Annotated in this window: 52 protein-coding genes and 1 tRNA gene (2 of these 53 running past the window's edge); 51 read left to right on the top strand and 2 right to left on the bottom strand. The window is 68.1% G+C overall.

The features are described from left to right. The 43 genes from alaS to MRBLMI13_RS04150 all read left to right on the top strand — a co-directional run. Nucleotides 1-1,667: the 3' portion of an alanine--tRNA ligase gene (alaS, locus tag MRBLMI13_RS04360; protein WP_056376934.1), read on the top strand. 994 nt of this gene lie to the left of the window's left edge; only the last 1,667 of its 2,661 coding nucleotides appear in the window; its start codon lies off the left edge, out of view; it ends in the stop codon at nucleotides 1,665-1,667. Beyond that, nucleotides 1,664-2,140, top strand: coding sequence for a Holliday junction resolvase RuvX (gene ruvX, locus MRBLMI13_RS04355; protein ID WP_056376932.1), 477 nt, complete (start codon nucleotides 1,664-1,666; stop codon nucleotides 2,138-2,140). The genes alaS and ruvX overlap by 4 nt, the downstream gene beginning before the upstream one ends. Further along, nucleotides 2,140-3,660: an endolytic transglycosylase MltG gene (mltG, locus tag MRBLMI13_RS04350; RefSeq protein WP_367820175.1), complete on the top strand. Its 1,521-nt coding sequence runs from the start codon at nucleotides 2,140-2,142 to the stop codon at nucleotides 3,658-3,660. Before ruvX ends, mltG begins: the two co-directional genes overlap by 1 nt. Next, nucleotides 3,657-4,469: a shikimate dehydrogenase family protein gene (locus tag MRBLMI13_RS04345; RefSeq protein WP_367820177.1), complete on the top strand. Its 813-nt coding sequence runs from the start codon at nucleotides 3,657-3,659 to the stop codon at nucleotides 4,467-4,469. The genes mltG and MRBLMI13_RS04345 overlap by 4 nt, the downstream gene beginning before the upstream one ends. 54 nt (nucleotides 4,470-4,523) lie before the next feature. Next, entirely contained in the window at nucleotides 4,524-5,753 is a 1,230-nt protein-coding gene (aroC, locus tag MRBLMI13_RS04340; RefSeq protein WP_042536615.1) for a chorismate synthase, read from the top strand. Further along, on the top strand, nucleotides 5,737-6,255 hold the full coding sequence (locus MRBLMI13_RS04335; RefSeq protein WP_079112816.1) for a shikimate kinase: 519 nt from the start codon (nucleotides 5,737-5,739) through the stop codon (nucleotides 6,253-6,255). The genes aroC and MRBLMI13_RS04335 overlap by 17 nt, the downstream gene beginning before the upstream one ends. Beyond that, nucleotides 6,252-7,340: a 3-dehydroquinate synthase gene (gene aroB, locus MRBLMI13_RS04330; RefSeq protein WP_079112815.1), complete on the top strand. Its 1,089-nt coding sequence runs from the start codon at nucleotides 6,252-6,254 to the stop codon at nucleotides 7,338-7,340. The genes MRBLMI13_RS04335 and aroB overlap by 4 nt, the downstream gene beginning before the upstream one ends. After that, nucleotides 7,337-7,774, top strand: a complete 438-nt coding sequence (gene aroQ / locus MRBLMI13_RS04325) for a type II 3-dehydroquinate dehydratase (RefSeq protein ID WP_056376921.1) — start codon at nucleotides 7,337-7,339, stop codon at nucleotides 7,772-7,774. Before aroB ends, aroQ begins: the two co-directional genes overlap by 4 nt. 75 nt (nucleotides 7,775-7,849) lie before the next feature. After that, nucleotides 7,850-8,410 carry an elongation factor P gene (gene efp / locus MRBLMI13_RS04320; RefSeq protein ID WP_042536619.1) on the top strand — a complete coding sequence of 187 codons (561 nt, stop codon included), beginning with the start codon at nucleotides 7,850-7,852 and terminating at the stop codon, nucleotides 8,408-8,410. A gap of 3 nt (nucleotides 8,411-8,413) precedes the next feature. Then, a complete protein-coding gene (gene nusB / locus MRBLMI13_RS04315; RefSeq protein WP_042536620.1) occupies nucleotides 8,414-8,824 on the top strand; it encodes a transcription antitermination factor NusB in 411 nt (136 codons plus the stop codon). 56 nt (nucleotides 8,825-8,880) lie between these two features. Beyond that, a complete protein-coding gene (locus MRBLMI13_RS04310; protein WP_367820181.1) occupies nucleotides 8,881-12,180 on the top strand; it encodes an SNF2-related protein in 3,300 nt (1,099 codons plus the stop codon). A gap of 75 nt (nucleotides 12,181-12,255) precedes the next feature. Then, nucleotides 12,256-13,833, top strand: coding sequence for a Rieske 2Fe-2S domain-containing protein (locus tag MRBLMI13_RS04305; protein WP_042536621.1), 1,578 nt, complete (start codon nucleotides 12,256-12,258; stop codon nucleotides 13,831-13,833). A gap of 1 nt (nucleotide 13,834) precedes the next feature. Beyond that, the gene (locus tag MRBLMI13_RS04300) at nucleotides 13,835-14,419 is read left to right on the top strand and encodes a hypothetical protein (protein ID WP_042536622.1); all 585 of its coding nucleotides are present in this window, start codon (nucleotides 13,835-13,837) and stop codon (nucleotides 14,417-14,419) included. A 68-nt stretch (nucleotides 14,420-14,487) separates the two neighbouring features. After that, nucleotides 14,488-15,018, top strand: a complete 531-nt coding sequence (gene pyrR / locus MRBLMI13_RS04295; protein WP_042536623.1) for a bifunctional pyr operon transcriptional regulator/uracil phosphoribosyltransferase PyrR — start codon at nucleotides 14,488-14,490, stop codon at nucleotides 15,016-15,018. Then, on the top strand, nucleotides 15,015-15,980 hold the full coding sequence (locus MRBLMI13_RS04290; RefSeq protein WP_367820184.1) for an aspartate carbamoyltransferase catalytic subunit: 966 nt from the start codon (nucleotides 15,015-15,017) through the stop codon (nucleotides 15,978-15,980). Before pyrR ends, MRBLMI13_RS04290 begins: the two co-directional genes overlap by 4 nt. Then, on the top strand, nucleotides 15,977-17,281 hold the full coding sequence (locus MRBLMI13_RS04285) for a dihydroorotase (protein WP_367820186.1): 1,305 nt from the start codon (nucleotides 15,977-15,979) through the stop codon (nucleotides 17,279-17,281). The genes MRBLMI13_RS04290 and MRBLMI13_RS04285 overlap by 4 nt, the downstream gene beginning before the upstream one ends. Further along, nucleotides 17,278-17,805 (top strand): hypothetical protein, encoded by a 528-nt coding sequence (locus MRBLMI13_RS04280; protein WP_042536626.1) that lies wholly within the window; start codon nucleotides 17,278-17,280, stop codon nucleotides 17,803-17,805. The genes MRBLMI13_RS04285 and MRBLMI13_RS04280 overlap by 4 nt, the downstream gene beginning before the upstream one ends. After that, nucleotides 17,802-18,947, top strand: a complete 1,146-nt coding sequence (carA, locus tag MRBLMI13_RS04275) for a glutamine-hydrolyzing carbamoyl-phosphate synthase small subunit (protein WP_367820188.1) — start codon at nucleotides 17,802-17,804, stop codon at nucleotides 18,945-18,947. Before MRBLMI13_RS04280 ends, carA begins: the two co-directional genes overlap by 4 nt. After that, nucleotides 18,947-22,234 (top strand): carbamoyl-phosphate synthase large subunit, encoded by a 3,288-nt coding sequence (gene carB, locus MRBLMI13_RS04270; RefSeq protein ID WP_367820190.1) that lies wholly within the window; start codon nucleotides 18,947-18,949, stop codon nucleotides 22,232-22,234. The genes carA and carB overlap by 1 nt, the downstream gene beginning before the upstream one ends. After that, entirely contained in the window at nucleotides 22,231-23,076 is an 846-nt protein-coding gene (pyrF, locus tag MRBLMI13_RS04265) for an orotidine-5'-phosphate decarboxylase (RefSeq protein ID WP_079112811.1), read from the top strand. The genes carB and pyrF overlap by 4 nt, the downstream gene beginning before the upstream one ends. Beyond that, the gene (gmk, locus tag MRBLMI13_RS04260; RefSeq protein WP_042536630.1) at nucleotides 23,069-23,977 is read left to right on the top strand and encodes a guanylate kinase; all 909 of its coding nucleotides are present in this window, start codon (nucleotides 23,069-23,071) and stop codon (nucleotides 23,975-23,977) included. The genes pyrF and gmk overlap by 8 nt, the downstream gene beginning before the upstream one ends. Nucleotides 23,978-24,041: 64 nt before the next feature. Further along, a complete protein-coding gene (gene rpoZ, locus MRBLMI13_RS04255; RefSeq protein WP_042536631.1) occupies nucleotides 24,042-24,299 on the top strand; it encodes a DNA-directed RNA polymerase subunit omega in 258 nt (85 codons plus the stop codon). A 93-nt stretch (nucleotides 24,300-24,392) separates the two neighbouring features. After that, the gene (gene metK / locus MRBLMI13_RS04250; RefSeq protein ID WP_367820193.1) at nucleotides 24,393-25,586 is read left to right on the top strand and encodes a methionine adenosyltransferase; all 1,194 of its coding nucleotides are present in this window, start codon (nucleotides 24,393-24,395) and stop codon (nucleotides 25,584-25,586) included. A gap of 29 nt (nucleotides 25,587-25,615) precedes the next feature. Beyond that, nucleotides 25,616-27,574: a primosomal protein N' gene (locus tag MRBLMI13_RS04245; RefSeq protein WP_367820195.1), complete on the top strand. Its 1,959-nt coding sequence runs from the start codon at nucleotides 25,616-25,618 to the stop codon at nucleotides 27,572-27,574. A gap of 69 nt (nucleotides 27,575-27,643) precedes the next feature. Beyond that, nucleotides 27,644-28,564 carry a methionyl-tRNA formyltransferase gene (gene fmt, locus MRBLMI13_RS04240; protein ID WP_367820197.1) on the top strand — a complete coding sequence of 307 codons (921 nt, stop codon included), beginning with the start codon at nucleotides 27,644-27,646 and terminating at the stop codon, nucleotides 28,562-28,564. Further along, nucleotides 28,561-30,102: an RsmB/NOP family class I SAM-dependent RNA methyltransferase gene (locus MRBLMI13_RS04235; RefSeq protein WP_367820199.1), complete on the top strand. Its 1,542-nt coding sequence runs from the start codon at nucleotides 28,561-28,563 to the stop codon at nucleotides 30,100-30,102. Before fmt ends, MRBLMI13_RS04235 begins: the two co-directional genes overlap by 4 nt. A gap of 4 nt (nucleotides 30,103-30,106) precedes the next feature. Continuing rightward, nucleotides 30,107-30,787, top strand: a complete 681-nt coding sequence (rpe, locus tag MRBLMI13_RS04230) for a ribulose-phosphate 3-epimerase (protein WP_042536636.1) — start codon at nucleotides 30,107-30,109, stop codon at nucleotides 30,785-30,787. Then, a complete protein-coding gene (locus tag MRBLMI13_RS04225; protein ID WP_042536637.1) occupies nucleotides 30,784-31,047 on the top strand; it encodes a phosphoribosyl-ATP diphosphatase in 264 nt (87 codons plus the stop codon). The genes rpe and MRBLMI13_RS04225 overlap by 4 nt, the downstream gene beginning before the upstream one ends. Before the next feature lie 38 nt (nucleotides 31,048-31,085). Continuing rightward, nucleotides 31,086-31,928, top strand: a complete 843-nt coding sequence (gene hisG, locus MRBLMI13_RS04220; RefSeq protein WP_140037111.1) for an ATP phosphoribosyltransferase — start codon at nucleotides 31,086-31,088, stop codon at nucleotides 31,926-31,928. After that, nucleotides 31,928-32,689 (top strand): imidazole glycerol phosphate synthase subunit HisF, encoded by a 762-nt coding sequence (hisF, locus tag MRBLMI13_RS04215; protein ID WP_056376891.1) that lies wholly within the window; start codon nucleotides 31,928-31,930, stop codon nucleotides 32,687-32,689. Before hisG ends, hisF begins: the two co-directional genes overlap by 1 nt. Beyond that, the gene (hisI, locus tag MRBLMI13_RS04210; RefSeq protein ID WP_367820203.1) at nucleotides 32,686-33,045 is read left to right on the top strand and encodes a phosphoribosyl-AMP cyclohydrolase; all 360 of its coding nucleotides are present in this window, start codon (nucleotides 32,686-32,688) and stop codon (nucleotides 33,043-33,045) included. The genes hisF and hisI overlap by 4 nt, the downstream gene beginning before the upstream one ends. Beyond that, on the top strand, nucleotides 33,042-33,632 hold the full coding sequence (locus MRBLMI13_RS04205) for a Trp biosynthesis-associated membrane protein (protein ID WP_367820205.1): 591 nt from the start codon (nucleotides 33,042-33,044) through the stop codon (nucleotides 33,630-33,632). The genes hisI and MRBLMI13_RS04205 overlap by 4 nt, the downstream gene beginning before the upstream one ends. Nucleotides 33,633-33,680: 48 nt before the next feature. Next, a complete protein-coding gene (locus tag MRBLMI13_RS04200; RefSeq protein ID WP_042536642.1) occupies nucleotides 33,681-33,926 on the top strand; it encodes an HGxxPAAW family protein in 246 nt (81 codons plus the stop codon). 2 nt (nucleotides 33,927-33,928) lie between these two features. Beyond that, complete coding sequence (trpC, locus tag MRBLMI13_RS04195; RefSeq protein ID WP_367821331.1) at nucleotides 33,929-34,699, top strand: indole-3-glycerol phosphate synthase TrpC; 771 nt, start codon at nucleotides 33,929-33,931, stop codon at nucleotides 34,697-34,699. Then, nucleotides 34,699-35,967, top strand: a complete 1,269-nt coding sequence (gene trpB, locus MRBLMI13_RS04190; RefSeq protein ID WP_309688587.1) for a tryptophan synthase subunit beta — start codon at nucleotides 34,699-34,701, stop codon at nucleotides 35,965-35,967. Before trpC ends, trpB begins: the two co-directional genes overlap by 1 nt. After that, nucleotides 35,964-36,767, top strand: a complete 804-nt coding sequence (gene trpA, locus MRBLMI13_RS04185) for a tryptophan synthase subunit alpha (protein ID WP_367820208.1) — start codon at nucleotides 35,964-35,966, stop codon at nucleotides 36,765-36,767. Before trpB ends, trpA begins: the two co-directional genes overlap by 4 nt. Before the next feature lie 10 nt (nucleotides 36,768-36,777). Beyond that, nucleotides 36,778-37,806 (top strand): prolipoprotein diacylglyceryl transferase, encoded by a 1,029-nt coding sequence (lgt, locus tag MRBLMI13_RS04180; RefSeq protein WP_079112802.1) that lies wholly within the window; start codon nucleotides 36,778-36,780, stop codon nucleotides 37,804-37,806. A gap of 135 nt (nucleotides 37,807-37,941) precedes the next feature. Next, nucleotides 37,942-42,465, top strand: a complete 4,524-nt coding sequence (gene gltB / locus MRBLMI13_RS04175) for a glutamate synthase large subunit (RefSeq protein WP_367821333.1) — start codon at nucleotides 37,942-37,944, stop codon at nucleotides 42,463-42,465. Next, entirely contained in the window at nucleotides 42,458-43,924 is a 1,467-nt protein-coding gene (locus MRBLMI13_RS04170) for a glutamate synthase subunit beta (RefSeq protein ID WP_367820210.1), read from the top strand. The genes gltB and MRBLMI13_RS04170 overlap by 8 nt, the downstream gene beginning before the upstream one ends. A gap of 56 nt (nucleotides 43,925-43,980) precedes the next feature. Beyond that, nucleotides 43,981-45,432 (top strand): pyruvate kinase, encoded by a 1,452-nt coding sequence (gene pyk, locus MRBLMI13_RS04165; RefSeq protein WP_042536648.1) that lies wholly within the window; start codon nucleotides 43,981-43,983, stop codon nucleotides 45,430-45,432. A gap of 124 nt (nucleotides 45,433-45,556) precedes the next feature. Next, nucleotides 45,557-46,312: an alpha/beta fold hydrolase gene (locus MRBLMI13_RS04160; RefSeq protein WP_367820213.1), complete on the top strand. Its 756-nt coding sequence runs from the start codon at nucleotides 45,557-45,559 to the stop codon at nucleotides 46,310-46,312. Next, nucleotides 46,291-46,968 (top strand): esterase/lipase family protein, encoded by a 678-nt coding sequence (locus MRBLMI13_RS04155; RefSeq protein WP_367820215.1) that lies wholly within the window; start codon nucleotides 46,291-46,293, stop codon nucleotides 46,966-46,968. Before MRBLMI13_RS04160 ends, MRBLMI13_RS04155 begins: the two co-directional genes overlap by 22 nt. 123 nt (nucleotides 46,969-47,091) lie before the next feature. After that, entirely contained in the window at nucleotides 47,092-47,577 is a 486-nt protein-coding gene (locus MRBLMI13_RS04150) for a hypothetical protein (protein ID WP_367820217.1), read from the top strand. Between the two features lie 7 nt (nucleotides 47,578-47,584). On the opposite strand, the gene MRBLMI13_RS04145 is transcribed toward MRBLMI13_RS04150, so the two are convergent. Beyond that, a tRNA-Leu gene (locus MRBLMI13_RS04145) sits at nucleotides 47,585-47,667 on the bottom strand. Nucleotides 47,668-47,768: 101 nt separating this feature from the next. Here MRBLMI13_RS04145 and MRBLMI13_RS04140 point away from each other — a divergent pair. Together MRBLMI13_RS04140 and MRBLMI13_RS04135 are read left to right on the top strand one after the other, a co-directional pair. Continuing rightward, a complete protein-coding gene (locus MRBLMI13_RS04140; RefSeq protein WP_042536652.1) occupies nucleotides 47,769-48,389 on the top strand; it encodes an ANTAR domain-containing response regulator in 621 nt (206 codons plus the stop codon). A gap of 3 nt (nucleotides 48,390-48,392) precedes the next feature. After that, nucleotides 48,393-48,956 (top strand): GNAT family N-acetyltransferase, encoded by a 564-nt coding sequence (locus MRBLMI13_RS04135; protein ID WP_367820219.1) that lies wholly within the window; start codon nucleotides 48,393-48,395, stop codon nucleotides 48,954-48,956. Here the strand turns inward: MRBLMI13_RS04135 and MRBLMI13_RS04130 are convergent. Then, nucleotides 48,931-49,359, bottom strand: a complete 429-nt coding sequence (locus MRBLMI13_RS04130) for a hotdog fold thioesterase (RefSeq protein ID WP_042536653.1) — start codon at nucleotides 49,357-49,359, stop codon at nucleotides 48,931-48,933. The genes MRBLMI13_RS04135 and MRBLMI13_RS04130 overlap by 26 nt on opposite strands. A gap of 45 nt (nucleotides 49,360-49,404) precedes the next feature. Here MRBLMI13_RS04130 and polA point away from each other — a divergent pair, with 45 nt between their 5' ends. From polA to MRBLMI13_RS04100, 6 genes are all read left to right on the top strand, one after another. Further along, nucleotides 49,405-52,038 carry a DNA polymerase I gene (polA, locus tag MRBLMI13_RS04125; protein WP_367820222.1) on the top strand — a complete coding sequence of 878 codons (2,634 nt, stop codon included), beginning with the start codon at nucleotides 49,405-49,407 and terminating at the stop codon, nucleotides 52,036-52,038. A 93-nt stretch (nucleotides 52,039-52,131) separates the two neighbouring features. After that, nucleotides 52,132-53,808 (top strand): DUF885 domain-containing protein, encoded by a 1,677-nt coding sequence (locus MRBLMI13_RS04120; protein ID WP_367820224.1) that lies wholly within the window; start codon nucleotides 52,132-52,134, stop codon nucleotides 53,806-53,808. Nucleotides 53,809-53,861: 53 nt separating this feature from the next. After that, complete coding sequence (locus tag MRBLMI13_RS04115; protein ID WP_367820226.1) at nucleotides 53,862-54,896, top strand: LLM class flavin-dependent oxidoreductase; 1,035 nt, start codon at nucleotides 53,862-53,864, stop codon at nucleotides 54,894-54,896. Nucleotides 54,897-54,939: 43 nt separating this feature from the next. Next, nucleotides 54,940-56,292: an MFS transporter gene (locus MRBLMI13_RS04110; RefSeq protein ID WP_367820228.1), complete on the top strand. Its 1,353-nt coding sequence runs from the start codon at nucleotides 54,940-54,942 to the stop codon at nucleotides 56,290-56,292. Between the two features lie 37 nt (nucleotides 56,293-56,329). Continuing rightward, nucleotides 56,330-57,088: an SGNH/GDSL hydrolase family protein gene (locus MRBLMI13_RS04105; protein ID WP_042536658.1), complete on the top strand. Its 759-nt coding sequence runs from the start codon at nucleotides 56,330-56,332 to the stop codon at nucleotides 57,086-57,088. Between the two features lie 11 nt (nucleotides 57,089-57,099). After that, nucleotides 57,100-57,671: the 5' portion of a formylglycine-generating enzyme family protein gene (locus tag MRBLMI13_RS04100; RefSeq protein WP_414685947.1), read on the top strand. Its footprint extends 169 nt past the window's final position; the window shows 572 of its 741 coding nt (coding positions 1-572); the start codon lies at nucleotides 57,100-57,102; the stop codon falls past the right edge of the window.

The raw sequence follows: 57,671 nt of genomic DNA, 5'->3' as shown, positions 1-57,671 counted from the left end.
TCGCCACCTCGCGCGACGCGATGAAGTCCGCCTACCCCGTGCTCGAGAAGGAGTGGTCGACTCTCTCCGCTTCGGCGATCGCCGAGGAGGAGACCTTCCGCCGCACGCTGGCATCGGGATCCACGATCCTCGACCTCGCGCTCGATGAGACGAAGAAGAGCGGCGGAGCGTCGCTGAGCGGCTCCGAGGCGTTCCTGCTGCACGACACCTACGGCTTCCCGATCGATCTCACGCTCGAGGTCGCCGAGGAAGCGGGTCTGGCGGTCGACCGCGAGGCGTTCGACACCCTCATGCAGGAGCAGCGCTCGCGCGCCAAGGCCGATGCACGCAATCGCAAGCGTCAGCTCGCGGACGTCTCCGTGTACCGCGATCTCCGGGCTCTGGGCGAGACGGGCTTCGACGGATACTCCGAGCTCGAGGTCGACTCGCGCATCCTCGGAATCCTCGTCGACGGCCACACCGTTCGCAGCGCCGCAGAGGGGCAGATCGCCGAGGTCGTGCTCGCCGAGACCACGCTGTACGCCGAATCCGGTGGGCAGGTCGCCGACAAGGGCGTGATCGTCGGCCCCGGGTACGAGCTCGAGGTGCTCGACGTGCAGCGCCCGGTGCCCGGACTCATCAGTCACACCGTCGAGGTCACCCGCGGTGTCGTCGCCGTCGACGATGCGGCCACCACCGTCGTCGATGCGGCGAATCGACGCGCGGCTCGCCAGGCTCACTCCGCGACGCACCTCGTGCACGCCGCGCTCCGCGACACCCTCGGTCCGACGGCGACGCAGGCCGGTTCGCTCAACCGTGCGGGCTACATGCGGTTCGACTTCTCGTGGTCGCAGGCGCTCTCGGCTGACACGCGCACCGAGATCGAGGAGATCACCAACCGCGCCGTCAACGACGCCCTCGAGGTCACGACACGAATCGTGACGCTCGATGAGGCGAAGGATGCCGGAGCCATGGCTCTCTTCGGCGAGAAGTACGGCGATGTCGTGCGCATGGTCGACATCGGAGGGCCGTGGTCTCGCGAGCTGTGCGCGGGAACCCACGTCAGCACGAGCGCGGAGATCGGTCTCGTCAGCGTCGTCGGCGAATCGTCCGTCGGTGCGTCGAACCGACGCATCGAAGCGCTCGTCGGTCAGGATGCGTTCCGCGAGCTCGCGGCAGAGCGTGCGCTCGTGTCGCAGCTGACGACCTCGCTCAAGACCCCTCGCGATCAGCTCGCCGAGCGCATCGCCGATCTCTCCGCGAGCCTCAAGGCGGCGGAGAAGCGCATCGCGCAGTTCGAGTCCAAGGAGCGCGCGGGTCGTGTTCCCGCCATCGCCGATGCGGCGAGCCGCGTCGGCGCCTTCCGGGTCGCTGCGCAGTCGCTCGGCGAGGTGGCTTCGGCCGATGACGTGCGCGAGCTCGTCCTCGCTGTCCGGGACCGCCTCGGTTCCGACGCCGCCGTCGTCGCGCTCGGGGCCTCGGTCAACGGTCGCCCTGTGGTGGTCGTCGCGACGAACGACGCCGCCCGTGCGGCCGGTGCCAAGGCCGGAGCGCTCGCGAAGCGCGCCGCTTCGGTGCTCGGTGGAGGCGGCGGCGGTCGTGATGACGTCGCTCAGGGCGGTGGGACCGATGTCGCAGCTCTGCAGTCGGCGCTGGAGGCCGTGTCGCAGGAGCTGCAGTCAGCGTGAGCGGATTCCGCCGCGGGGTGCGCATCGGCATCGATGTCGGGCGGGCGCGCGTCGGGGTCGCTCGCTGCGATCCGGACGGCATGCTCGCGGTGCCCGTCGAGACGGTGCAGCGGAACGAGCAGGCGATCGACCGGATCGCCACGATCGCCGAGGACTACGACGTGCTCGAGTTCGTCGTCGGACTGCCCGTCAACCTGATGGGTGCCGATACGGCATCGACGACGGATTCCCGTGAGTTCGCGGTCGCCCTCCAGGCTCGCACAGGCACTCCTGTGCGGCTCGTGGACGAGCGGCTCAGCACGGTCACTGCACACGCCGCGTTGCGTTCTTCGGGCAGAACACAGAAGAACTCTCGTAGCATTGTGGATCAGATCGCCGCGGTGGTCCTGCTGCAGCAGGCGATCGACACGGAGAAGAGCACCGGAAACCCGACCGGTGCCACGATTCCGCTCGACGAGGAGTCCCCCCGATAATGCCCGAACGTGAGAGTGCTTCGCCCCAGCACGATCCGGACGCCCGCCTGGGTGACCTGTTCGAGAACCTTCCCGACCCGGCGCAGCAGATCCCGACGGTGGACAACACGCCACCCGCGCCCGGGTCTCGTCGAGCGGCACGCGAAGCCGCCGCCGCGCAGTCGTCCACTGACCCTGCACGCCCGTCCGCGGACACGTCGACGGGTGAGGACGTGTCGACCCGAGCGATGCCGACGGCCGCTGCCGAGGACCCCGCCGTGTCGACGCCTTCGGCGGATCCGACGGCCTCCGCGGAGCGAGCCTCCGACGCCCCGTCGGGCGGGCCGACCGGCGACGGTGCTCCGGCCCGGGCCGGCGACGGCTCCGCGGCAGGCGGCCGTCTGGAGGACCTCTTCCACGGACATCCCGAGGACCACACCGGCAACCGACCGCCGGCGAAGAAGAAGCGTCGCACAGGGTGCCTCGTCGCCCTCGTCATCGTCCTCGCGGTGATCGGCGGCATCGTCGGCGCAGGCGTCTGGGCGTGGAACGCGTACGGTGACAAGATCAGCGATGCCCTCGGCTGGGGCGATCCGAAGGACTGGGAGCCGGGGATGGCCACCGGCGAGGTGCTCGTCACGATCCATGAGGGCGACACCGGCGCCCCCGTGTCGGCGGCGCTGCACGAAGCCGGCGTCACGCGCACGGAGGATGTCTTCTACGACTACCTCGTCACCGAGAACATCGCGGTCACCTTCTATCCGGGCATCTATTCCCTGAAGGAGAAGATGACGGCCGAAGCGGCGCTCGAGGCGCTGCAGAACCCCGAGAACAAGCGCGAGAACTCCGCCAGCGTCGGCGAGGGCGCGACCATCGAATCCTCGCTGCCCGACATGGCCGAGTCTCTGGGCATGCCCGTCGAAGAGCTTCAGGCTGCGGTCGACGCGGATCCTGCGACCTACGGTGTCAGCGCGCAGAGCCTCGAGGGGTGGCTCTTCCCGGCCGTCTACACGTTCGATCCGGAGGTGACGGCCACGCAGGTGATCCAGCGCATGGTCGATCGCACGAAGGAAGCGCTGACGGAGGCCGGGGTGCCCGCCGAGGATGCGCAGCGCGTGCTGACGATCGCGTCGATCATCCAGCGCGAGGGCCTCACCGCAGACTTCCCGAAGGTGTCGCGCGTGATCGAGAACCGTCTCGACATCGACATGAAGCTGCAGATGGACTCGACGGCGCAATACGGATACGGCTCGCTCCACGAGGGTGTCGTCTCGAGCTCCGCCGAGGCGCTCGAGGACGACAACCTGTGGAACACCTACGTGCACACCGGCCTGCCGGTCACACCGATCGCCAGCCCGAGCTTTGCGGCGATCGATGCAGCGATGCACCCCGCCGACGGTCCGTGGCTGTACTTCGTGACGACGAACCTCGCCACCGGCGAGACCCAGTTCTCGGTCACCTATGAGGAGCACCTCCAGGGCGTCGAGAAGTGGGAGCAGTGGTGCCAGGAGAATCCTGACGGGGGATGCTCGGCCGGATGACCCAGCGGCGCCTCGCGGTGTGGGGAGACCCGATCGCGCATTCCAAGTCACCCCAGCTGCACTCCGCGGCATACGCCGCACTCGGTCTCGACTGGGAGTACACGCGCCGCCGAGTCGACGAGGCGGCATTCATCGAGGCGCTGGAGACTCTGGACGATTCGTGGCGGGGGCTCTCGCTCACGATGCCCCTCAAAGAGAAGGCCCATCGAGCCGCGCGAACGCACGATCGCTACGCGGACCTCACCGGAGCGGTCAACACGCTCCTGCTGACCGGTGGGATCAGCGGGTTCAACACCGATGTCGGCGGGATCGTCGATGCCCTGGGTGAGCAGGGTCTGCTCGACATCGACCGGGTCCGCATCCTCGGCGCCGGTGCCACGGCCTCATCCGCTCTGGTCGCGTGCGTCGAGGCGGGAGCCCGCTCGATCGATGTGCGGGCACGCCGACCTGAACGCGCCGCCGCGGTCGTGGCTCTCGGGCATCGGCTCGGTGTCACGATCTCGGCGTCTCCCTTCGATGCCGACCTGCCCGACGTCGGGCTCACCGTGGCGACGCTGCCCGGTGGCACGGCGCTCGATCCCTCGACCTCTGCGCGGCTGTCTGCGAGCGGGGGAGTGCTGTTCGACGTCGCCTATTCGCCGTGGCCGTCGGCTCTCGCATCGGCATGGAGCGACGGCCGCGCCGTCTCCGGTGAGGGGATGCTGCTGCGCCAGGCCGTGCGGCAGGTCCGGATCTTCCTGCACGGCGACCAGAGCGTTCCGCTGCCCTCCGAGGAGGCCGTGGTCGCCGCGATGAAGGCCGTTCTGTAGTCACCGGTCGTCACGCGGCACGATCCGAGTCGAAAGGCGTGGGAGACTAGAGCAATGCTCCGCGTGCTCACGGCCGGCGAATCGCACGGCCCAGAACTCATTGCCGTCATGGAGGGTCTGCCTTCAGGCGTCCCTGTGTCCTCCGAGGCGATCCAGGCCGATCTCGCACGTCGCAAGCTCGGCTATGGGCGCGGCTCGCGCATGAAGTTCGAGCAGGACGAGCTGACGATCTCGGGCGGCGTCCGCCACGGCAAGACCCTCGGCAGCCCGATCGCTCTCCGCATCGGCAACACGGAGTGGCCGAAGTGGATCGAGGTCATGAACCCCGAACCCGTCGAGCTGACAGACAAGTCCCGTGGCCGGAGCGCACCGCTGACCCGCCCGCGGCCAGGACACGCCGATCTCGTGGGCATGCAGAAGTATGACTTCGACGAAGCACGGCCCATCCTCGAGCGTGCCAGCGCACGAGAGACGGCTGCCAGGGTCGCCCTCGGCGCCATCGCCCGCTCGTTCCTCGGCGAGCTGGGCATCCGCCTCGTCAGCCACACGCTGTCGATCGGGCCGGTACGCGTGCCGGACGGCGCTCCGCTTCCGACCCCCGAAGACGTCGACACGCTCGATGCCGATCCGCTGCGTTGCTTCGACGCGACGACCTCCGCCCTCATGGTGGAGGAAGTCGATGACGCGAAGAAGGACGGCGACACCCTCGGTGGGATCGTCGAGGTGCTCGCATACGGTCTTCCGCCCGGACTGGGCTCGCACGTGCACTGGGATCGCCGTCTGGACGCACGTCTCGCACAGGCCCTCATGAGCATCCAGGCGATCAAGGGCGTCGAGGTCGGCGACGGCTTCGAGACCACGCGCCGACGCGGCTCCGCCGCTCACGACGAGCTGTTCGCGACCGCAGACGGCATCTCGCGCGGCTCGGACCGCGCGGGAGGCACCGAGGGCGGGATGTCGACCGGAACGGTGCTGCGCGTGCGCGCGGGAATGAAGCCGATCGCCACGGTGCCGCATGCTCTTCGCACGATCGACGTCGCCTCGGGCGAGGACGCCACCGCACACCATCAGCGCTCTGACGTGTGCGCCGTGCCGGCGGCCGGAGTGGTGGCCGAAGCCATGGTGGCCGTCGAACTCGCCAATGCCGTGCTCGAGAAGTTCGGGGGCGACAGCATCGGCGAGACCCGCCGCAACCTCGAGGGTTACCTCGCGGCGATCCCGGCCGAGCTGCGCACGACGCCCGCGTCCGAGGCGGCGCTCATCGCGCATGACGAGCGAGGCTGATCCGCTGACGCTGGTGCTCGTCGGTCCGATGGCCGCCGGCAAGACCAGCGTCGGGCGTCGCGTCGCGCGCAAGCTCGGCGTGCCGTTCGTCGACACCGACAAGCGCGTGGTCGCAGCATACGGCCCGATACCGGCGATCTTCGAGCAGCACGGTGAGGCGCACTTCCGCGCGCTCGAGCGCGCCGCGGTCGCAGAGGCTCTGGGGGCGGGCGGTGTGATCTCTCTCGGCGGTGGGGCCGTGACGGACGCGGCCACCCGCACGCTGCTGATCGAGCACCCGGTCGTGTTCCTGACCGTGACCCCTGCGGCGGTCGCCGATCGGATCCACAGCGGCGGACGCCCCCTGCTCGCGGGCGATGACCCCGTCGGGCGTTGGACACAGATCTTCGAAGAACGTCGAGACTGGTATGACGAGGTGGCATCCGTGACGTTCGACACGTCACGGCGCCCCATGCAGCGCATAGCCGACGACATCGTGGCATGGAGGAGAGAACTGGGATGAGTACGACAACCATCAGCGTGACGGGGGAGAACCCCTACGACATCGCCATCGGACGCGGCATCCTCGACCGGGTGTCAGAGGCGCTCGATCCCGGAGTGCGCAAGGTCCTCGTCGTCCACCCGCCCACGCTCGCCGCCCGCGCGGCGGAGCTGCGGGATCGGCTGCTCGCCGACGTCGAGAACGGTCAGCGAGAGGTTCTGCTCGCAGAGGTGCCTGATGCCGAGCAGGGCAAGCGCATCGAGGTGGCCGCCTTCTGCTGGCAGGTGATGGGACAGGCCGACTTCACCCGTTCGGACGCCGTCGTCGGATACGGCGGCGGCGCCGTGACCGATCTCGCCGGCTTCGTCGCGGCGACCTGGCTGCGGGGGGTGCAGCTCGTCCAGGTGCCCACCACCGTGCTCGGCCTCGTGGACGCATCGGTGGGCGGCAAGACCGGGATCAACACCGCCGAGGGCAAGAACCTCGTCGGCGCTTTCTGGGCACCTCGCGCGGTGATCGGCGACCTCGACGAGCTCGCCAGCCTCAGCCCGAACGAGGCGACCGCGGGCTTCGCCGAGGTCGTGAAGGCCGGATTCATCTGGGCCCCCGAGATCCTCGACATCATCGAAGCGGACCCCGCGCGCGCCGTCGACTCGACGACACCCGAGTTCCGTCGGGCGATCGAACTGGCCATCGACATGAAGGCGCAGGTCGTCTCCGACGACTTCCGCGAAGCGGGCCAGCGCGAGATCCTCAACTACGGCCACACCCTCGGCCACGCGATCGAGCATGCCGAGCGATACCGCTGGCGCCACGGTGCGGCCGTCTCGATCGGCATGCTGTACGCGGCTGAGCTGTCGCGACTCGCCGGCCGACTGTCGGACTCCGCCGCCGAGCGTCACCGCACGATCCTCGACTCGCTCGGGCTGCCGACCGGCTATCGTGCCGGTGCATGGCCACAGCTGCTCGCGACGATGCAGCGCGACAAGAAGAGCCGGGGTGGCATGCTGCGGTTCATCCTCCTCGACGACATCGCCAAGCCCACCGTGCTGCAGGCGCCGGACGAGTCGCTGCTCTTCGCCGCCTACCAGGAGATCGGCGAATGACCCGTCGCATCCTGCTCGTCAACGGTCCGAACCTCAACCTGCTCGGCAGCCGCGAGCCCGAGGTCTACGGCACGGCGACACTCGCCGATGTCGAGAAGCTCACCGCTGCGGCCGCCGAGGCGGAGGGCTTCGAGCTCCGGGCGCTGCAGAGCAATCACGAGGGGGTGCTGATCGATGCCATCCACGCCGCGAGGGAGGACTGCACTGCGATCATCATCAACCCGGGCGGGCTCACGCACACGAGTGTGGCGCTGCGCGACGCCCTGACCGGCGTCGCTCTGCCGTTCGCCGAGGTGCACATCTCCGACGTGTACGCGCGGGAGGAGTTCCGGCACCATTCCTACCTCCACGATGTGGCAGCGGTGCGTGTGATCGGCGAGGGCGTCGACGGCTACGCGAGCGCTGTGCGGCAGCTCGCAGCGCTCATCGCGTAGAATCGACTCTCGGCCCACCCCAGTCCACCTCGGACGCGAGCGGCCCCCAGACTCTAGAAACGGAAAGTCCAGCGCATGGCATCTACCGCAGACATCAAGAACGGCGTCGTCCTCAACATCGAGCGGCAGCTCTGGAGCGTCGTCGAGTTCCAGCACGTCAAGCCCGGCAAGGGCGGCGCGTTCGTCCGCACGAAGCTCAAGAACGTGATGAGCGGCAAGGTCGTCGACAAGACGTTCAACGCCGGCGCGAAGATCGAGATCGAGAACGTCGACCGTCGCGACTACACCTACCTGTACACCGATGGTGACGGGTACGTCTTCATGGACCAGACCGACTACGACCAGATCACTGTCCCCGCGGCGACCGTCGGCGACGCGAAGAACTTCCTGCTCGAGAACCAGCAGGTCACGATCGCGCTCAACAACGGCAACCCGCTGTACATCGATCTGCCGGCGTCCGTGATCCTCGAGATCACCTACTCCGAGCCGGGCGTGCAGGGCGACCGCTCGTCGGCCGGCACCAAGCCAGCCACGCTCGAGACGGGTTACGAGATCCAGGTGCCGCTGTTCGTGGAGACCGGCACCAAGGTCAAGGTCGACACGCGCACCGGCGACTACCTCGGTCGCGAGAAGTAAGGCGTGAGCGCCCGTACGAAGGCGCGCAAGCGCGCACTCGACATCCTGTTCTCCGCCGACGTCCGTGGCGACGAGGTCGCGGTGGCCCTGGCCGCCGAAGCCAAGCGCGCCGCGAGCGAACCCGCCCGCGAGGCCTCCTGGCTGTACGCGCGCGAAGTCGTAGACGGCATCATCGACCACCGCGACGAGATCGACGAGCTCATCACGACGCACAGTCGAGACTGGAAGCTCGAGCGGATGCCCGCGGTCGACCGCGCGCTGCTGCGCATCGGCGTCTGGGAGATCCTGTTCAACGCCGAGGTGCCGACGGCCGTCGCCATCGATGAGGCGGTCGAACTCGCCAAGGAGTTCTCCACCGACGATTCGGGCGCATTCGTGCACGGCGTGCTCGCGCGCGTCTCTCGCGCGGCCTGAGCGACGACTCAGGACGCGGTCTCCGAGATGTCGGAGGCCCTGGGAAGGATGGGGTCATGCCCGCGCCGCACGTCGATCTTCGGGATCTCATGCAGATCACCGATGCGGGTGGTTATCAACGCGGTCTCGCCTATTTTCGCGAGGGCAACGTGCTCGACGTGGTCTGGCATGAGGATCTCCTCGAACTCGAGGGGCATGTTCGCGGCAGCTCCGATGCCCAGTATGTGACCGAGATCCTCTTCCACTCATCGAACGGGACGAGGCGTCCGAGGACGACTCGCTGCTCGTGCCCGGTGGGCAGCGGCTGCAAGCACGTCGTCGCGACGCTGCTCGCGTCCAACGTGCACGAGTACTCCCAGCAGGCGGCGGCTCTTCAGCGTCAGCCCGACGCTCAACCGGAGTCGGCCGCGCCCCGCAGCGCTGCAACGACGTCGTGGCGCAGCCTGCTCGACCCGTCGGTCTCTCGGCACCCCCAGCGCCTCGCGCTCGGGATCGAGCTGCGGCACCGCGAGTCCCGCAACGAGAACCACTGGGGGCCACGCCCCGTTCGTGCTGCGACGGCACGCGATCTGGCACGCCCGAACGGGGAGCTGCTGCTGGCGATCCGTCCGATGATGCGCAGTGCGCAGACCGGCGCCTGGATCCAGGGAGGCGCAGGCTGGGATGCCGTCCGGCGCGACGCCTCACAGTTCGGCCGCGATCAGAACCGCTGGTTCGGCGACCTGCTCAGCATCTCGCGGGATTCGCTGCTCTCCGGCAACGCCGGCGAATGGCTCGTCCTCGACCAGGTCGAGTCCCCTCTGCTCTGGCGGCACCTCCGATCGGGCGCCGAGCTCGGCATCCCGCTCGTCGCGAGTCAGAAGAGCGCCTCGGTGCGCATCGCGGCCGGCGCAGAGGTCTCGACACGCATCACTCGAACGGACGACGGCTCTCTGGCGGTGTCCGCGGACGTGCGCATCGACGATCGAGAGGTTCCTGACCGGGAGGTGCATCCGATCGGCCGCACGGGGGTGTACTCGGTCGGCCTCGTGGGCGCACGGATCGAGATCGTCCTCGCCGAGGTGTCGCTGAGCGAGCAGACGCGCGCACTGCTCGCGGCACCCGATCCGATCGTCGTGCCCTCCGACGACGAGAAGGCGTTCATCGCCGACGCGTATCCGCTGCTGGCGAGACGAAGCACCGTGCGCACGGTCGGCGCGGTCGCGCTCCCCGAAGTTCCCGAGCCGGAGCCCGTGTTGACCGTCAGCTATGAGCGCGGCGATGTCGTGAGCTACACGTTCGAATGGTCATACGGTCAGTTCGGGCGCGTGCCGTTCGCCTGGAACGACGCAGCAGTGCGCGACGCCGCCGTCGAGACCGCCAAGAGGGCGGCGATCGAGGCTGCGTGGCAGGAGTTCCGTACGACGAGCTTCAGGCCGAGCGGTTCCTTCCATGACATCGACGCGGCGGCGTTCGTCGCGGAGGGGGTTCCCGCGCTCGAGGCGGTGGGAGTCCGCGTCGAATCGAGCGGAGAGCGCAAGGCGTACCGCGAGCTGACCGGTGATCCGCAGGTCAAGGTCACGACCGTCGAGTCGACGGACTCCGACTGGTTCGATCTCGGCATCCTCGTGACGATCGACGGCCGGACGATCCCCTTCGGGCCGCTGTTCACGGCACTGAGCAAGGGGCGCAAGAAGCTGCTCCTCTCCGATGGCGGGTACTTCTCACTCAACCACCCGTCGCTGGATCGTCTCCGTGACCTCATCGAGGAGGCGGGCGAGCTCGACGAGTGGGAGACGGGCCCCCGGATCAGTCGCTACCAGACCGATCTCTGGGAGGAGTTCGAGGATCTCGCAGACGAGGCCGAGCCTGCCGTCAGCTGGCGCGCCACGGCTGACGGGCTTCGTCAGGCCACCGGTGTCCCCCCGACGCCCGTTCCCGAGGGGGTTCAGGCGGAGTTGCGCCCCTATCAGAAGACCGGCTTCGACTGGCTGGTCTTCCTGTGGCGTCATCGGCTGGGCGGAATCCTCGCCGACGACATGGGTCTCGGCAAGACCCTGCAGCTCCTGACGTTCGTGCAGCACACGAGGGATGCCGGCGAGACGCGGCCGTTCCTCGTGCTCGCGCCCACGTCGGTGCTGAGCACCTGGCGGTCGGAGGCCGCGCGATTCACTCCGGGGCTTCGCGTGTCGATCGTCGACAGCACGAGCGGAAAACGAGCTGACGTGCTGAGGGCGGCGGCACGGTCGAGCGATCTCGTCGTCAGCTCGTACACGGTCGCACGACTCGACGAAGAGGAGTTCCGCGAGGTCGAGTGGGCCGGGCTGATCCTCGACGAGGCCCAGTTCGTCAAGAACCCCAAGACGAGACTCCACCGCGCCATCTCGACGTTCCGTGCCGACGTCACGTACGCCGTGACCGGCACGCCGATGGAGAACAGCCTCTCCGAGCTGTGGTCGCTTCTCAAACTCGCCGCGCCGGGGCTCTTCCCCTCGGCGCGGAAGTTCAAGGACCGGTACATCCAGCCGATCGAGAAGGGGAAGGTCCCCGAGAACGAGGAGGGCGGCGAGTATCGCGCTCGGCGCCTCGCCCAGCTCCGTCGTCGCGTCAGGCCTCTGATGCTGCGGCGCACGAAGGAGCTCGTGGCGCCCGATCTCCCTGCCAAGCAGGAGCAGCTTCTCGAGGTCGAGATGAGCCCGGAGCACAAGGCGCTCTACGACGTCGTGCTGCAGCGCGAGCGTCAGAAGGTCCTGGGGCTGATCGACGATCTCGATCGCAACCGCTTCATCGTGTTCCGCTCTCTCACGCTGCTGCGGATGCTGAGCCTCGCACCTGCGTTGGTCGACGAAGCCGATGCGGACATCGGCTCGAGCAAGCTCGACACGCTTCTCGAGCGAGTGGTCGAGCTGCAGGCCGAGGGGCACCGCGCGCTCGTGTTCAGCCAGTTCACCTCGTTCCTCGATCTCGCAGCTGCTCGTCTCGAGGCCGCCGGCATCCCGTATGCGCATCTCGACGGCTCGACGCGGCGCAGAGAGCAGGTGATCGACGGGTTCAAGGCGGGGGAGCAGCCGGTGTTCCTGATCAGTCTGAAGGCCGGTGGGTTCGGACTCACGCTGACCGAAGCCGACTATGTCTTCCTTCTCGATCCCTGGTGGAACCCGGCCGCCGAAGAGCAGGCGATCGACCGCACGCATCGCATCGGGCAGACGAATCAGGTGTTCGTCTATCGGATGATCTCGACCGGCACGATCGAGGAGAAGGTCCTCGAGCTTCAGCGCCGCAAGGCCAGGCTCTTCACCGCGGTGATGGACGACGACGAGCTCTTCGCGCAGTCGCTCACGGCCGACGACATCAAGGGTCTGTTCGACGAGGCCTGATTTGTTCCGGCCGGGTCACCGCATCCGTCCAGCACCCCGTCGGTAGAATCGAACGGTTCACTTCAGGAGGAATGCATGCGGATCACGGGACTCGGCCACGCCGGGATGTTCATCGAGACAGTCGGCGGGAACATCATCTGCGACCCGGTTCTCGGGCCCTCGTTCTTCGGCTCGTGGTTCCCGTTCCCCGACAACCGTGCGCTCGACTGGGAGCGGTTCGGCCGCGAGGCGGACTTCCTCTACATCTCGCACCGGCACCGCGACCACTTCGACCCGACGCTGCTCGAGCGCTACATCCGCAAGGACATCGAGGTGCTGCTGCCCGAGTACCCCATCGATGACCTCGAACAGGACATCAGAGCGCTGGGATACACGAACATCACCTACGCGCCGGCGGGCAGGATCATCGAGCGCGGCGATCTCAAGATCATGATCACGCCGTTGCGAGCGCCGAGCGACGGCCCCATCGGCGACTCGTCGCTGAGCGTCGACGACGGCACCGGATCGGTGCTCAACCAGAACGACTCCCACCCCCTCGACCTCGACACGCTGCTGCACTTCGGCAAGCCCGACGCGTACTTCACGCAGGTCTCGGGTGCGATCTGGTGGCCCATGGTCTACGACCTGCCGATGGACGCGAAGCAGAACTTCGCGAAGCTCAAGCGAGACGCGCAGAACAAGCGAGCGATGTACTACATCGACAAGGTGGATGCTCCGCACGTCTTCCCGATGGCAGGGCCGCCCATGTTCCTGCGCGACGATCTCTTCGACTTCAACGGGGTCGGACGCAACGGTGAGTCCATCTTCACGGACCAGAAGCAGTTCCTCGCCCACATGAAGGAGCTCTCGCCGCAGTACGACGGGCATCTGTTCGTTCCGGGGACGGTCGTGACCGTCGATGCCGGTCATGTGTCGACCGAGCAGACGCTGTACTCCGAGGCGGAGCTCGCCCACATCTTCGATGAGAAGTGGGACTACCTCGAAGAGCAGCGGGCGTCCCGCCAGCAGGAGATCCTCGATGAGGAGGCTTCTCGCGCAGAGGTCCTTCCTGCCGCCGAGATGCTCGAGGAGCTGAAGACCTGGTGGGAGCCGCTGCTGAAGAAGTCGCGCACCATCCGCCTCGGAGTCGGTGGCTGCGTGCGATTCAGGATCGGCGACCTCGACATGGTCGTGGACTTCCCTCGGGCGAAGGTCCGCGAGTATGCGGGCGAGGAGTGCATCTACTGGTACACGATCCCCGCTGATCTCGTCTCGACGAACATCCGCGATCATGAGATCGACTGGTCGAACTCGATCTTCCTCTCCATGCAGTTCCAGGTGGGACGCAGCGGCAAGTTCAACGAGTTCCTGACGACGTTCCTCAAGTGCCTCTCGGTCGACCGCATCGAGTACGTCGAGAACTGGTACCAGGAGCAGACGGATCAGACCGAGGACGCCGAGATCGGCGACTGGGTCGTGCAGCGCCGCTGCCCGCACCTGCGTGCCGACCTGACCAAGACCGGCAAGGTCGACGAAGACGGCATCCTGACCTGCAGCATGCACGACTGGAAGTGGGACCTGAAGACCGGTCGCTGCCTGTCGACGAGCGGTCACCCCATCCGTTCCACGAAGATCGACGAGGTCAGCGACGCTGTGCTCAGCGAGGCCAGCTGACGTGTCACGAACCCCGCATCCGCAGGGATCGGGTCGTGATGCCCGAACGACGCGGCTCGAGTACAAGGGGCCGTTGCGCGGTGCGCGATGGATCGTGCGATCCGACTCCGAGCGACTCGTGCGCATCGCCGCGGACTTCTTGACCGGCGTGGGCTTCGAGCGCCGCGACGACGACTTCGACGGCAGGCTCCGCGCGCGAGGCTCGGAGTGGACGGCGACCGCGCTCGAGATCGGCGACGAGAAGGGCTCGAAACGCAGCTGGTGGCGAGGCTTGCTGACCGATGAACTGCCCTTCCCGTTGCCCCACGCGCTGCAGCCCGTGCTGCCCCCGACGCTCGTCGTGGCCGCAGCTCGCCCCGTCGCCGTCGGCGTGGCCGAGCTCGTCGTCTTCCCGCACACTTCGGCACGTGGAGATGCGACGCATGCGCGCGCAGCGGCACCACGCGTCACATCCGCCCTGGAACAGATCACCGCCGCCGCCGGGGCTGAGGGCGCGATGCTCTCGCACGAGTCGCTCTCTGGCATAGCGAACGACGGCTCGCCCGCCTCGCAGGCGGTCGTGCGTGAAGTCCTGGAGTGGCGCTGAGTCGCGCTAGACTGGGTCAATCAAGCAACCTTTAACACCGTCCTGTGAGGCGGAGAAGGGAGCGGCCGATGAGTGCACGAACTGTGCTGCACGAAGCCGATATCTCGCGGGCATTGACCCGCATCGCACATGAGATCCTCGAATCCAATCGGGGGGCTGAGAACCTCGTCCTGCTGGGAATTCCGACCCGCGGAGTCACTCTCGCCCATCGCCTGTCCGCTGTGATCGGTGAGATCGCACAGACCGCCGTTCCCGTGGGAGCGCTCGACGTCACACTCTTCCGGGATGATCTCGCGAAGCAGCCGACGCGGTCCCCTCGTCCGACGGACATCCCCGCCGGCGGCATCGACGGCAAGACGGTCGTCCTCGTCGACGACGTGCTCTTCTCCGGTCGCAGCATCCGCGCTGCGCTCGATGCGCTGCAGTCGATCGGCCGTCCCTCGATCGTGCGCCTCGCGATCCTGGTCGATCGGGGTCACCGCGAACTGCCGATCCGGCCCGACTTCGTCGGCAAGAACATCCCGTCGTCCCGTCAGGAGCGAGTCAACGTGCGGCTGGCCGAACATGACGGCGCCGAGGAGGTGACGATCGAAGCATGAGACACCTCCTCGACACCCGCACCCTCGATCGCGAGACGGCTCTGCGCATCCTCGACGTCGCCGAGGACATGTCCGACACGCAGTCACGCGAGGTCAAGAAACTCCCGACCCTCCGCGGCAAGACCGTCGTGAACCTCTTCTTCGAGGACTCGACGCGAACCCGCATCTCGTTCGAGGCCGCAGCGAAGCGTCTGTCGGCCGACGTCATCAACTTCGCGGCCAAGGGGTCGAGCATCTCCAAGGGGGAGAGCCTGAAGGACACCGCCCAGACGCTGCAGGCGATGGGCGCGGATGCGGTCGTCATCCGCCACCCTGCATCAGGTGCGCCGCAGACACTCGCCACCAGCGGCTGGATCTCGGCCGGGGTGGTCAATGCCGGCGACGGCACGCACGAACACCCGACCCAGGCGCTCCTCGACGCGTTCACGATCCGCAAACGGCGCTTCGGCGCCGACAGCCGCGGTCGCGATCTCGCCGGCATCCGGGTCGTGATCGTCGGCGACGTGCTGCACTCGCGGGTCGCGCGATCGAACGTCTGGCTGCTCGCCACACTCGGCGCCGAGGTGACCCTGGTCGCTCCGCCCACCCTGGTGCCGCAGAACGTCTCGCTCTGGCCCGCCAGGGTCGTCTACGACCTCGACCAGGCTCTAGCCGAGGGGCCCGACGCCGTGATGATGCTCCGCATCCAGCTCGAGCGCATGAACGCCGCATATTTCCCCACTGAGCGGGAGTATTCCAGACGATGGGGTCTTGACGCACTGCGTGTGGCCGGCCTTCCGGACGGTAGCATTGTCATGCACCCCGGACCCATGAACCGAGGGTTGGAGATCTCCTCCGAAGCCGCCGATTCCCCGCGCTCGACCGTGCTGGAACAGGTGACGAACGGGGTGTCCATCCGCATGGCGGTGCTGTACCTGCTCCTTGCAGGAGAACGAGACGACGAACGAGGGGGAGACCAGTGAGCGAGACCCTCGTCATCACCGGCGCACAGCTTCTCGGTGCCGAGCGCGCCGACATCATCGTGGAGAACGGTCTGATCACCGAGATCGGCACCGGGCTGAGCCGTGGGGGTGCGCGGGTCATCGACGCCGACGGCCTGGTGGCACTTCCTGGACTCGTCGATCTGCACACCCATCTGCGCGAACCCGGCTACGAAGCATCCGAGACGATCCTCACCGGCACCAGGGCGGCCGCGGCCGGCGGGTTCACCGCCGTGTTCGCCATGCCGAACACGTCTCCGGTGGCCGACACCGCGGGCGTCGTGGAGCAGGAGCTCGCGCTCGGTGAAGCGGCCGGGTACGCGACCGTGCAGCCCATCGGCGCCGTGACCGTGGGGCAGAAGGGCGACCGACTCGCCGAGCTCGGTGCGATGGCGACATCCCGTGCGCAGGTTCGCGTCTTCAGCGATGACGGATTCTGCGTCTTCGACCCGCTGATCATGCGTCGCGCGCTCGAGTACGTAAAGTCCTTCGGCGGCGTCATCGCGCAGCACGCGCAGGACCCCCGCCTCACCGAGGGCGCCCAGATGAACGAGGGCACCGTCTCGGCCGAGCTCGGCCTCGCCGGATGGCCGGCCGTCGCCGAGGAGTCGATCATCGCCCGCGATGTGCTCCTCGCCGAGCACGTCGGATCGCGTCTGCACGTCTGCCACCTGTCCACGGCCGGCTCCGTCGACATCATCCGCTGGGCCAAGAAGCGGGGCATCGACGTCACGGCCGAGGTCACTCCGCATCATCTGCTCCTCACCGATGAGCTCGTGCGCGGGTACGACGCGCGCTACAAGGTCAATCCGCCGCTGCGTCGTGAGGAGGACGTCCTGGCGGTGCGCGAAGGCCTCGCCGACGGCACCATCGACATCGTCGCGACCGACCACGCGCCGCACCCGAGCGAGCACAAGTCGTGCGAGTGGCAGGCCGCCGCCAACGGCATGGTCGGACTCGAGAGCGCGCTGCGCGTCGTGCACCAGTCGATGGTGCATACCGGCCTGATCGGCTGGGAGGACGTCGCTCGGGTGATGAGCGCCGCGCCCGCGCGGATCGGCCGTCTCTCGGGCCACGGGCTGCCTCTCGAGGCGGGTGCTCCCGCGCAGATCACCCTCTACGACCCGTCCGTCGCCGGCGTCTTCACCGAATCGGACCTGCACGGTCGCAGCGTGAACTCGCCCTACCTCGGCCGCGACCTCCCCGGTCGCGTCGAATTCACGGTGCACCGCGGAGTCCTGACGGTCGACGGCGCAGACGTCGTCGAGGAGCTGAACGCATGAGCGCACGCGACATCGCCATCGCGATCACCATCGCCGTGGCGGCGCTCGTGCTCGTCGTCATGTTCACCGCGTGGCGACGACGACTCCGACGCGACTCTGGTCTCTCGGCGCCCCTCGGAGTGCCGGAGCACGCCGAGGTGATCGCCCGTCGTGAGGTGCTCTACGTCTCGACGACCAAGCACGACCAGCCGCTGGAGCGGCTGACCCTGCACCCGCTCGCCTACCGAGCCAGGGGAGAGGTCGCCGTCACTGATCGCGGCCTCGCGCTCTGCCTCGACGGGGCGCCGACGGTCTTCCTCGCCTCCGCACGGCTCGCGAGCGTCGATCGTGCGACCGTGACGATCGACCGCGTCGTGGAACCGGGCGGACTCGTCCGCGTCGCCTGGAGCGCAGACGACGACACGATCGTCGACTCGTACCTCCGCCTGACAGACGGCGACCCCCAGAACTTCATCTCAGAACTGCAGCGCCTCGTCCCGGCCACGGACGACGCCGCCGCCCCCGACACAGGAGCAACGTCATGACAGCCCTCCCCGAACCCGCCGTCCTCGTCCTCGAAGACGGGACCCGCCACACGGGCCGTGCATACGGCGCGCGGGGCACCACTTTCGGCGAGGTCGTCTTCGCCACCGGCATGTCCGGCTACCAGGAGACCCTCACCGATCCCTCGTACGCAGGCCAGATCGTCTTGCAGACGGCACCGCACATCGGCAACACCGGCATGAACGACGAAGACCGCGAGTCCCGTCGCATCTGGGTGGCCGGCTACATCGTCCGCGACCCCTCGCGCGTCGTCTCGAACTGGCGAGCCAACGCCTCGCTCGACGAGATCCTCGAGCGAGACGGCATCGTGGGCATCAGCGGCATCGACACCCGCTCGATCACCCGACACATCCGCTCGGCCGGCTCGATGCGCGGCGGCGTGTTCTCGGGCGACGCCGCAAAGATCGACCCCGAAGAGCAGCTGCGGCTCGTGCGCGAAGCCCCCGAGATGGCCGGTCAGAACCTCTCGTCGCAGGTCTCTGTCGACGTCGCCACGGTGACGACGGCCATGGGGGAGCGGGTCGGCAACCTCGCCGTCCTCGACCTCGGCGTCAAGCAGGCCACGATCGACAATCTGGCAGCCCGCGGCTTCGAGGTGCACGTGCTGCCGCAGAACGTCACGATCGACGACATCCGCTCGATCGATCCGGTCGCGGTCTTCTACTCGAACGGCCCCGGCGATCCCGCGGCCTCCGGTGACCACGTCGAACTGCTCCGCGCGGTCCTCGACGACGGGCTGCCGTTCTTCGGCATCTGCTTCGGCAACCAGCTGCTCGGCCGAGCGCTGGGCCTCGGCACCTACAAGCTGCCGTTCGGTCACCGCGGCATCAACCAGCCCGTGCTCGACAAGTCGACCGGTCGGGTCGAGATCACCGCGCACAACCACGGTTTCGCCGTGGAAGCGCCGCTGGAGGGTTCGTTCGACAGCCCCCACGGCTACGGCAGGGTCGAAGTCAGCCACGTCGGTCTGAACGACAACGTCGTGGAGGGCCTCCGCGCCCTCGACATCCCGGCGTTCTCGGTGCAGTACCACCCGGAGGCCGCCGCCGGCCCGCACGACGCCAACTATCTCTTCGACCGGTTCCGTGACATGGTCATCGCCAGCAAGAAGGACGCCAAGTAATGCCCAAGCGCGACGACATCAACTCCGTTCTCGTCATCGGCTCCGGCCCGATCGTCATCGGTCAGGCCTGCGAGTTCGACTACTCCGGCACCCAGGCCTGCCGCGTGCTCCGCGAAGAGGGCGTCAGGGTCATCCTGGTCAACTCCAACCCGGCCACGATCATGACCGACCCCGACTTCGCCGACGCGACGTACATCGAGCCGATCACGTGGCAGGTCATCGAGACGATCATCGCGAAGGAGCGCCCTGACGCGATCCTTCCGACTCTCGGTGGACAGACCGCCCTGAACGCCGCGATCGAGCTGCACAACCACGGCATCCTCGAGAAGTACGACGTCGAGCTGATCGGCGCGAGCTTCGAGGCGATCAACAAGGGCGAGGACCGCCAGATCTTCAAGCAGCTCGTGCTCGACGCCGGAGCCGACGTCGCCCGCAGCATCATCGCGCACACGATGGACGACCTGCTCGAGGGTGCGGCCGAGCTGGGCTATCCGCTCGTCGTGCGCCCTTCGTTCACGATGGGCGGTCTCGGCTCGGGCTTCGCATACGACGAAGAGGACCTGCGCCGCATCGGCGGGGCCGGTCTGCGCGATTCGCCGACCACCGAGGTGCTCCTGGAGGAGTCGATCCTCGGCTGGAAGGAGTACGAGCTCGAGCTCATGCGCGACACCGCCGACAACACGGTGGTCGTCTGCTCGATCGAGAACGTCGACCCGGTCGGCGTGCACACGGGCGACTCGATCACGGTCGCCCCGGCTCTGACGCTCACCGACCGCGAGTACCAGAAGCTCCGCGACATCGGCATCGACATCATCCGCGCCGTCGGCGTCGACACCGGTGGCTGCAACATCCAGTTCGCCGTCGACCCCAGCAACGGCCGCATCATCGTCATCGAGATGAACCCGCGCGTCTCGCGCTCGAGCGCCCTCGCCTCGAAGGCCACCGGATTCCCGATCGCCAAGCTCGCGGCCAAGCTCGCACTCGGCTACCGTCTCGACGAGATCCCCAACGACATCACGGGTGTCACCCCGGCGAGCTTCGAGCCCACGCTCGACTACGTCGTCGTCAAGGTGCCGCGATTCGCGTTCGAGAAGTTCCCGGCCGCCGATGCGACGCTGACGACCACCATGAAGTCGGTGGGTGAGGCCATGGCGATCGGCCGCAACTACGCGACCGCGCTGCAGAAGGCGCTGCGCTCGCTCGAGAAGCGCGGCTCGAGCTTCCACTGGGGCGAGGAGAACCGCTCGGCAGACGAGCTGCTCGAGATCTCGAAGATCCCGACCGACGGTCGCATCGTCACCCTGCAGCAGGCGCTGCGCAAGGGTGCGACAGTCGAGCAGGCGTTCGAGGCGACCGCGATCGACCCGTGGTTCATCGACCAGATCGTGCTGATCAACGAGGTCGCCGAGACCGTGCGCACGGCGCCCGAGCTCGATGCGGCCACGCTGCGCTATGCCAAGGAGCACGGATTCTCCGACGCGCAGATCGCACAGCTCCGGGGTGACGACGAGGCCGAGATCCGCGGTGTGCGCCACGGCCTGGGCATCCGCCCCGTGTACAAGACGGTCGACACCTGCGCCGGCGAGTTCCCGGCTCTCACGCCGTACCACTACTCGAGCTACGACTTCGAGACCGAGGTCATGCCATCGGATCGCACCAAGGTCGTGATCATCGGATCCGGTCCCAACCGCATCGGCCAGGGCGTCGAGTTCGACTACTCCTGCGTGCACGCGTCTTTCGCGCTGTCGGATGCCGGCTTCGAGACCATCATGGTCAACTGCAACCCCGAGACCGTGTCCACCGACTACGACACGTCCGACCGGCTCTACTTCGAGCCGCTGACGCTCGAGGACGTGCTCGAGGTGCTCGACGCGGAAGCCGCCAGCGGCACCATCCTCGGCGTCGTCTGCCAGCTCGGCGGCCAGACGCCGCTGGGTCTCGCCAAGGGCATCGAGGCCGCGGGCTACACCGTGCTCGGCACGAGCCCCGAGGCCATCGACATCGCCGAAGAGCGCGAGCTGTTCTCCCAGCTGCTCGACTCGGCGGTTCTCATCGCACCGCGTCACGGCACCGCTGTGAACGCTGACGCCGCGGTGGCCGTTGCCGACGAGATCGGCTACCCCGTGCTCGTCCGTCCGAGCTTCGTGCTCGGCGGCCGGGGAATGGAGATCGTCTACAGCGCGGAGTCGCTGCGCGAGTACTTCGTGCGCACGGCGGGCGAGGTCATCATCGAGGAGGGCAAGCCCCTGCTCGTCGACCGATTCCTCGACGATGCGATCGAGCTCGATGTCGACGCGCTGTACGACGGCACCGATCTGTACATCGGCGGCGTGATGGAGCACCTCGAGGAGGCCGGCATCCACTCGGGCGACTCCAGCTGCACGCTGCCGCCGGTCTCGCTCGGCCGCACCGACATCGACCGGGTGCGCGAGGCGACCCTCGCGATCGCGAAGGGTGTCGGCGTGCGCGGTCTGCTCAACGTGCAGTTCGCGATCAGCGCCGGCGTGCTCTACGTCATCGAGGCGAACCCGCGCGCGAGCCGCACGGTGCCGTTCGTCTCGAAGGCGCTGGGCATCCCGATGGCGAAGGCCGCGAGCCGCATCATGGTCGGCTCGACCATCGCCGAGCTCCGCGCCGAGGGCATGCTCCCCGAGCAGGACGGCTCTCGTGTGCCGCTCGACGCCCCCGTCTCGGTGAAGGAGGCCGTGCTTCCCTTCAAGCGGTTCCGCACGGCCGACGGCAAGACCGTCGACTCGATCCTCGGCCCGGAGATGCGCTCGACCGGCGAGGTCATGGGCATCGACCGCGACTTCCCGACCGCGTTCGCGAAGAGCCAGGCGGCCGCGTACGGAGGGATGCCGACCTCGGGCACCGTGTTCATCTCGGTGGCCGACTCCGACAAGCGCGCGGTGATCCTGCCGGCCCACCGTCTGCAGCAGCTCGGGTTCACGATCGTGGCCACCGAGGGCACGGCCGAGATCCTCTCGCGCAACGGCATCGCGGTGACCGTGGTCGAGAAGTACAGCGAGACCCAGGAGTCGGGCGCGACCAACATCGTCGACCTCATCAACGACGGGTCGATCGACATCGTCGTGAACACGCCTTCGGGTGGAGCGGCGCGTGCCGACGGCTACGAGATCCGTGCGGCGGCCGTCGCGGCCGACAAGGCGCTGTTCACCACGATGGCAGTGCTCGGCGCAGCGGTGAGCGGCATGGATGCAGCCCACGAGGGCTTCCAGGTGAAGAGCCTTCAGGAGTACGCACTCGACCGGAAGGCCGCTCTGTGAGCGCACGCTTCGGCGAACGGGTCCGTGCCGCCCTCGCGGCGCACGGCCCGCTGTGCGTGGGTATCGACCCGCATGCGGCGCTGCTCGCGGACTGGGGGCTCGGTGACGACGCCTCCGGCGTCCGCGAGTTCGGGCTGCGCACGGTCGAGGCCGCCGTTGGCCGTGCCGCGATCGTGAAACCGCAGGTGTCGTTCTTCGAGCGCTTCGGCTCTGCGGGGTTCGCGGCCCTCGAAGAGGTGCTCGCGGCTGCGCGCGCGGCCGGACTCATCGTGATCGCGGATGCCAAGCGCGGCGACATCGGCTCGACCATGGATGCGTATGCGGCGGCGTGGCTCACACCGGGGTCTCCGCTCGAGGCCGACGCCCTGACCGTCAACCCGTTCCTCGGGGTCGGTGCGCTCGACGGCGCCTTCGCCCTCGCCGGCGAGCACGACAAGGGCCTTTTCGTGCTCGCCGCGACGAGCAACCCTGAGGCGCAGACTCTGCAGCGCTCGGTCTCCGAGACCGGCCGCGCCGTGTCTGCGGACATCATCTCGGTCGTCTCGGCACGCAATGCGGAGCACTCGGAGGCAGGCGAGTGGGGGAGCTTCGGCTTCGTCATCGGAGCGACGGTGGACTGGACGGATGCCGGCATCGCCGCATTCGCGCCGGTGGCACCCGTCCTCGCCCCCGGTTTCGGCACGCAGGGCGCGACTCCGGCAGACCTGCACCGGCGGTTCGGCTCGATGAGCCCCGCGGTGATCGCGAGCGAGAGCCGCAGCATCCTCTCGGCCGGACCCGCTGGTCTCGCCGCCGCCATCGACGCCCGCGTCGCAGAGTACAGGGAGGCCGGCCGTGGCTGAGTCCCGTCCCGTCCCCGAGGTCGATCGTGCCGCCGCCGCACGCAAGGCGGTCGAGCGGCGCCGCGCCCGTGCGTCGCTCAAGCGCGATCTGACGACGCGTGTCGTCACCCCGCAGTCGGTGCTCGAGCGCGCCACCGCCGACCCCGACTCGGTCGAGGGATCGATGCGCATCACGGACTTCCTGCTCGCCCTCCCTGCCATCGGGGCGGGCAAGCGCGACCGGATCCTCGCAGAACTGCACATCTCGCCGGTCAAGCGACTGGGCGGTCTCGGCGTCAGGCAACGGCTGGCGCTCACGCAGTGGCTCGACACGCGCTTCCCGCTCCTGCAGCCGCGGGGCGCACGCAGCCGTCTGCTGGTGCTCGCCGGCCCGACCGCTGTGGGCAAGGGCACGGTCGCTGCCCACATCCGCGAGCACAATCCCGAGATCCATCTGTCGGTCTCGGCGACGACCCGCGCACCGCGCCCGGGCGAGATCGACGGCGTGCACTACTACTTCGTCGACGACGCGGAGTTCGATCGGCTGATCGCCGAGGACGAGCTTCTCGAGTACGCGGTCGTGCACAACAGGTCGCGATACGGAACTCCGCGTGCCCCGATCGATGCCGCGCTGGCCGCCGGCAAGACCGTTCTGCTCGAGATCGACCTGCAGGGTGCGCGCCAGGTGCGCAAGGCCGAGCCTGCGGCGACGCTCATCTTCCTGCTGCCGCCGACCTGGGACGAACTGGTTCAGAGACTGGTCGGTCGAGGCACCGAGGGTGCCGAGGAACGCGCTCGCAGACTGCGCACCGCGAAGGTGGAGCTCGCCGCGCAGAACGAGTTCGATCACCTCATCGTGAACGAGGACGTCGCCGCCGCGGCCGCAGAGGTCGTAGAATTGTCTTCAAGCTCTGCGCGCTGAGCTTCTTCGCGCGCCGCAGCACAGTCTTCGCGACGATCCCGTCGCCTGATCAGGAGGTCCCACCATGGCCGGACACCACACCAACGGAATCATCGATCCCCCCATCGACAACCTGCTCGACCGCGTCGACTCGAAGTACGAGCTCGTGATCTACGCCGCCAAGCGCGCCCGTCAGATCAACGACTACTACTCCGATCTCCACGAGGGCAACCTGTTCGACAACGTCGGTCCGCTCGTCGACTCCTCCGTCGAGGACAAGCCGCTGACCATCGCTCTGCACGAGATCAACGAGGACAAGCTCCGCCTCCGTCACGCCGAGTGACGTCCGATGACCGCACCGCCGACTGATGTCGGCGGTGCGGTCCATCATGGGAGCCACCCCCTTCCTGCTGTCCGATTCCGTCCTGGAGCCCCGATGAGCGCGCTGCGTCTGTTCACGTCCGAGTCCGTCACCGAGGGGCACCCGGACAAGATCTGCGACCAGATCTCAGACAGCATCCTCGACGGACTCATCGCGAAAGACCCCGGCTCGCGGGTCGCGGTCGAGACGCTGGTGACCACCGGTCTCGTGCACGTCGCCGGTGAGATCCGCACCGAGGCCTACGTCGACATCCCGACCATCGTCCGACAGGTCGTCAATCGCATCGGCTACACGTCGAGCGACACCGGCTTCGACGGGGACTCCTGCGGTGTGAGCATCTCGGTGGGCGAGCAGTCGACGGACATCGCCCACGGTGTCGACAGCGCCCAGGAGCACCGCGACGGCTCATCCATCGATCCGCTCGACGGACTCGGTGCCGGAGACCAGGGCATCATGTTCGGGTTCGCCACGAACGAGACGCCGCAGTTGATGCCGATGGCCGCGTGGACCGCGCACCGCATCGCCGAGCGTCTCGCCGAGGTTCGCCGCTCCGGCGCGCTGCCGTTCCTCCGCCCCGACGGCAAGACGCAGGTCACGCTCGGGTACGACGGCTTCACCCCCAAGACCGTCGATGCCGTCGTGCTGTCGACCCAGCATCACCCCGAGATCTCGCAGGACGAGCTCAAGGCACAGGTGCGGGAGCACGTGATCGACCCGGTCCTCGAGACCACAGGGCTCGACCTCGACGACATCACCTACTACATCAACCCCGCCGGTCCCTTCGTGACCGGCGGTCCCAAGGGCGACGCCGGGCTCACCGGCCGCAAGATCATCATCGACACGTACGGTGGTGCGGCGCGCCACGGTGGCGGTGCCTTCAGCGGCAAGGACCCGTCCAAGGTCGACCGCTCGGGCGCCTACGCGACCCGCTGGGTCGCCAAGAACGCCGTGGCGGCGGGTCTCGCCGACCGGCTCGAAGTCCAGGTCGCGTACGCGATCGGAGTGGCACGCCCGGTGGGGCTCTACGTCGAGACCTTCGGCACCGGCAAGGTGTCGGACGAGGCGATCATCCGCGCGATCAACGGCGTCTTCGATCTCCGTCCGCAGGCGATCATCGAGGAGCTCGATCTGCTGCGCCCGATCTATGCGCAGACAGCCGCCTATGGGCATTTCGGTCGCGAGCTGCCGGAGTTCACCTGGGAGCGCACCGACCGCGCTGAGGAGCTGCGGCGCGCTGCAGGCCTCTGACGGAGCGCGAGCCTGATGGCGATCCGCTCATGACGGCCGAGAGCCGTCGTATCGCGCGCGTGCTGCTCGACTCGCCGCTTCCGCAGCTCGACCGGCTCTTCGACTACGCCCTGCCGGCAGAACTCGGAGACGTGCCCATCGGAGTCCGCGTGCGTGTGCCGCTCCGCACCGCCGGTCGGGTCATCGACGGGTACGTGGTCGAGATCGACACCGAGGACGACGCCGACAGGCCCCTCTCCGAGGTCGAGAGCGTCGTCTCACAGGTTCCCGTGCTCCCCGAGCGCACCTACCGGCTGGCTCGTCGTGCAGCCGACCGTGCGGCGGGTTCGGCGTCGGATGTGCTGCGTCTCGTCATCCCCAAGCGTCAGGTGCGGGTCGAGAAGGCGTGGACCTCAGACGCGCCGACGCCCGTGCCCGCCGATGACGCCGTCACCTCCGCATCTTCGCTCATCGCCACGTACGACCACCTCGAGGAGGTGCTCGAAAGCGCAGGCAGGGCCGCAGTGGAGGCGATCCCGGTGCAGCACAGGGGCGAGCCTGGCTGGACGGCTCTGCTCGCGTCGACGGCGACGCGGATGCTCGCTGCCGGACGCTCCAGCATCCTGATCGTGCCGGACCATCGCGACCTCGATCTGCTGCTCGCAGCGCTCGGTTCGCTGGTTCCGCCCGAGGCTGTCGTGCGATACGACTCACGGCAGACGAACCCCGAGCGATACCGCTCGTTCCTCAGATCGCTCGAGGATGCTCCGTGCATCGTCGTCGGCAACCGCTCCGCCGTGTACGCGCCGGTCCGCGCCGGGCTCGTCGCCGTCTGGGACGACGGCGATCCGCTGCTCGGCGAACCTCTCGCGCCCTACATCAACGCGCGCGATGCGGCCCTGCTCCGGCAGGAGCAGGAGGACTCCGCCCTGCTCTTCGTCGGCCACACCCGTACGACGGACGTGGAGCGCCTCGTCGCGCACGGCTACCTGCAGGACGTGCGAGCCGCGCGGCGGGTGATGCCGAGGGTGATCCTGAGCACCCCGCAGGAGATGGATGCGCCGACAGCCCAGCGGATGCCGTCGTCGGCGTTCCTGTCGGCGCGCAACGCCGCGTCCGAGGGGCCGGTGCTCGTGCAGGTCTCGCGCCCGGGATTCGCACCGTCCCTCGTGTGCGCGGAGTGCCGGGCCCCCGCCCGATGCGCGCACTGCGGCGGACCCCTGGGCGCCAAGCATCGCGGCGCCGTGCCGGTGTGCGCGTGGTGCGGCCGGGGCGCGCGAGCCTGGACCTGCCCGACGTGTGCGTCGACCAAGCTGCGCCTGGCGTCGTCGGGAAGCGAGCGGACCGCCGATGAGCTGGGCAAGGCGTTCCCCGGCGTCCGCGTGATCGTGGCCGACAGCGCGCACCCGATCGAGCACGTCGCGGACAAGCCCGCACTGGTGGTCGCGACGCGCGGCGCCGAGCCGCTTGCCGAGGGCGGTTATCGCGCAGTGGTGCTGCTCGACGGTCCCCGGATGCTCCAGGCCCCGGATCTGCGGATCGGCGAGGCCTGCCTGCGGTGGTGGTCGAACGCGGCAGCGCTCGCGGCCCCGGGGGCGCCGATCCACCTCGTCGGAGTCGACGGCACGATCGCGCGAGCGCTCGCGACGTGGAACCAGTCGGGTTACGCACGCGCTGAGCTCGCAGAGCGCGCGCCGCTCCACATGCCGCCGGCCGCGCGCGTCGCCCTGGTCGAGGGGTCAGCCGCGGCCGTCGGTCGTGCGCTGGCGGCGCTGCAGGAGCTCGCCCTCCCGTCCGACGCGGTCCTGGGTCCTGTGCCCATCGAGTCCGACGACTACCCGCCGCGCGTCCGCGCCCTCGTCCGGTTCGAGTACGGCGCCGGAGTCAAGGTCGCGGCGACGCTGCGAGCGGCCGTCGTCGCCGAAGCCGTCAGCAATCGCCGGGGCAAGGGCAAGTCGACACGGAGCACGCTCTCGGTTCGGCTCGATATCCTCGACCCAGAGCTCTGATCAGTCCGCACCGATCCGATCACCCCGATCCTCCCGGATCCTCACCCCGCATCCCTCCGGAGCACCTTCATGCGTCTCGTCTTCGCCGGCACACCATCGGCAGCCGTTCCCACCCTCCTCCGCCTCGCGGACGAACACGACATCGCGGCTGTAGTCACGCGTCCTGATGCGCCACTGGGGCGCAAGAGGGTGCTGACACCGTCACCCGTCGCTCAGGCAGCCGCCGACCTCGGTCTGCCGATCATCAAGGCTGCGCGGCTCGGTGACGAGGCGACAGAGGCGATCGCGGCCCTGCAGGTCGAGCTCGGCGTGATCGTCGCGTATGGCGGCCTCGTGCGAGAGCCTCTGCTCTCCACCCCGGCGAAGGGGTGGATCAACCTCCACTTCTCGCTTCTGCCCCAGTGGCGAGGTGCTGCTCCCGTGCAGCGCGCGCTGATCGCCGGCGACGCCCAGCTCGGAGCAAGCGTCTTCCAGCTCGTGCCGGCCCTCGACGCAGGAGATGTCTTCGCCACCCGCGTCGTCGATGTGGCAGCAGGGGCGACGGCCGACGCGGCGCTCGCGACCCTTGCCGTCGACGGGGCGCAGCTGACGGCCGAGGTCGTGCAGGCCATCGCCGACGGCACCGCGCGCGCCGTGCCGCAGCAGGGGGAGCCGACGCTGGCGCCGAAGCTGACGCTCGACGACGGACGGCTCGATTGGAGCCAGCCCCTCGCTCAGGTGTTCGCGCGCTTCCGCGGAGTCACTCCCGAGCCCGGGGCGCACACCACCGTCGACGGGCTCCGTCTGAAGATCCTCGAGGCGGCGCCATCGAGCGACGTCGTCACCCTGGAACCGGGAGAGATCATCGCCACGAAGTCGGCCCTCCTCATCGGCACGGGCTCGACGCCCCTCTCGGTCGCTCGTGTGCAGCCGGCTGGCAAGGGAGCCATGAACGCGGTCGACTGGTGGCGGGGCCAACGCGACATCGACGGTCTGAGAGCCGGAGCATGAGCGGCCAGGGAGACGCGAGGCGTCGCGACGGCCGTCCGGGCGGTCCGCAGAACCGGCCGCAGGGGCGATCGCACGGGCAGCGAGGCAGTCAGCAGGCCGGTGGTCAGCCACGGGGCCGTCGTGGCGACCAGCCTCGCGGGCCGCAGCGCACGGTGCAGCCCGCGCGTCGGGTGGCGTACGACGTGTTGCGAGCGGTCTCCGAGTCGGATGCCTACGCCAACCTCATCCTGCCTCCGGCCATCGCCGAGGCGGGCCTCGGCCCGCAGGATGCGGCCCTGGCCACTGAACTCGCATACGGGACGCTCCGTCGACGTGGCACCTACGACGCGATCATCGCCTCCGCCGCCGATCGTCCGGCGGAGGAGATCGACCCGGCTGTGCTCGATGCGCTGCGCCTGGCCACGCACCAGCTGCTCGCCACACGGGTCGCCTCGCACGCGGCCGTCAACGAATCTGTGAATCTGGTCGCCTCGACGCAGGGGCGAGGCGCTTCGAGCTTCGCGAACGCCGTGCTGCGCCGGATCGCCCGAGAGACACCGGGGGAGTGGGAAGACCGCATCGAGAGCTCGGCACGGTCCGATGACGAGCGTCTCGCACTGCGCTCCGCGCATCCCGTGTGGGTCATCAGGGCATTGCGACGTGCGCTGGCGGCCGAGGGCCGGGCAGACGAGCTCGATGATCTCCTCGACGCCGACAACGCCTCGCCGGAGGTGACGCTCGTCGCGCTCCCCGGTCTCGCAGACCCGGGTGAGCCACGGCGTCCGTACGCGCCGACCGCCTTCGGCTCGCCCGGGGGAGACCCGCATCGCGTGATCGCCGCGACAGGCGGCACCGTCCGCGTGCAGGACGAGGGTTCGCAGCTCGTCGCGCTCGCACTGGCGGCCGCCGCGCCCATCACGTCGGGCGAGCGGTGGCTCGACCTGTGCGCCGGCCCGGGCGGCAAGACCGCGCTGCTCGCAGCCATCGCCCGCGAGCACGACGTCACGCTCGAGGCGAACGAGGTCATCCCGACACGCGCACGTCTCGTGCGCAACGCCCTACGTGCGGTGCCGGGCGAGGTCGTGGTGCACGAGGAGGACGGGCGCTCGTTCGGTGCGTCCCATCCCGGTGCCTTCGATCGCATCCTCGTCGACGCGCCGTGCACGGGCCTCGGCGCGCTCAGACGGCGGCCGGAAGCGCGCTGGCGCAAGACCCCCGCCGATGTCGCAGAGCTCGTGCCGCTGCAGGTCGAGCTCCTCAGCTCCGCGCTCGACGCACTCGCGCCGGGTGGGATCGTCGCGTACGTCACCTGCTCGCCGCATCTCGCCGAGACGACGGGCGTCGTCCAGGAGGTCCTCCGCGGCCGCACAGACATCACCGAGCTCGATGCGCGTGGCGTGCTCCAGGGCGTCTCCGCGTCACCGATCGACCTCGCCGGCGACGGCTCCGGTCGCGTGCAGCTGTGGCCGCATCGCCACGGCACCGATGCCATGTTCCTCGCGCTGCTCCAGCGCACCGCCACCGAGCAGGGCGACGCGAACTCCGAAGAGAGAGACTAGAGACGTGGAACTCCCCAGCGCACCGCGCATCAACCCCAGCATCCTCGCTGCCGACTTCGTGAACATGCAGCGCGATCTCGCCAAGATCGCGACCGCGGATTTCGCTCACGTCGATGTGATGGACAACCACTTCGTGCCGAACCTCACGTTCGGGCCGCAGATGGTCGAACGGATCCAGGCGACCAGCCCCATACCGCTCGACGTGCACCTGATGATCACCGAGCCCGAGCGCTGGGCGCCCGCCTATGCAGAGCTGGGCGCCGCCAGCGTCACGTTCCACCTCGAAGCGGCGGCGGATCCGATCTCGCTCGCTCGCACCCTGCGCAGCATCGGGGCGAGGGCCGGCGTCGCGATCAAGCCGGACACCCCCGCTGAGGGGCTCTACAGCGTGCTCGAGGAGTTCGACCAGATCCTCGTGATGACGGTCGAACCCGGGTTCGGCGGGCAGGGGTTCATGCACGAGACCATGCCCAAGCTGCGCGCTCTCGCCGACGAGGCCAAGCGTCGCGGATCGAACGTCTGGTTGCAGGTCGACGGCGGCATCTCGGACGCGACCATCGAGGCGGCAGCCGCCGCGGGCGCCGACACATTCGTCGCCGGGTCGGCGGTCTACGGCGCCGACGACGTCGAGGCGGCCGTCACGCGGCTCAGAGACCGCGCCAGAGCCGCTAGCCTGGAATCGTGAAGACTTTCGACGAGCTGTTCGCCGAGCTCAGCGTCAAGGCCGAGACCCGTCCAGAGGGATCGGGGACGGTCGCGGAGCTCGACGGCGGCGTGCACACGATCGGCAAGAAGATCGTCGAGGAGGCCGCCGAAGTCTGGATGGCCTCCGAGTACGAATCCGACGAGGCCGCTGCCGAGGAGATCTCGCAGCTGCTCTACCACGTCCAGGTGATGATGATCGCGAAGGGCCTGAGCCTGCAGGACGTCTACCGACATCTGTGAAGCGCTCCGCCCCACTCGCTTCGATCTGAAGGCTTCCCATGCTGCGCATTGCTGTTCCCAACAAGGGCTCTCTCTCCGAGACGGCCGCCGACATGCTCGCGGAGGCCGGTTACGCCGGTCGTCGTGACCCCAAGACGCTTCACGTCGTCGATGCCGACAATGACGTCGAGTTCTTCTATCTCCGCCCGAAGGACATCGCGACCTACGTCGGGTCCGGCGCCATCGACGTCGGCATCACAGGACGCGATCTGCTCCTCGACGCCCGCATGCCGGGCGCGCGCGAGATCGAGGCGCTCGGCTTCGCCGGGTCGACGTTCCGCTTCGCCGCGCCATCGGGGCGCTACACCGACGTCTCAGAGCTCGACGGGCTGCGCATCGCGACGTCGTACCCCGGCCTCGTCGACGCGTTCCTCGACGAGCGGGGCATCGCCGTCGACCTCGTGCCGCTCGACGGCGCGGTGGAGTCCGCCGTGCGCCTCGGCGTCGCCGACGCCGTCGCCGATGTCGTCGAGACGGGAACGACGCTGCGTCAGGCGGGGCTCGACGTCTTCGGCCCTGTGATCCTGCAGTCCGAGGCCGTGCTGATCGCCGGCCCGCATGATGCTGAGGGCTCCGAGACGCTGCTTCGCCGCCTGCGCGGCGTCATGGTCGCTCGGCGGTTCGTGATGATCGATTACGACCTGCCGCTGGCTCTGCTCGACGACGCCGTCAAGATCGCGGGTGGCATCGAGTCGCCCACGGTCTCACCGCTCCGCGATCCGGAGTGGGTCGCCGTCCGCGTCATGGTGGCGCGTGCGCGGGTCAACCCCGTGATGGACGCGCTGTACGCGCTCGGCGCTCGCGCGATCCTCGTCACGGCGATCCACAACGCGAGGCTCTGATGGCGCTCGCGAGTCGCGTCATCCCGTGCCTCGACGTCGCCGCGGGTCGCGTCGTCAAAGGCGTCAACTTCGAGAACCTGCGCGACATGGGCGACCCCGTCGAGCTCGCGCGCCACTACGCGGCGCAGGGCGCAGACGAGATCACGTTCCTCGACGTCACGGCGACCGTCGATGCTCGCGCGACGACGTACGACGTGGTGCAGCGCACGGCTGAGCAGGTGTTCGTGCCGCTGACGGTCGGCGGGGGAGTGCGCAGCGTCGACGACGTGGCGCGGCTCCTCTCGGTCGGCGCCGACAAGGTCGGGGTCAACTCGGCGGCCATCGCTCGCCCTGAGCTGATCGGCGAGATCGCGGACCGCTTCGGCGCACAGGTGCTGGTGCTGTCGCTCGACGTCAAGCGGGCACCCGGCACTCCCTCCGGTTTCGTTGTCACCACCCATGGCGGACGCACCCAGACGACCCTGGATGCGCTCGACTGGGCGCGTGAGGCGGCGGAGCGCGGGGCAGGCGAGTTGCTGGTCAACTCGATCGACGCCGACGGCACGCGAGACGGCTTCGACCTCGAACTGGTGAAGCTCATGCGTGAGGCCGCCTCAGTGCCGGTGATCGCCTCAGGTGGCGCGGGCAAGGCATCCGACTTCGCTCCCGCGATCAAGGCCGGAGCGGATGCGGTGCTGGCAGCCAGCGTGTTCCACACGGGCGCGCTCACGGTCGGCGACGTCAAGGACGCGCTGCGCGCGGAGGGAGTGCTCGTCCGATGAACGATATCGAGGAGCGCATCGCCCAGGTCGCCTTCAACGACGACGGCCTCGCGCCGGTGATCGTCCAGCAGTGGGACACGGCAGAGGTCCTCATGCTCGCGTGGGTCGATGCCGAGGCCCTGCGCCGCACCCTCACCACCGGCCGCGCGGTGTACTGGTCGCGCTCGCGTCGGGAGTACTGGCGCAAGGGAGACACCTCCGGACACATCCAGGTGGTGCACGAGGCGCGACTCGACTGCGACGGCGACGCCATCCTGCTGCGGGTCGACCAGACCGGCCCTGCGTGCCACACCGGAACCCGCACCTGCTTCGACACGACGGACCTGCACGCCGTCGAGGGGAGCTCGGCCGAGTGACTCTCGCGCGCAGAGGTCGCTCGATCGCCGTCTCCGGCTTCCTCCTCGCGGGAGCGGTCGGGATCATCTCGTCGACCCAGACGTGGCTCACCGTCGAACGCGCGGATGCCGGGGAAGCCATCCTCGTGCCAGGCGCGTCCGCGCTGCCGCTGCTCGCTCCTCTGAGCCTCGCGGTCCTCGCGCTCGGCATCGCCCTCTCGATCGTCGGCCCGGTGATGCGACTCGTGTTCGGCGTTCTCGCCACCGCAGCAGCGCTGTTCCTCGGCTGGACGACCCTGCAGCTGCTCCTGACCGAGCCGCTGAACGCTGTCGGTCCCACCGTCACCGAGACGACCGGGCTCGCAGGCAGCACGGCGATCGCCGACGTCGTCGCCGGCATCGAGCTCTCGGCCTGGCCCGTGATGACGCTCATCGGCTGGGTGATCCTGCTGGCGGCATCCCTCGTCGTGCTCCTCACGTGGCGGCGATGGAAGCGCGGCGGACGCCGCTACCGCACCGATGCCGCACATGTCGACTCGACCGCCGGGCCCGTGGACGCGATCGATTCGTGGGACGACCTCTCGCGCGGAACCGACCCGACACGATGACCCCGATAGACTTGATCAGAACCAGCACGTCGTCCCCCGGAGGAGACCATGACCAACCCGATCGCTGACCCCGGCCACGGACACTCGCCTGCCGCATGGACGGGCGTCATCATCATGCTCGCCGGCTTCACGATCGGCACGCTGGCGTTCTGCCTCGCCGAGTTCAGCCCCGTCTGGGTCGCCCTGATCTGGGTGGGCGCCGCGATCATCCCGATCGGTGCGCTCGTGGGCTGGCTGCTGTCGAGGGCCGGCTACGGCGTGAAGGGCCCCAAGTACTCGCCGAAGGCGCACTAATGGTGCTCGCCGACCTCACGGCCGGCGCAGTCGCAGACGCTGAACGTCGTGCTCTGACCCGGCCTCTGGCCAACGTCGAGCGCGACGCTCTCGCACGCCCCGCCGCCAAGGACGCGCTCGCGTTCCTCGCTCCCGCCGAGCGCGTGAAGATCATCGCCGAGGTGAAGCGCGCGAGTCCGTCGCGGGGTGCTCTCGCCGAGATCCCCGACCCGGCACTGCAGGCTTCCCTGTATGAGACGGGCGGTGCGTCTGCGATCAGCGTCCTGACCGAGGAGCGTCGATTCGGCGGCAGTCTCGCCGATCTCGAGGCCGTCACGGCCCGGGTGTCGCTGCCTGTGCTGCGCAAGGACTTCATCGCGAACCGCTACCAGGTGCTCGAAGCCCGAGCAGCCGGTGCCGACCTCGTGCTGCTCATCGTCGCCGGACTCGATCCTCACGTGCTCCGTGATCTGTTCGGCTTCATCACGGAGCTCGGCATGACTCCGCTCGTCGAGACCCATTCTGCCGACGAGCTCGAGGTGGCGATCGATCTCGGCGCGCCGCTGATCGGGGTCAACGCCCGCGATCTGACGACACTCGAGCTCGACCGCGACCTCTTCGGCCGTCTCGTCGACCGCATCCCGGACTCAGCCGTCAAGATCGCCGAGTCCGCGGTCCTCACACCTGCAGACGTCACGCACTACCGCTCCGCGGGTGCTGATGTCGTCCTGATCGGGGAGGCGCTCGTCACGGGCGACCCGGTCGCCACTCTCAAGAGCTTCCTGGAGGCGTGATGAGCCTGCGAGATCAGCATGGTCCCCTGTTCGGCGAGTACGGCGGGCGATACATGCCCGAGTCGCTGATCGCCGCGATCGACGAGCTCTCAGCGGCGTACGCCGATGCGATCGTCGACCCGGCGTTCCGCGCCGAGCTGGCGTCTCTGCTCAGCTCGTACGCCGGCCGCCCGTCTCCGCTCACCGAGGTCGCGCGGTTCGCCGAGCACGCCGGTGGTGCGCGCGTCTTCCTCAAGCGCGAGGATCTCAACCACACCGGCTCGCACAAGATCAACAACGTGCTCGGTCAGGCGCTGCTGACGAAACGTCTCGGCAAGAAGCGCGTGATCGCCGAGACGGGCGCGGGTCAGCACGGCGTCGCCACGGCGACGGCTGCCGCCCTCTTCGGTCTCGAGTGCACGATCTACATGGGTGAGGTCGACACGGAGCGCCAGGCGCTGAACGTCGCTCGGATGCGACTGCTCGGCGCAGAGGTCGTCGCCGTCACCTCGGGTTCGCGCACCCTGAAGGATGCGATCAACGACGCCTACCGCGACTGGGTCGCGTCGGTCGAGACCACCAACTACATCTTCGGCACCGCTGCAGGCCCGCATCCTTTCCCCGCGATGGTCCGGGACTTCCAGAAGATCATCGGCGAGGAGGCGCGACAGCAGCTCCTCGACGAGGTCGGACGTCTGCCCGACGCGGTCATCGCCTGCGTCGGAGGCGGCTCGAACGCGATCGGCATGTTCGATGCCTTCCTCGACGACGAGGGCGTGAAGCTCTACGGCGTCGAGGCCGCCGGAGACGGCGTCGACACTCCGCGGCATGCCGCATCGATCGAGCGTGGGCGCCCCGGCATCCTGCACGGCGCCAAGACCTACGTGCTGCAGGACGAAGACGGTCAGACGGTCGAGTCCCACTCGATCTCCGCCGGCCTCGACTACCCGGGCGTCGGTCCTGAGCACTCCTGGCTCGCCGACATCGGCCGCGCCGAGTACATCCCTGCGACCGACGACGAGGCCATGCAGGCACTGCGCCTGCTGAGCCGCACCGAGGGCATCATCCCGGCGATCGAGTCGGCGCACGCCCTCGCGGGGGCTCTGCGCCTGGGCCGTGACCTGGGGCCCGACGCCGTGCTCGCCATCTGCCTCTCCGGCCGCGGGGACAAGGACATGGACACGGCTGCTCGGTACTTCGACCTGTACGACGCCGAGGCGCTCGCGCACGACGTCGAGGACGAGAGCGACGCCGAGGCAGCCGCGTCGAAGGGGGAGCCGGAACTGTGAGCCGCGTGGAACAGGCGATATCCGCAGCACACGAGGCCGGCCGCAGCGCGTTCGTCGGATACCTCCCGGTCGGGTTCCCCGACCTCGAGACCAGCATCCAGGCGGCCATCGCACTCGCTGAGAACGGCGTCGACATCATCGAGCTCGGCCCGCCCTACAGCGACCCGGTGATGGACGGCGCGGTGATCCAGGAGGCGACCACCGCGGCGCTCGCGAACGGGTTCAAGATGAAGGACCTCTTCACCGCTGTGCGGGCGATCACCGCCGCCACAGACGTGCCCGTGCTGGTCATGACGTACTGGAACCCCGTGTTCCAGTACGGCGTCGATCGATACGCCGACGACCTGCTCGCAGCCGGCGGCGCCGGACTCATCACCCCCGACATCACCCCGGAGGTCGCGGGGGAGTGGATAGCAGCGAGTGAGCGCACCGGTCTCGACCGTGTCTTCCTCGCAGCTCCCACATCGTCGGACGAACGCCTCGGGCTGGTCGTGAAGTCCTCGACCGGCTTCGTCTACACCGTCTCGACGATGGGCATCACCGGTGAGCGCACCGAGCTCGACCGGGCGGCGCGCACCCTGGTCGGCCGCCTGCGCGAGCACGGCGATGTCCGCGCCTGCGTCGGCATCGGCATCTCGACCGCCGAGCAGATCGCCGGGGTCTCCGAATACGCGGACGGCGCGATCGTCGGCACCGCGCTGGTCCGCGCTCTCCGCGACGGCGGCATCCCCGCGCTCGCAGAGGTCACCCGAAACCTGGCAGTCGGCACGTCGTCGGCACGCCTCACACACGAGAACTAGAATCGCACTCATGTCCCTCGCGCTTCACAGCACCTTCGGCGGCGTGCTCGCCAGCATCCCGAGCCCCCCGGTCTCCTACATCGACCTCGGGCCGCTACGGATCCACTTCTACGCGCTCTGCATCATCGCCGGCATCATCGCCGCGGTGCTGCTGACCAACCACCGCCTCACGAGGCGCGGGGCAGAGCCGTGGGTCGTGATCGACATCTCGATCCTCGCCGTTCCGCTGGCGATCATCGGCGCGCGCATCTTCCACGTGCTCACGCACCCGAACTTCTACTTCGGCGAGGGCAGGAACACCTGGAACCCGTTCGAGCCCGGCTCCGTCTGGGCTATCTGGGAGGGTGGCATCGCCATCTTCGGCGCCCTCATCGGTGGAGCCGTCGGTGCATACCTCGGCTGCCGCTGGACCGGCATCCGCTTCTGGACCTTCGCCGACGCGCTGGCGCCCGGGCTCCTGCTCGCGCAGGCCATGGGCCGCTTCGGCAACTGGTTCAACAAGGAGCTCTACGGACTCCCCACCGACCTGCCGTGGGGTCTCGAGATCCCCGCCGACAACTCCGCGTTCCCCCCTGGGCTTCCCGAGGGCACGCTCTTCCACCCGACCTTCCTCTACGAGGTGCTCTGGAACGGTCTCGGCGTCATCGTTCTGCTGTGGCTGAGCCGCAAGGCGACCGCGTTCCAGTGGGGCAGGCTCTTCGCGATCTACCTCATCTGGTACAGCGCCGGCCGTGTGGTCTGGGAGTCGATCCGCATCGATCCGAGCGAGATCTTCCTCGGCCTGCGCAGCAACGTCTGGGCTGCGATCATCGGCATCGTCGTCGGCCTTGCGATCCTCATCGTGCAGTCGCGCCGTCACCCCGGACTCGAGCCGTCGCCGTACCAGCCCGGTCGCGGCCGGACCGACCTGGACGCTGATGTAGAATCGCAGAACAATCCCTCCGACTTCGTGGACCTGAGTGAGCCTCCGTCCGAAGAAGTCGCCGCAGGAGCCAGCGCCACAAGCACCGCTCCCACGGACACGGAAGGCGCTCGATAGCCGACCGGTCCGTGCGGACCCCATCACATCCACCCGGCCAATGACGCCCCCGGGTCAGCTGCAGATCTGAGGACGGTACTGGTGTATTTTCAGCCTCCCTACGGCGCTTCCGGCGCTTACCCCCCGAAGCAGGGCATGTACAACCCGGCGTTCGAGAAGGACGCCTGCGGCCTCGCCATGGTCGCGACACTTCGTGGCGAAGCCGGCCACGACATCATCGCGTTGGCGCTCGAGGCGCTGCGCAACCTCGAGCACCGCGGTGCGATCGGCTCGGATGCCGGCACGGGTGACGGCGCAGGCATCCTGACCCAGATGCCGGACGCGTTCCTGCGCGCGGTCACAGATTTCGAACTGCCCCCGGTCGGCGAGTACGCCGCGGGTCTGGCATTCCTCCCGCGCGATTCCAGCGAGCGCCGTCAGCAGAAGGCGGGTATCGAGAAGATCGCCCGCGCCGAAGGCCTGCGCGTCCTCGGCTGGCGCGAGGTGCCGACGGTCAACGACAACCTCGGCAAGCTCGCCGACGAAGCCCGACCCGCCTTCGAGCAGCTCTTCGTGAGCGCCGGGGGAGCGACGCACTCCGACGCGCCGCTCACCGGGATCGCGCTCGACCGCGTCGCCTACCGTCTGCGCAAGCGCGCCGGCCATGAGCTGGGGGCGTACTTCGTCTCGCTGTCCGCGCGCACGCTCGGCTACAAGGGAATGGTCACGACGCTCCAGCTCGAGCCCTTCTACCCCGACCTGCAGGACGAGCGCTTCATGTCGGAGCTCGCCGTCGTGCACTCGCGCTACTCGACCAACACGTTCCCGTCCTGGCCGCTGGCTCAACCGCTGCGCATGCTCGCGCACAACGGTGAGATCAACACGGTCGGCGGAAACCGCAACTGGATGCGTGCGCGTCAGTCGCAGCTCGAGTCCGAGCTGCTCGGAGACATGGCACCTCTGCTGCCGATCTGCACCGACGGCGCCAGCGACTCCGCGTCGTTCGACGAAGTGCTCGAGCTGCTCACGCTCACGGGTCGCAGCCTGCCGCACGCCATCATGATGATGGTGCCGGAGGCCTACGAGAAGCAGTCGGACATCTCGCCCGAGCTGCGCTCGTTCTACGAGTACCACTCGAACCAGATGGAGCCGTGGGACGGCCCGGCCGCCCTCATCTTCACCGACGGCACCGTGGTCGGAGCGACCCTCGACCGCAACGGTCTGCGCCCAGGGCGCTGGACCGAGACGACCGACGGCCTGATCGTCATCGGTTCGGAGACCGGCGTGCTCACCTTCGAGCCCGAGCGGATCAAGCGTCGAGGACGCCTGCAGCCGGGCAAGATGTTCCTCGTCGACACCTCGCAGCAGCGCATCATCGAGGACGAGGAGATCAAGCGCGACCTCGCGACCCTGCACCCGTGGCAGGAATGGCTGGATGCCGGATCCGTCCGTCTCGCCGACCTTCCCGAGCGTGAGCACATCGTGCACCCGCCGGCGTCCATCACCCGGCGTCAGCGCACCTTCGGCTACACCGAAGAAGAGGTGCGTCTGCTGCTGACCCCGATGGGTCAGACCGGCGTCGAGCCCCTCGGTGCCATGGGATCGGACACTCCGATCGCGGTGCTCAGCAAGCGCCCGCGTCTGCTCTTCGACTACTTCACGCAGCAGTTCGCGCAGGTCACCAACCCGCCGCTCGACTCGATCCGCGAAGAGGTCGTCACGAGCCTCAAGCTGGGTCTCGGCCCCGAGAGCAACCTGCTCACGTGGGGCCCGGACCACACGCGCACCGTGTCGCTCGACTTCCCCGTCATCGACAACGACGAGCTCGCGAAGATCCGCCACATCGACAAGGCGCTTCCGGATCGCTCGAGCGTGACGATCAAGGGTCTCTACCACTTCGACGCCGGGTCGAACACGCTCGAGAAGCGTCTCACCGAGATGTGCGACGAGGTCGACGAGGCCATCGAACAGGGTGCCGAGTTCGTCATCCTGTCGGACCGCGACTCGAACAAGGATCTGACCCCGATCCCGTCGCTGCTCATGGTCTCTGCGATCCATCACCACCTGATCCGCCGCGAGAACCGCATGAAGGTCGGACTGATCGTCGAAGCCGGCGATGTGCGCGAGGTGCACCACGTCGCGACCCTGATCGGATACGGCGCCTCGGCGGTCAACCCGTATCTCGCGATGGAGACGGTCGAGCATCTCGTGCGCACCGGATACATCACGGGCATCAGCCCCGAGAAGGCCGTCCGCAACCTGATCTACGCGCTCGGCAAGGGCGTCCTGAAGATCATGTCGAAGATGGGCATCTCGACCGTGTCGTCGTACGCCGGGGCCCAGGTCTTCGAGGCCGTCGGCCTGAGCGAGGAGTTCATCGACAAGTACTTCACGCGCACCGAGTCGAAGCTCGGCGGAATCGGCATCCAAGAGATCTTCATCGAGAACCAGGCTCGCCACGACTACGCCTATCCCGAGGACGAAGCCGCTCGTGCGCACGAGCGACTGTGGACCGGTGGTGAATACCAGTGGCGCCGCGACGGCTCACCGCATCTCTTCAACCCCGAGACGGTGTTCAAGCTGCAGCACGCGACGCGCGAGCGCCGCTACGACATCTTCCGCGAGTACACGAAGATGGTCGACGACCAGGCGGCGGAGCTCAAGACGCTCCGCGGGATGTTCACGCTGCGCACCGGCACCCGCAAGCCGGTGCCGCTCGATGAGGTCGAACCGGTCTCCGCGATCGTGAAGCGCTTCTCGACGGGCGCCATGAGCTACGGCTCGATCTCGAAAGAGGCGCACGAGACTCTCGCGATCGCGATGAACCGGCTCGGCGGCAAGTCGAACACCGGCGAGGGCGGCGAGGACACCGACCGTCTGCTCGACCCCGAACGCCGCAGTGCGATCAAGCAGGTCGCGTCAGGACGCTTCGGAGTCACGAGCCTGTATCTCACCGAAGCCGACGACATCCAGATCAAGCTCGCCCAGGGCGCCAAGCCCGGCGAGGGCGGTCAGCTGCCTCCGCAGAAGGTCTACCCCTGGGTCGCGCGCACACGCGGCGGCACGCCCGGCGTCGGCCTCATCTCGCCGCCGCCGCATCACGACATCTACTCGATCGAAGATCTGAAGCAGCTCATCTTCGACCTGAAGCGGGCCAACCCCGAGGCGCGGATCCACACGAAGCTGGTCAGCCAGTCGGGTATCGGCGCAGTGTCCGCGGGTGTCGCGAAGGCGCTCAGCGACGTCATCCTGGTGTCCGGCCATGACGGCGGCACGGGCGCGAGCCCGATGAACTCCCTCAAGCACGCGGGAACGCCCTGGGAACTCGGCCTCGCCGAGACGCAGCAGACGCTCATGCTGAACGGCATGCGCGACCGCGTGGTGGTGCAGGTCGACGGCCAGCTGAAGACCGGACGGGATGTCATCATCGGCGCCCTGCTCGGCGCAGAGGAATTCGGCTTCGCCACCGCCCCTCTGGTCGTGAGCGGATGCATCATGATGCGGGTCTGCCACCTCGACACCTGCCCGGTGGGCGTCGCGACGCAGAACCCAGTGCTGCGCGAGCGCTTCACGGGCAAGCCGGAGTTCGTGGTGAACTTCATGGAGTTCATCGCCGAGGAGGTCCGCGAGATCCTGGCGGAGCTCGGGTTCCGCTCGATCGACGAGATCGTGGGGCGTGCAGAGCTCATCGAGGCGAACGCGGCCCTGCAGCACTGGAAGGCGGAGGGTCTCGACCTGAGCCCTGTGCTCGAGGGCCCCGCGTTCCCCGCGAGCGAGCCGCGTCGCAGCCGCCGCACCCAGGATCACGAGCTCGAGAAGCACTTCGACGTGCAGCTCATCGACATCGCGAAGCCCGCTCTCCTCAACGGAGAGCCGGTCGTGGTCGAGCTGCCCATCGCCAACACCGAGCGGGCCGTCGGCACGATGCTGGGTCACCAGGTCACGTCGCGCCACGGCGCCGCGGGCCTTCCCAGCGGCACCATCGACGTCACCCTGCACGGAACGGCGGGTCAGTCGCTGGGAGCATTCCTTCCCTCCGGCATCGTGCTGCGCCTCGAAGGCGACGCGAACGACTACGTCGGCAAGGGGCTCTCGGGCGGCGACATCTCGATCCGTCCGGCTCGGGGCTCTGCCATCGCGCCGCACGAGAACGTGATCGCCGGCAACGTCATCGGATACGGGGCCACGTCGGGATCCATGTTCCTCTCCGGCGTCGTGGGCGAGCGATTCCTCGTCCGCAACTCCGGTGCCACGGCGGTCGTCGAGGGCGTGGGCGACCACGCGCTCGAGTACATGACCGGTGGAGTCGCTGTGATCCTCGGCTCGACGGGTCGCAACCTCGGCGCCGGCATGTCCGGGGGAGTGGCTTACATCCACTCGCTCGACAGCGCCAAGATCAACGCCCAGTCGCTCGGCAGCGGAGAGCTCAGGCTCGAGCCGCTCGACCGTGCCGACCTCGAAGTGCTGCGCAGCCTGATCGTCGCACACGTGGAGCGCACGGCCTCGCCGCTCGGCTCCGACATCCTGGCGCGGTTCGATGAGACCGCAGGCCAGTTCACGAAGGTGCTTCCGCGGGACTACGCCGCAGTGCGCAGCATGCGCGAAGAAGCAGTCGCCGAGGGCATCGACCCCGACGGCGACATCGTCTGGAACCGCATCCTGGAGGTGACCGGTGGCTGATCCCAAAGGTTTTCTGAAGGTCACTGAGCGTGAGCTTCCGAAGCGTCGTCCTGTGCCCGTGCGCATCATGGACTGGAAAGAGGTCTACGAGGCCGGCGATCAGGCGGTCCTGAAGCGTCAGGCCGGGCGCTGCATGGACTGCGGTGTGCCGTTCTGCCATCAGGGCTGCCCGCTGGGCAACCTGATCCCCGAGTGGAACGACCTGACCTGGCGCGGAGAAGGGCGGGCGGCGATCGACCGTCTGCACGCGACCAACAACTTCCCCGAATTCACCGGTCGGCTGTGCCCTGCGCCGTGCGAGAGCTCCTGCGTCCTGGGCATCAACCAGCCCGCGGTCACGATCAAGCAGATCGAGGTCTCGATCATCGACGAGGCGTTCGCCAAGGGCTGGGTCGAGCCGCAGCCTCCCGCTCGTCTGACCGGCAAGACGGTCGCCGTCGTGGGCTCCGGCCCCGCCGGGCTCGCCGCAGCACAGCAGCTGACCCGTGCAGGTCACACGGTCGCTGTCTTCGAGCGAGACGATCGCATCGGGGGTCTGCTGCGCTACGGCATCCCCGACTTCAAGATGGAGAAGGGGCAGCTCGAGTCCCGCCTGCGCCAGATGCAGGAGGAGGGCACGAGGTTCCGTGCCGGAGTCGAGATCGGCAAGGACATCTCATGGTCCGACCTCCGCGCCCGCTACGACGCCGTCGTGATCGCCACCGGATCGACGGTTCCCCGCGACCTGTCGATCCCGGGACGTGACCTCGACGGAGTGCACTTCGCGATGGAGTACCTCGTCGAGTCCAACCATGCGGTCGCCGGAGACAAGGTCCCCGAGCAGATCAGCGCCGAAGGCAAGCACGTCATCGTGATCGGCGGCGGCGACACCGGTGCGGACTGCATCGGAACCGCACACCGTCAGGGTGCGCTCAGCGTCACCAACCTCGCGATCGGCAAGCAGCCGGGCACCGAGCGTCCGGGGCACCAGCCATGGCCGATGATGCCGACGCTCTTCGAGGTCTCCTCGGCTCATGAAGAAGGCGGTGAGCGCGTCTTCCTCGCCTCGACCGTCGAGTTCCTCTCCAACGACGTCGGCGAGGTTCGTGCTCTGCGCGTCGCGGAGACCGAGTACATCGACGGCCGCCGCGTGCCCAAGAGCGGCACCGAGCGCGAGATCCCCGCAGATCTCGTGCTCATCGCCATGGGCTTCACCGGTCCGGAGCAGGACGGCTACACCGAGGACACGCTTCCCCAGGTCACCGACCGCGGTGCCTTCCGTCGTGATGACACCTACGAGTCGACCGTGCCCGGTGTCTTCGTCGCCGGCGACGCCGGGCGTGGGCAGTCCCTCATCGTGTGGGCGATCGCGGAGGGCCGTGCAGCCGCGGCCAACGTCGATCGCTTCCTCATGGGCACGACCGTTCTGCCCGAGCCTGTGCGACCGCATGAAGTCGCTATCGGTCTCCAGCCCGCGTAGGCTGAGCCGCGGCACCGTCGCCTGATTTCCATCCCCCACTACCCTGGAGCAATCTGTTGAGACGCGCGAAAATCGTCGCCACCCTGGGCCCCGCCACCTCCACCTATGAAACCGTGCGTGCACTGATCGACGCCGGCGTGGACGTCGCGCGCCTGAACCTCAGCCACGGTGACTACTCCGTGCACGAGAACAACTACGCCAACGTGCGCAAGGCCGCCGACGACGCGGGCCGCGCCGTCGCCATCCTCGTCGACCTGCAGGGACCGAAGATCCGCCTCGGCAAGTTCGAGAACGGCCCCTACGAGCTCGCCGCCGGCGACATCTTCAAGATCACGACCGAGGACATCATCGGCAACAAGGAGATCTCCGGCACGACGTTCAAGGGCCTGCCCAACGACGTCAAGCCGGGAGACTTCCTGCTCATCGACGACGGCAAGGTCCGCGTCGAGGTCGTCGAGACCGACGGCGTCACCGTCACGACCCGCGTGATCGTCGCCGGTGCCGTGTCGAACAACAAGGGCATCAACCTGCCCGGTGTCGCAGTCAACGTCCCCGCTCTGAGCGAGAAGGACGAGGAGGACCTCCGCTGGGGCCTTCGCATCGGCGCCGACCTCATCGCCCTGTCGTTCGTCCGCAACGCGGAGGACATCAGCCGCGTGCACGAGATCATGGCCGAAGAGGGCGTCAAGGTCCCCGTCATCGCCAAGGTCGAGAAGCCGCAGGCCGTCGATGCGCTCGAAGAGATCGTCGACGCGTTCGACGCGATCATGGTCGCCCGTGGTGACCTCGGCGTCGAGCTTCCGCTCGAGGCCGTGCCGATCGTGCAGAAGCGCGCCGTCGAACTGGCGCGCCGCATGGCGAAGCCGGTCATCGTCGCGACGCAGATGCTCGAGTCGATGATCAACAGCCCGGTGCCCACGCGCGCCGAGACCTCGGACGTCGCGAACGCGGTGCTCGACGGTGCAGACGCCGTGATGCTCTCGGGCGAGACCAGCGTGGGCGACTACCCCGTGGTCGTCGTCGAGACGATGGCTCGCATCATCGAGTCCACCGAGGAGCACGGTCTGGAGCGCATCGCTCCGCTCACGACCAAGCCGCGCACCCAGGGAGGTGCGATCACCCTCGCCGCTCTCGAGGTCGCAGAGTTCGTCGACGCGAAGTACCTCTGCGTGTTCACGCAGTCGGGTGACTCGGCTCGCCGCCTCTCGCGTCTGCGCTCGCGCATCCCGATGATCGCGTTCACCCCCGAGCCGAGCATCCGTCGGCGCATGGCCCTCACCTGGGGCATCCGCTCGAAGCTCGTCGACATGGTGCAGCACACCGACCTGATGTATCTGCAGGTCGACGACTATCTGCTCTCGAGCGGACTCGCCGTCGAGGGAGACAAGGTCGTCGTGATCTCGGGTTCCCCTCCCGGAATCGTGGGCTCGACCAACGACATCCGCGTCCACAAGGTCGGGGACGCCGTCAACGGCGCAGCGCCGATCTACAAGGAAGCCACGATCTGATCCAGGTCGCACAGCGAAGGGGCGGAACGATTGTTCCGCCCCTTCGTCGTCCGTTCGGCGATGTTCCAGGGCGGTCATGTCAAGCGTCTGGTGCGGGAGAGCGCGTCGCACCTACGGTGAGCGGATGACCCTTCTCTCTCGGCGCATCGTCGTGGCGGGCCACGCCTTCCGTCTGCACGAAAGCACCGAGACGCACGGGCCAGGCGTCCTCACATATGTGCAGGTCCACGGCATCGGCATGTCCCATCGGTATTTCGCTCCTCTGCACGCGGCCCTGCCGAGATCTGCACGGGTGATCTCGATCGACCTCCCCGGTTTCGCCGGGCTGCCGCAGCCCGAGCGCGATCTCGAGGTGGAGGACATGGGGCGCCTGCTGGCAGAGCTCGTCGCGGTGTTGGGGCTCGGACGCGTCGTCTACGTCGGGCATTCGATGGGAGCCCAGTGGGTGCTCGAAGCTGCGCGTGCGCGTCCGGAGCGTGTCGAGGGCGTCGTGTTGATCGGCGCGGTCGTCGATGAGCGGCACCGCACGCTCGGAGCGCAGGCACGCGCACTCGTGGTCGACACGCTGGGGGAGACCCCGGCAGCGAACGCCGTCGTCCTGGTCGACTACCTGCGCTGCGGCATCCGCCGGTATCTGAAGCAGGCACGGCGGATGATCGAGTACTCGACGGCGTCGACGGTTCCGGCATTGCAGATGCCGGTGCTGGTCATCCGCGGAGGCGACGACCCGGTCGCGGGGTCGGAATGGAGCCACGCTCTCGGCGCCGCGGCGCATGACGGTGTGGTCGTCGAGATCCCCGGACAGCAGCACAACGTGCACTTCTCGGCGCCGCAGGCAGTCGCCGAAGCGATCGAAGGATGGGCGCCATCCGCACGCTGAGACGAGCCGCCTGGTGGATCGCCGACTACACCTATGCCGTGTATTGGCAGTTGCGCGCTGCCGTCGACCGACGCGACGCCGCTTCCTTCGCGACCGGCTCCGAGGCTCCGATCATGATCCTTCCGGGCGTGTACGAGACGTGGCGATTCATGCAGCCCCTCATCACAGCACTGCACGCCCGGGGGCACCCCGTGCATGTCCTCGATTCGCTCAGGCACAACCGCCGGCCCGTCATCGAATCGGCCCAGCTCATGACCGACTTCCTCGAGTCGGCGCAACTCACCGATGCGCTCATCGTCGCGCACAGCAAGGGCGGACTCGCCGGCAAGATGGCGATGGCTGGTCCCTCGGGGTTCCGGGTGCGCGCGATGGTCGCTGTGGCCACGCCCTTCGGTGGCTCCCGCTATGCGCGGATGCTTCCCGTCCGCTCTCTCCGCGCGTTCTCACCCTCGGACCCCTCGATCATGCAGCTCGCGCGCCAGGTGGACGTCAACCGACGGATCGTGTCGATCTACGCGGCTTTCGACCCGCACATCCCCGAGGGAAGCGAGCTCAGCGGCGCGATGAAGAACGTGCGTCTCGATTCCGGAGGGCACTTCCGGGTTCTCGCGGACCCCCGGGTTCTCGCGGAGGTCGCTGCGCTGTCCGAGCGGTGAACGACGTGTCGACCCTCGGGCCTCACCAACCCGTCGTCCACGGCTCCGCGGCTTCTCAGCCGCGGACTAGTACTCTGGTCAGGCGCAGGCCGCCCGCACGGCGGCAGGCCCGCACCCGCACACATGGATGACCTGACCATCGACCCCGCCGTGGCCGAGCGACCCGACAGCTCCCGCCCGCTGGTCGGAGCGCCATCCGCACCTCAGCGGTATCCCGCCGGCGCGCTCCCGGAAGCCGACGACACGCCCCTCCTCTCGAGGAAGCCGGGAAGCATCGGCGTCAGGTTCCGCCTCAAAGGTCGCTTCCGCACCCACGAGGCCATCGCGTGCGTCCCCGCCTATCTTGCGCAGAGTCATGCATGCGACACCGTCCTCGACTCCGACGGACACCGGGTGCACGACGGGCAGACATATGAACCGGTGCTGGTCGGCGGACTTCACGTCGATGCAACCGATGAGAACCTCGACGCGATCATCCGGTCCGTGGTTCCGCGAGACGTCGTCACCGCCGACCACCCTGCGGTCGCTGAGCGGATGATCCTCGAGGCGATGAGCCCCGCCCTCGATCGATATCTGTTGATCGACGGTCAGGTATGGATCAGCATCTGAACTGATGTGCCGGCGGTGGGACTCGAACCCACACGCCCTTTCGGACAAAGCATTTTGAGTGCTCCGCGTCTGCCATTCCGCCACGCCGGCTCGTGTGTAGCGTCTTCGACTTTAGCGCAGGCGATCCGTGCTCACCGTCACCCGCCACACCATCGGGGGACCTCAGAGGTGGTCTCCACTAGGATGGGTCTGTGACCGAGCAAGAACAGGCAGCAGAACAGCCCACGTCATCCGCACCCAGACGCGTCGTCGTCGCCGAGGACGAGTCGCTGATCCGTCTCGACATCGTCGAGATCCTCCGCGACAACGGCTTCGATGTCGTCGGTGAGGCAGGTGACGGCGAGACGGCCGTGGCACTCGCGACCGAGCTCCGCCCCGACCTCGTCATCATGGACGTCAAGATGCCGCAGCTCGATGGCATCAGCGCAGCCGAGAAGCTGCACAAGGGCAACATCGCACCCGTCGTCCTTCTCACGGCGTTCAGCCAGAAGGAGCTCGTCGAGCGCGCGAGCGAGGCCGGAGCACTGGCCTACGTCGTCAAGCCCTTCACCCCGAACGACCTGTTGCCCGCCATCGAGATCGCCCTTGCGCGTCACGAGCAGATCATCACGCTCGAGGCCGAGGTCGCCGACATGGTCGAGCGCTTCGAGACCCGCAAGCTCGTCGATCGTGCCAAGGGCCTGCTGAACGAGAAGATGGGCCTGTCCGAGCCCGAGGCGTTCCGCTGGATCCAGAAGGCATCGATGGACCGCCGCCTCACGATGCAGGATGTCGCCAAGGCGATCATCGAGCAGCTCGCTCCGAAGAAGTAGCCTTTGCTCCCGCTCGACGCGGAGCATCTGCTGCGTCCTGTGCAGGTCGGCGACGGTCCTGCACTCGCCAGGGCGTATTCGGCCAACCGAGAGCACCTCGCACCGTGGGAGCCGCTCAGGTCACCGGAGTTCTTCACCTCGGAGTGGCAGGAGTTCCACGCCGAGCAGTGCGTGATCGAAGCCTCTGCTGGCCGGAACATCCGCTTCGTGATCGAGTCGTCCGACGGCGAGATCCGCGGACGGATCAACCTCAACAACATCGTGCGCGGCGCGTTCTGGAACGCCGATCTGGGTTACTGGGTCGATCACACGCGGCTCCGTCGCGGTCTCGCCTCCCGCGGGGTGCGCCTCGTCGCCGCCTACGCGCGGGACGAGGTGCGACTGCACCGCCTGCAGGCAGCGACACTGCTGCACAACTCCGGTTCTCAGCGTGTTCTCGCGGACAACGGCTTCGAGCGCATCGGCATCGCACCGCAGTATCTGCGGATCGCGGGGGAGTGGCAGGACCACCTGCTGTTCCAGCTGCTGCTGGACGAACCTCTCAGCGAGCCTCGGGAGCGTCCTTGATCATGTTGGTGATGCGGATCGTCGAGCACCGGCGGCCCTGATCGTCAGTGACGACGATCTCGTGCACCGTGATGCTGCGCCCGAGGTGCACGGGCGTGCACACGCCGGTCACCACGCCGGACGTCGCCGATCGCGTGTGCGTCGCGTTGATGTCGACCCCGACGGCCAGTCGCCCTGGACCCGCGTGCAGGTTGGCGGCCATGGATCCCAGCGACTCGCCGAGCACGACATAGGCGCCGCCGTGCATGAGGCCGACGGGCTGAGTGTTGCCTTCGACGGGCAGCGTCGCGACGCAGCGCTCGGTGGTGAACTCGAGGAACTCCATGCCCATCTTCTGAGCGAGCGCACCCATTCCCCGGGCTGTCGCCCAGTCGAGTCCTGCACTGGTCGCGGTGTCGCTCATGGTTCCTCCTCAGCGGGTGTCTGTCGTCCTCGTTAGGCTGACAGGGTGACGGACTCCGCAAAGCCTACCCTCATGGTCGTCGACGGCCATTCGCTCGCCTATCGTGCCTTCTTCGCCCTGCCGGTCGAGAACTTCACGACCAAAGACAATCAGCACACGAACGCCATCTACGGCTTCCTGTCGATGCTGGTCAACCTCATCAAGGCCGAGCAGCCCACGCACATGGCGATCGCTTTCGACACTTCGCGCCACTCGTTCCGCACGGATGTCTACCCGGAGTACAAGGCGACCCGCTCCGAGTCCCCGCAGGAGTTCAAGGGACAGATCCCGCTCCTGCAGGACTGTCTCGCCGCGATGTCCATCCCGGTTCTCACCAAAGAGGGGGTCGAAGCCGACGACATCCTCGCGACGCTCGCGGCGCAGGGAGCGGAGCAGGGATACGACGTGCTGGTGGTCTCGGGAGACCGCGACACGATCCAGCTGGTCACCGACGACGTCACGCTGCTGTACCCGTCGGTGCAGGGCGTCTCGCAGCTCAAGAGGTACGACCCGGTGACCGTGCAGGAGCGCTACGGGGTCCGACCCGAGCAGTACCCCGACATCGCGGCTCTCGTCGGCGAGACGAGCGACAACCTTCCCGGTGTGCCCAAGGTGGGCGAGAAGACGGCCGTGAAGTGGTTGACCCAGTTCGGCTCGCTCGACGACCTGCTCGAGCGCTCAGACGAGATCAAGGGCGTCGTGGGCGGCAATCTGCGCGATCACATCGAAGACGTGCGTCGCAACCGCCGCCTCAACCGACTGCTGCGTGACGTCGAACTTCCCGTCGCGCCTGACGACCTCGCCGTCGCACCGATCGATGCCCAGGCCGTGCGAGACATCTTCGCCCGCCTCGAGTTCCGCACCCTGCTGCCTCGCGTCTTCGAGGCCGTCGGCGCGGGCGAGGTGGCTGACGATCCGACGACGACAGTGGTGCTGCCCGAGCCGACCGAGGTCACCGCGGCGGACTTCGTCAGCTGGGCCGAGGCGCAGACCGACGACGTCGCCGTGCGGATCGTCGCGCAGGGCGGGGCTCCGACGAGACTCGGTGCCGCCTCCGGGGACGAGCTCCGTGAACTCGACTGGAACGACGAGGTCGTCGAAGTCCTGCGGCCGTGGCTCGAGTCCGCGAGCCCCAAGGTGCTCCATGACGCGAAGCCCCAGGTGAAGGCTCTGCTCCGCCTGGGGGTGCGAATGAGCGGCCTGGCCTATGACACGAGTCTGGCGGGATGGCTGCTGCGTCCGAGCTTCCCCGACAAGACGCTCGGCGACCTCGTAGAGCGCTACCTCGGCGAGAAGCTGCCGGAGGCAGATCCGACGCAGCTCGTTCCGGAGACCGAGGGCGCGACTCCCTCGCAGGAGGCCTGGTTCGCGCTCCGTGTCGCCGCCGCGCTGCGCGAGGACATTCCCGAATCCGTCGCCGCCGTGCTCACCGACATCGAGCTGCCGACGCTGCTGACCCTGGCCGACATGGAGGTCGCCGGTGTCGCGGTGTCGCACGACGTGCTGTCGACCTTCTCCGGCGAGCTGGCGACGCGCGCCGAGGGTCTCGCTCAGGAGGCGTTCGGCATCGTCGGTCGCGAGTTCAATCTCGGGTCTCCGAAGCAGCTGCAGGAGGTGCTGTTCGACGACCTGCAGCTGCCCAAGACCCGCAAGACGAAGACCGGGTACTCCACGGATGCCGCAGTGCTCGCCGACCTGCAGGAGTCCCACCCGCATCCGTTCCTGGGCCTGCTGCTGCAGCACCGCGAGGCGACGAAGCTGCGCCAGATCATCGAGTCGCTCGACACCGCCATCCAGGACGATCACCGCGTGCACACGACGTACGTGCAGACCGGCAGCCAGACCGGACGCCTGTCGAGCACCGACCCGAACCTCCAGAACATCCCGGTGCGCACCGAGGAATCACGTCGCATCCGCAGCGCCTTCCAGGTGGGAGAGGGCTACGAGTCTCTGCTCACCGCCGACTACTCCCAGATCGAGATGCGGATCATGGCACATCTCTCGGGCGACGAAGGTCTCATCGAGGCGTTCAACAGCGGTGAGGACCTGCATCGGTTCGTCGGTGCGCGGGTGTTCGGTGTCGAGCCGAGCGAAGTGACCTCGGCGATGCGCACGAAGGTGAAGGCGATGTCGTACGGGCTCGTCTACGGCCTGTCGGCGTTCGGGCTGTCGAAGCAGCTCCGCATCGAGCAGTCCGAGGCGAAGCAGCTGATGGTCGAGTACTTCGCTCGGTTCGGAGCGGTTCGCGACTACCTGCGGGCATCCGTCATGAAGGCCAAGGAGGTCGGCTACACCGAGACCATCTTCGGCCGCCGCCGCCCGTTCCCCGACCTTGCGAGCCCGAACCGCGTGCTTCGCGAGAACGCCGAGCGCGCAGCGCTCAACGCCCCGATCCAGGGAAGCGCGGCGGACATCATGAAGATCGCACTCCTGCACATCCACGAGGACCTGAGGTCAGAAGGTCTCAGCTCGCGCGCACTGCTGCAGATCCACGACGAACTCGTCGTCGAAGTGGCACCGGGGGAGTGGGATGCGGCGGAGCGGATCGTGCGGACCCGCATGGGCGACGCAGCGGACCTCACCGTGCCTCTCGACGTTCAGGTCGGCCGCGGACACGACTGGAACGAGGCCGCGCACTGAGGCTGGCCGACGCGTCGTGACTTCCACGGTGCAGAGCACGGCTGCGCGGCACACCGATATCCTGCGCAGGGGGTGCGGGGCTACGCTGGAGGGATGACTTCAGCTCCCCGCACTCCGTCTGCCATCGACAAAGTCGCCGATGAGTGGGTCGACACCATCGCGGTGCTCGCCCCGACGCTCGGCACCTACATCGGCAGAGACGAGGTCAACGACCGTTTCGGCGATCTGAGCCCCGAGGGGCACGAGCAGATCGCATCTGCAACGCGATCGACGCTCGCGAAGCTGCAGGCACTCGACCCGGTCGACGCGATCGACGAAGTCACGAAGACCGATCTCTCGGCAGAGCTCAGCCTGGATCTCGAGCTGCACGACGCGAACTGGCACCTGCGCGACCTGAACGTCATCGCTTCAGCGCCACAGGACGTGCGGTCGGCATTCGATCTGATGCCGACGGCCACAGCGGACGACTGGAGCGTCATCGCGACGCGTCTCGCCGCGGTGCCCGACGCGCTCCGCGGATACACCGAAACGCTCCGCGCGGGCATCGCCGCCGGAGTCACCCCCGCTCGGCGCCAGGTGGTGGAGGTCGCCACGCAGATCGACCGCTACACCGCCGACGACGGGTTCTTCGCCGCATTCGTGGCCGAAGCGACTCCTCAAGAGGGCAACCTCCCCGCATCCCTCGCTCGCACTCTGGCCGACAACTCCGCTGCGGCGCGGGTCGCGTACGACGAACTTCGCAGCTTCCTGGCCGAGGAGCTCGCTCCCGTCGCGACGGAGGTCGATGCCGTCGGACGAGAGCTCTACGCGCTGAACTCCCGTCGCTTCCTCGGTGCCACGATCGACCTCGATGAGACCTACGACTGGGGCCGCGAGGAACTGGCCCGCATGGTCGCCGAACAGACCGCGATCGCGAACGAGATCCTCCCCGGCGCCTCGGTCGAAGAGGCCGTCGCCCACCTCGAGGCCGATCCCGCTCGCAAGCTCGTCGGAACAGACGCTCTCCAGAAGTGGATGCAGGAGACGAGCGACCGCGCTGTCGCAGAGCTCGGCGCCACGCACTTCGACATCCCCGAGGCGATTCGCACTCTCGAATGCATGATCGCGCCGACGCAAGAGGGCGGCATCTACTACACCGGTCCGACCGACGACTTCTCGCGTCCGGGGCGCATGTGGTGGTCGGTTCCCGAGGGCGTCACCGAGTTCGACACATGGCGCGAACTGACGACGGTCTATCACGAGGGTGTCCCGGGGCATCACCTGCAGATCGCCCAGGCCGTCTACAACCGCACCGAGCTCAACTCGTGGCGGCGACTGCTTGCCGGCACCTCGGGCCATGCAGAGGGTTGGGCGCTGTACGCCGAGCGTCTGATGCAGCAACTCGGCTACCTCGACGATCCGGCCGACCGATTGGGCATGCTCGACGGCCAGCGGATGCGCGCGGCCCGTGTCGTGCTCGACATCGGAGTGCACCTCGGCAAGCCGCGTCTCGATGGCGACGGCACCTGGGACGCCGACTACGCACTCGACTTCATGCGCAAGAACGTGAACATGTCCGATCAGTTCGTGCAGTTCGAGGTCAACCGCTATCTCGGCTGGCCGGGCCAGGCGCCCTCCTACAAGGTGGGTCAGCGCATCTGGGAGCAGGTGCGAGACGCCTATCAGGCAGAGCGGGGCGCGGACTTCGATGTGAAGGACTTCCACAAGCGTGCTCTCGACATGGGCGGGGTCGGACTCGACACACTCCGAACCGCGCTTCTGTCGCGCTGAGGGAATGCGCCGACCGGATCCGCTGTTCATTCAGCTGAATAGAAAGGGCTGACATGAGCATCGAGTTCGGGCTGGACACCTTCGGCGACATCACGAGAGGCGACGACGGCGAGCTGCTCACCGGCGCGCAGACGATTCGCAACATCGTCGAGCAGGCGGAGCGCGCCGACAGCGTCGGTGTCGACTTCTTCGGCGTGGGGGAGCACCACCGCACGGAGTTCGCCGTGTCGGCACCGGAGATGGTGCTCGCCACCATCGCAGGTCGCACGAAGAGCATCCGTCTCGGAACCGCCGTCACCGTGCTGTCCTCGGATGACCCTGTGCGCGTGTTCGAACGCTTCTCCACCCTCGATGCCCTCTCGAACGGACGAGCCGAGGTCGTGCTCGGCCGGGGCTCTTTCATCGAGTCCTTCCCGCTCTTCGGCTACGATCTCCGCGACTACGACGCCCTCTTCGAGCAGAAGCTCGAACTCTTCGTCGAACTCCTCAAAGAGCAACCGGTGACCTGGTCGGGATCGATGCGCGCCTCGCTCGAGAACGCGAACGTCTTCCCGAAGACGGAGAACGGTCTGCGCACCTGGGTCGGGGTGGGCGGCAGCCCTGAGTCCGTCGTGAGGGTGGCACGTCACGGTCTCGGCCTCATGCTCGCGATCATCGGAGGCCCTGCCGGTCGCTTCCGTCAGTTCGTGGATCTCTACCACCGTTCGGTGGCATCCTTCGGCACGAACTCGCACCCGATCGCCGTGCACTCGCCGGGCCACATCGCAGACACCGATGAGGAGGCATGGGAGGCCGCGTACTCCGGGTTCGAGGCGATGAACAACACCATCGGTCGCGAGCGCGGATGGCCCCCGTACAGCCGGGCACGCTTCCAGAACGACGTGGGACCTGCGGGAGCTCTGTATGTCGGCTCGCCGGAGCGAGTCGCGGCCAAGATCGCCGACACCGTCACGACGCTCGGACTCGGCCGCTTCGACATGAAGTACGCCACCGGCACGCTGTCACACGACGCGATGATGCGCAGCATCGAGCTCTACGGCTCAGAGGTCATCCCTCGGGTGCGTCGGCTGCTCGCCGACCGCGACTGACGCACGTGCTCGGCGGCGCGCGCGTCACATCTACGATGTAGCCATGGCCAACACCGCGCTGCCGAGCCGGGCGTCGATCGCCGGACGTCTCGATGAGCTCCCGTTCACGCGCCGTCACCTCCGCCTTCTCACCGGGTCAGGGGTCGGCTGGGCTCTGGATGCGATGGACGTCGGACTCATCTCGTTCATCCTCGCGGCTCTCACTCAGCAGTGGGGTCTGACGAAGACGGATGCCGGATGGATCGCATCGGTCGGCTTCATCGGAATGGCGATCGGCGCGACCCTCGGCGGCCTCCTCGCCGACAGGCTCGGGCGGCGCCAGGTCTTCGCATTGACGCTGCTGATCTACGGCGTCGCCACGGGCGCGAGCGCACTCGTGAGCGGTCTCGCCGCGCTCCTCTTGCTGCGGTTCCTCGTCGGACTGGGTCTCGGCGCCGAGCTTCCCGTCGCTTCCACGTATGTGAGCGAGTTCGCGCCCGCTCGCATCCGAGGCCGGCTCATCGTCATCCTCGAGGCCTTCTGGGCGCTGGGGTGGACGGCGGCAGCCCTGATCGGGTTCTTCGTGATCCCCGCATCCGACGACGGCTGGCGCTGGGCTTTCGCACTCGGCGCGATCCCCGCCGTCTACGCCCTGATCGTCCGGTGGGGGCTCCCGGAGTCGCCGCGGTGGCTCGCCTCGCGCGGCCGCATCGCCGAGGCCGATCGGATCGTGGCGACCTTCGAGGCTGACGCGGGTGTCGAACCGGCGCCTGCGATCAGGAGAGAGCCGGCGTCGCGCGCGATCGCCGTCACCACCCGCGCGCGATTGACCACGCTGTGGAACGCGGAGTTCCGGGTTCGCACCATGTGCCTCTGGCTCGTCTGGCTCTGCGTGAACTTCGCGTACTACGGCGCGTTCATCTGGATCCCCAGCATCCTGGTCGATGCGGGATTCGATCTCGTACGGTCCTTCGGGTTCACGCTCATCATCACTCTCGCTCAGCTGCCCGGATATGCGGTCGCCGCGTGGCTGATCGAGGTGTGGGGCAGGCGCACGACGCTCTCGGTCTTCCTCGTCGGCTCGGCGGTGTCGGCTGTCTTCTTCGGGACATCGACGACCGAGACCGCCATCATCGCCTCGGGCATGGCCCTCTCGTTCTTCAACCTCGGCGCCTGGGGCGCGCTGTACGCCGTGACTCCCGAGATCTACCCGACCTCGTTGCGGGGCACGGGAGCTGGCTGGGCGGCGGGAGTGGGACGCATCGCGTCGATCGTCGCTCCGCTGGCCGTGCCGATCGTGCTCGTCGCGGGCGGGGCGCCGGTGCTGTTCGCAGTGTTCGGCGCGTGCTTCATCGTTGCGGCAGGAGCGGCGTGGGGCTTGGTCGATCGCGGGGGAATGGCGCTCGACGACCGGTGAACGCCTCAGTGTCCGTGCGCGGGAATAGGCTGTCGAGGTGACAGAAGTACGTTATGTGGCCATCGGAGATTCCTTCACCGAGGGAGTGGGTGATGATCTCCCCGACGGCCGTGAGCGAGGGTGGGCGGACCTCGTGGCTCAGGGATGGGCCGATGCCGCCGGTCACCCGATCAGCTACGCGAACCTCGCGATCCGCGGCAAGCTCGCCTGGCCGATCGTCGAGCAGCAGCTCGAACCCGCGCTCGCGCTGCGTCCGACGCATCTGTCGTTCAACGGCGGAGGAAACGACATGCTCCGACCGAGGACCGACCTCGAGCACATCGCCGACGCGTTCAGCCGGGTTCTGCGCCGGTGTGACGAAGAGGGCGTCACCCTGATCCTGCTCTCCGGGGCGAATCCGAGTGGTCAGCTTCCGATGGGGTCGCTCGTGCAACGGCGCGGCGACCTGCTCTCCGACGCGGTGCTGCGCCGGGTCGAGGGTCGCGACGACGTCGTGCGGGCACTCAACTGGCCAGACCGAGAACTCGCCGATGCGAAGTACTGGTCTGCGGACCGGCTCCACATGAACTCCGCCGGTCACCATCGTGTCGCCGCGCGAGTGCTCCACGGCCTGGGGTTCGAGCCGCCGTCGACGTGGTGGTCTCCGACCGCTCTCACCGCAGGTGGCCCGGCCGGTCTCGCCTACTACCGTGAGTTCGTCGGCCCCTGGGTCCGACGGCGCGTCACACGCACCTCTTCCGGAGACGGCCGCGCCGCGAAGTACCCGGACTGGGTCGAGAGGGTTCCGCACGCGTGACCGACATCGAGATGCGCCGCATCACAGGCGGCTCGGTCACTCTGCATGATGCGCGTCGCAAGGTCGAGCGCACCGTCGCGGTCGAGGACTTCGAGATCGGCGTGTTCCCGATCACCGAGGAGCAGCTCGCGGAGATCCTCCCCATCGCATCACGGCATCCGCGGCGTCCTGCAGTCGATGTGAGCTGGCTCCGGGCGATCCATTTCTGCAATGCCGCCTCCGAATGGGAGGGGCTCGATCCGGTCTATCGCTTCGACGGCGAAGACGTCAGCTGGGATGCGACAGGTGACGGGTATCGGCTGCCCACTGAGGCCGAATGGGAGTACGCCTGCAGGGCGGGCTCGGTCGGTCCTCATTACGCGCCGCTCGCCGACGCCGCCTGGACGAGCGCCGACGCGGTCTCCTCTCCTCAGGATGTGGGTGGCAAGCTGCCGAACCTGCACGGCCTCTTCGACACTCTCGGCAACGTCTGGGAGTGGTGCTGGGATCTTCTGGATCCGGCCCGCTACGACGACTATCGGGTGTTCCGAGGCGGCGGATTCGCCGACGACTCCTGGAGCGTCCGAGCGTCGGTGCGCCGCGG

The sequence above is a fragment of the Microbacterium sp. LMI13-1-1.1 genome (assembly GCF_040815625.1).
In the GTDB taxonomy this organism is placed as follows: domain Bacteria; phylum Actinomycetota; class Actinomycetes; order Actinomycetales; family Microbacteriaceae; genus Microbacterium; species Microbacterium forte.
This window is presented reverse-complemented; position numbering and strand designations above follow the sequence as displayed.

What these genes read in the sequence shown, in the direction of transcription:
- carA (WP_367820188.1), top strand. Translation starts at nt 17,802, where the DNA reads ATGACAGCCCTCCCCGAACCCGCCGTCCTCGTCCTCGAAGACGGGACC.
- MRBLMI13_RS04200 (WP_042536642.1), top strand. Translation starts at nt 33,681, where the DNA reads ATGACCAACCCGATCGCTGACCCCGGCCACGGACACTCGCCTGCCGCA.
- MRBLMI13_RS04310 (WP_367820181.1), top strand. Translation starts at nt 8,881, where the DNA reads ATGCCCGCGCCGCACGTCGATCTTCGGGATCTCATGCAGATCACCGAT.
- MRBLMI13_RS04290 (WP_367820184.1), top strand. Translation starts at nt 15,015, where the DNA reads ATGAGACACCTCCTCGACACCCGCACCCTCGATCGCGAGACGGCTCTG.
- aroQ (WP_056376921.1), top strand. Translation starts at nt 7,337, where the DNA reads ATGACCCGTCGCATCCTGCTCGTCAACGGTCCGAACCTCAACCTGCTC.
- pyrR (WP_042536623.1), top strand. Translation starts at nt 14,488, where the DNA reads ATGAGTGCACGAACTGTGCTGCACGAAGCCGATATCTCGCGGGCATTG.
- lgt (WP_079112802.1), top strand. Translation starts at nt 36,778, where the DNA reads ATGTCCCTCGCGCTTCACAGCACCTTCGGCGGCGTGCTCGCCAGCATC.
- efp (WP_042536619.1), top strand. Translation starts at nt 7,850, where the DNA reads ATGGCATCTACCGCAGACATCAAGAACGGCGTCGTCCTCAACATCGAG.
- MRBLMI13_RS04110 (WP_367820228.1), top strand. Translation starts at nt 54,940, where the DNA reads ATGGCCAACACCGCGCTGCCGAGCCGGGCGTCGATCGCCGGACGTCTC.
- hisG (WP_140037111.1), top strand. Translation starts at nt 31,086, where the DNA reads ATGCTGCGCATTGCTGTTCCCAACAAGGGCTCTCTCTCCGAGACGGCC.
- rpoZ (WP_042536631.1), top strand. Translation starts at nt 24,042, where the DNA reads ATGGCCGGACACCACACCAACGGAATCATCGATCCCCCCATCGACAAC.
- metK (WP_367820193.1), top strand. Translation starts at nt 24,393, where the DNA reads ATGAGCGCGCTGCGTCTGTTCACGTCCGAGTCCGTCACCGAGGGGCAC.
- MRBLMI13_RS04160 (WP_367820213.1), top strand. Translation starts at nt 45,557, where the DNA reads ATGACCCTTCTCTCTCGGCGCATCGTCGTGGCGGGCCACGCCTTCCGT.
- trpB (WP_309688587.1), top strand. Translation starts at nt 34,699, where the DNA reads ATGAGCCTGCGAGATCAGCATGGTCCCCTGTTCGGCGAGTACGGCGGG.
- mltG (WP_367820175.1), top strand. Translation starts at nt 2,140, where the DNA reads ATGCCCGAACGTGAGAGTGCTTCGCCCCAGCACGATCCGGACGCCCGC.
- MRBLMI13_RS04130 (WP_042536653.1), bottom strand. Translation starts at nt 49,359, where the DNA reads ATGAGCGACACCGCGACCAGTGCAGGACTCGACTGGGCGACAGCCCGG.
- gltB (WP_367821333.1), top strand. Translation starts at nt 37,942, where the DNA reads ATGTACAACCCGGCGTTCGAGAAGGACGCCTGCGGCCTCGCCATGGTC.
- MRBLMI13_RS04335 (WP_079112816.1), top strand. Translation starts at nt 5,737, where the DNA reads ATGACGAGCGAGGCTGATCCGCTGACGCTGGTGCTCGTCGGTCCGATG.
- aroC (WP_042536615.1), top strand. Translation starts at nt 4,524, where the DNA reads ATGCTCCGCGTGCTCACGGCCGGCGAATCGCACGGCCCAGAACTCATT.
- MRBLMI13_RS04280 (WP_042536626.1), top strand. Translation starts at nt 17,278, where the DNA reads ATGAGCGCACGCGACATCGCCATCGCGATCACCATCGCCGTGGCGGCG.
- MRBLMI13_RS04120 (WP_367820224.1), top strand. Translation starts at nt 52,132, where the DNA reads ATGACTTCAGCTCCCCGCACTCCGTCTGCCATCGACAAAGTCGCCGAT.
- MRBLMI13_RS04150 (WP_367820217.1), top strand. Translation starts at nt 47,092, where the DNA reads ATGGATGACCTGACCATCGACCCCGCCGTGGCCGAGCGACCCGACAGC.
- MRBLMI13_RS04305 (WP_042536621.1), top strand. Translation starts at nt 12,256, where the DNA reads ATGCGGATCACGGGACTCGGCCACGCCGGGATGTTCATCGAGACAGTC.
- aroB (WP_079112815.1), top strand. Translation starts at nt 6,252, where the DNA reads ATGAGTACGACAACCATCAGCGTGACGGGGGAGAACCCCTACGACATC.
- hisI (WP_367820203.1), top strand. Translation starts at nt 32,686, where the DNA reads ATGAACGATATCGAGGAGCGCATCGCCCAGGTCGCCTTCAACGACGAC.
- MRBLMI13_RS04155 (WP_367820215.1), top strand. Translation starts at nt 46,291, where the DNA reads ATGGGCGCCATCCGCACGCTGAGACGAGCCGCCTGGTGGATCGCCGAC.
- MRBLMI13_RS04115 (WP_367820226.1), top strand. Translation starts at nt 53,862, where the DNA reads ATGAGCATCGAGTTCGGGCTGGACACCTTCGGCGACATCACGAGAGGC.
- MRBLMI13_RS04235 (WP_367820199.1), top strand. Translation starts at nt 28,561, where the DNA reads ATGAGCGGCCAGGGAGACGCGAGGCGTCGCGACGGCCGTCCGGGCGGT.
- carB (WP_367820190.1), top strand. Translation starts at nt 18,947, where the DNA reads ATGCCCAAGCGCGACGACATCAACTCCGTTCTCGTCATCGGCTCCGGC.
- MRBLMI13_RS04345 (WP_367820177.1), top strand. Translation starts at nt 3,657, where the DNA reads ATGACCCAGCGGCGCCTCGCGGTGTGGGGAGACCCGATCGCGCATTCC.
- hisF (WP_056376891.1), top strand. Translation starts at nt 31,928, where the DNA reads ATGGCGCTCGCGAGTCGCGTCATCCCGTGCCTCGACGTCGCCGCGGGT.
- fmt (WP_367820197.1), top strand. Translation starts at nt 27,644, where the DNA reads ATGCGTCTCGTCTTCGCCGGCACACCATCGGCAGCCGTTCCCACCCTC.
- MRBLMI13_RS04245 (WP_367820195.1), top strand. Translation starts at nt 25,616, where the DNA reads ATGACGGCCGAGAGCCGTCGTATCGCGCGCGTGCTGCTCGACTCGCCG.